The 57,671-nt window shown below is 38.5% G+C and carries 22 protein-coding genes and 2 pseudogenes (1 of these 24 running past the window's edge); 21 read left to right on the forward strand and 3 right to left on the reverse strand.

Annotated features, from left to right (window positions below; translation table 11 throughout):
- Positions 1–75: 75 nt before the first annotated feature.
- Both D0T53_RS09255 and D0T53_RS09260 read right to left on the reverse strand, forming a co-directional pair.
- Entirely contained in the window at positions 76–558 is a 483-nt protein-coding gene (locus D0T53_RS09255; protein WP_163267141.1) for a hypothetical protein, read from the reverse strand.
- 39 nt (positions 559–597) lie between these two features.
- On the reverse strand, positions 598–2,448 hold the full coding sequence (locus D0T53_RS09260) for a YgiQ family radical SAM protein (RefSeq protein WP_163267143.1): 1,851 nt from the start codon (positions 2,446–2,448) through the stop codon (positions 598–600).
- 292 nt (positions 2,449–2,740) lie between these two features.
- Between D0T53_RS09260 and D0T53_RS09265 the strand changes: the two genes are divergently transcribed.
- The 6 genes from D0T53_RS09265 to D0T53_RS09290 all read left to right on the forward strand — a co-directional run bounded on the left by D0T53_RS09265 (position 2,741) and on the right by D0T53_RS09290 (position 14,528).
- Positions 2,741–5,578, forward strand: a complete 2,838-nt coding sequence (locus D0T53_RS09265; protein ID WP_255489426.1) for a sugar-binding domain-containing protein — start codon at positions 2,741–2,743, stop codon at positions 5,576–5,578.
- A gap of 13 nt (positions 5,579–5,591) precedes the next feature.
- A complete protein-coding gene (locus tag D0T53_RS09270; RefSeq protein ID WP_163267145.1) occupies positions 5,592–8,387 on the forward strand; it encodes a glycosyl hydrolase in 2,796 nt (931 codons plus the stop codon).
- Complete coding sequence (locus D0T53_RS09275) at positions 8,384–10,471, forward strand: beta-galactosidase (protein WP_163267147.1); 2,088 nt, start codon at positions 8,384–8,386, stop codon at positions 10,469–10,471. The genes D0T53_RS09270 and D0T53_RS09275 overlap by 4 nt, the downstream gene beginning before the upstream one ends.
- Positions 10,472–10,488: 17 nt before the next feature.
- Positions 10,489–11,271, forward strand: coding sequence for a rhamnogalacturonan acetylesterase (locus D0T53_RS09280; RefSeq protein ID WP_163267149.1), 783 nt, complete (start codon positions 10,489–10,491; stop codon positions 11,269–11,271).
- A gap of 51 nt (positions 11,272–11,322) precedes the next feature.
- Positions 11,323–13,866 carry a hypothetical protein gene (locus D0T53_RS09285; protein WP_163267151.1) on the forward strand — a complete coding sequence of 848 codons (2,544 nt, stop codon included), beginning with the start codon at positions 11,323–11,325 and terminating at the stop codon, positions 13,864–13,866.
- A gap of 77 nt (positions 13,867–13,943) precedes the next feature.
- On the forward strand, positions 13,944–14,528 hold the full coding sequence (locus D0T53_RS09290) for a DUF4468 domain-containing protein (RefSeq protein WP_163267153.1): 585 nt from the start codon (positions 13,944–13,946) through the stop codon (positions 14,526–14,528).
- Positions 14,529–14,602: 74 nt separating this feature from the next.
- Here D0T53_RS09290 and D0T53_RS09295 read toward each other — a convergent pair whose 3' ends face one another.
- Complete coding sequence (locus D0T53_RS09295; RefSeq protein WP_163267155.1) at positions 14,603–18,925, reverse strand: two-component regulator propeller domain-containing protein; 4,323 nt, start codon at positions 18,923–18,925, stop codon at positions 14,603–14,605.
- A 314-nt stretch (positions 18,926–19,239) separates the two neighbouring features.
- Here D0T53_RS09295 and D0T53_RS09300 point away from each other — a divergent pair, with 314 nt between their 5' ends.
- From D0T53_RS09300 to D0T53_RS09365, 15 genes and pseudogenes are all read left to right on the forward strand, one after another.
- Entirely contained in the window at positions 19,240–22,260 is a 3,021-nt protein-coding gene (locus tag D0T53_RS09300; protein WP_163267157.1) for a sugar-binding domain-containing protein, read from the forward strand.
- A 609-nt stretch (positions 22,261–22,869) separates the two neighbouring features.
- Positions 22,870–25,356: a fasciclin domain-containing protein gene (locus tag D0T53_RS09305; protein WP_163267159.1), complete on the forward strand. Its 2,487-nt coding sequence runs from the start codon at positions 22,870–22,872 to the stop codon at positions 25,354–25,356.
- A 75-nt stretch (positions 25,357–25,431) separates the two neighbouring features.
- Entirely contained in the window at positions 25,432–28,731 is a 3,300-nt protein-coding gene (locus D0T53_RS09310; RefSeq protein ID WP_163267161.1) for a SusC/RagA family TonB-linked outer membrane protein, read from the forward strand.
- Between the two features lie 35 nt (positions 28,732–28,766).
- Complete coding sequence (locus D0T53_RS09315; RefSeq protein WP_163267163.1) at positions 28,767–30,380, forward strand: RagB/SusD family nutrient uptake outer membrane protein; 1,614 nt, start codon at positions 28,767–28,769, stop codon at positions 30,378–30,380.
- Between the two features lie 18 nt (positions 30,381–30,398).
- Positions 30,399–32,237, forward strand: a complete 1,839-nt coding sequence (locus D0T53_RS09320; protein WP_163267165.1) for a fasciclin domain-containing protein — start codon at positions 30,399–30,401, stop codon at positions 32,235–32,237.
- Between the two features lie 43 nt (positions 32,238–32,280).
- Positions 32,281–34,026, forward strand: coding sequence for a fasciclin domain-containing protein (locus D0T53_RS09325; protein WP_163267166.1), 1,746 nt, complete (start codon positions 32,281–32,283; stop codon positions 34,024–34,026).
- Positions 34,027–34,051: 25 nt separating this feature from the next.
- The gene (locus D0T53_RS09330) at positions 34,052–37,225 is read left to right on the forward strand and encodes a SusC/RagA family TonB-linked outer membrane protein (protein WP_221411519.1); all 3,174 of its coding nucleotides are present in this window, start codon (positions 34,052–34,054) and stop codon (positions 37,223–37,225) included.
- Between the two features lie 48 nt (positions 37,226–37,273).
- On the forward strand, positions 37,274–39,028 hold the full coding sequence (locus D0T53_RS09335; protein ID WP_163267170.1) for a RagB/SusD family nutrient uptake outer membrane protein: 1,755 nt from the start codon (positions 37,274–37,276) through the stop codon (positions 39,026–39,028).
- Positions 39,029–39,106: 78 nt separating this feature from the next.
- Positions 39,107–41,041: pseudogene (locus tag D0T53_RS09340) on the forward strand (rhamnogalacturonan lyase); the annotation flags it as partial.
- A gap of 165 nt (positions 41,042–41,206) precedes the next feature.
- Positions 41,207–41,530, forward strand: a complete 324-nt coding sequence (locus D0T53_RS13750) for a T9SS type A sorting domain-containing protein (RefSeq protein ID WP_370457811.1) — start codon at positions 41,207–41,209, stop codon at positions 41,528–41,530.
- 135 nt (positions 41,531–41,665) lie between these two features.
- Entirely contained in the window at positions 41,666–46,216 is a 4,551-nt protein-coding gene (locus tag D0T53_RS09345) for an autotransporter-associated beta strand repeat-containing protein (RefSeq protein ID WP_163267174.1), read from the forward strand.
- A 543-nt stretch (positions 46,217–46,759) separates the two neighbouring features.
- A complete protein-coding gene (locus D0T53_RS09350) occupies positions 46,760–49,528 on the forward strand; it encodes a hypothetical protein (protein ID WP_163267176.1) in 2,769 nt (922 codons plus the stop codon).
- A gap of 278 nt (positions 49,529–49,806) precedes the next feature.
- Positions 49,807–52,134, forward strand: coding sequence for an FIVAR domain-containing protein (locus D0T53_RS09355; protein ID WP_163267178.1), 2,328 nt, complete (start codon positions 49,807–49,809; stop codon positions 52,132–52,134).
- Between the two features lie 183 nt (positions 52,135–52,317).
- Positions 52,318–56,919, forward strand: coding sequence for an autotransporter-associated beta strand repeat-containing protein (locus tag D0T53_RS09360; protein WP_163267180.1), 4,602 nt, complete (start codon positions 52,318–52,320; stop codon positions 56,917–56,919).
- Between the two features lie 85 nt (positions 56,920–57,004).
- Positions 57,005–57,671: pseudogene (locus D0T53_RS09365) on the forward strand (rhamnogalacturonan lyase) (its annotated part continues 1,187 nt past the right edge of the window); the annotation flags it as partial.

Consider the following 57,671-nt stretch of genomic DNA (forward strand, 5'->3'; position numbering starts at 1 on the left):
ATAGACTAAAGACTACCGATTCTTATTATATTTTAGTATAAATCCTGTCAACCTATATTAGGACGGGACAGGGTATTATATTTCTTCTCCGTAGAATTTTACATCTTTGGAATATTCTTTATCGACAATTATCAATAATACAGGGCGCACCTTAAAGCTTTGTTCTTTGCCCCTTTTGACAATATAGCGAAATACAATTTGGTCGCCCTCTTTTACAAGTTCTTTACTGTCAATTGTTGTTACATGCTGACTCTCGGGAACTATAATAGCTAAAACAGATTGGAGCGAAAAATCTATTTCAGTGGCTTTTCCTCTCTCTCCCATAATAGTTCCTATACCCAAATATTTCTCAAATTCTTCAGCACTATCTATCTTTAATTCGAAGAGCTTATCGTTTACGGTGTTTCTAACAAAATATCGTTCAGCTATAGTGTAAGGTATTTCTGTTTTCGATGTTTCGTTTTTAACGCCGGAGGCAGATTCTGCTTTTTGATAAGAGGTGTTACTACAAGCAGCGAAGAAAATTGCAATTAAAATGAGAAAAAATATTCTGTTCATTAGATAAAAGTTTAAGCTATTTATCTAATAAACAAAGAGTCAGGATGTTTTGTTTTTATTCTTGTTATTTGTGAAGTATAATTTGTTTAGAAGATCCTCTCTTTTCAGTTTATGAAGCGATTTTGTTATCTGTGAGCGGTAGTTCTTATCGTACCAGAAAAAATATTGGCGCTGAGCAAGTTTCTGGTCTTTGGTTCTTGCTGTATAAACTTTTTCCAGCGTATAAGGATGATATCCGGTATAGTATATTTCGGTGGCTAAAGTCATCGGCGACGGAGTAAAATCTTGTACTTGTTCAAGATTAAAACCCAAAGGTTTGGTGGCGACGGCTAGTTCGGCCATGTCAAGCTCGTTACATGCGGGATGCGACGATATAAAATATGGGATCAATTGCTGCTTTAATCCGTGTTCGGTATTTACTTTGTCGAATATTTTTTTGAAATCGAAGAATAGTTTGAACGAAGGTTTTCGCATGCAATGCAGTACTTTATCCGATGTGTGCTCCGGAGCTACCTTCAATCTGCCCGATACATGTTTCAATATCAACTCGCGGGTATAATCGGCCGCAGCTTTGTCTAACTTCTGATCATTGGTTCGGTGTAAAAGCATATCGTAACGAACACCACTGCCAATAAACGATTTTTTAATACCTTCTAAAGAATCTACCGAACGATAAATATCTAACAGAGGGCTGTGATTGGTATTTAAATTATTACATATTTTGGGGTAAATACAAGAAGGGCGTTTGCATTTACTGCAAATACCTTCGTCTATCCCTTTCATCGCATACATATTTGCCGAAGGACCTCCCAAATCGCTCAAATAACCTTTGAAATCGGGCATTCGGGTTATGGCTTGCACTTCTTTCAGAATCGATTTTTTAGAGCGCGAAGCAATAAATTTCCCTTGATGGGCCGATATGGTACAGAAAGCACATCCCCCGAAGCATCCTCTATGCATGTTTACTGAGAATTTTATCATCTCGAATGCAGGAATGGTTTTGTTCTTGTATTTGGGATGGGGTAGGCGTGTATAAGGCAGGTCGAACGAAGCATCTATTTCAGTTTCGGTCATAACCGGATATGGTGGATTTATCACAACAATATCTTCGTCGTGTTGCTGCAATATACGTGCTGCTTTTACCATGTTCGATTGTTCTTCCACTATTTTGAAGTTCTTCGCCTGATTTATTTTTTCCCTTAAGCATTCTTTAAACGAATACAGTTTAATATCTTCTTCGTTTATATTGAAAGAATCGGATTTGTCTGTAAAAGCTATTTGATTGACATCTTTTTTTACTTCTTCAATACTCTTTCCTTTTTGCAATTGCGAAGCTATTTCCTTAATCGGTTTTTCGCCCATACCATAAACTAGTATATCGGCTCGCGAATCAATAAGTATTGATTTATGAAGCTTGTCGTCCCAATAATCGTAATGAGCAACACGTCTCAGCGAGGCTTCTATTCCTCCAAGTACAATCGGAACATCGGGGTATAAATCTTTAAGTATGTTTGAATAAACTATCGAAGTTCTGTCGGGGCGCATACCGGCTTTTCCGTCAGGGGTATAGGCGTCGTTCGAGCGCAGGCGTTTATTGGCTGTATAATGATTTATCATAGAGTCCATAGCGCCACCCGATATACCAAAAAATAAACGCGGCTTACCCAGCTTTTTGAAATCGCGAAGATCGTCACGCCAGTTAGGTTGCGGAACAATAGCCACTTTTAAACCTTCGGCTTCAAGTATTCGCCCGATAACGGCTGCACCAAATGAGGGATGGTCTACATAACAGTCGCCCGAAAATAAGATAACATCCAATTCATCCCATCCCCGTAGTTCGACCTCCTTTTTTGTAGTAGGTAACCAGTCCGTTAATTTATAGTTATTCATAATGTAAATGCAAAGTTACGTCTTTTAGATGAGAGTATGCAATAGTAAAGTTATTTTAAGTTATATGTAAACAATAGTGTACGGATTAACAGAGTAAATAGCTTATTTATGATAAAATGTATAGTTTTTTGAATAATATTACATGTTGTGGGGCGATGTGCTTTAATATCTTTGTAATATCCATAATCTTGTATTTACAAGAGGTGTGAGTATGAAAGAATTTAATACAAATAAAATAACAACCATGAAATTTAGACTACCTCGAACGAAAAAGTATTTGCTTTTTATCTTTATGTGTTTGTGTGTGACGAGTTATGCGCAAAATAAAAAAATAGACCTTCAAGGCGAGTGGCGTTTCGATATCGATAGAAATGATGTTGGAGAAACTGAACGTTGGTATAGTAAGAAATTGGGAGACAAAATTCATTTGCCCGGTTCTATGGCAGAGAACTATAAAGGCGATGATGTTACCCTTAACACCCAATGGACAGCCAGTATATACGACAGTTCGTTCTTCTATAATCCCCGCTTGGAGCGTTTTCGTCAGCAGGATAATCTTAAATTGCCGTTCTGGCTTACCCCTGTGAAGTATTATGTAGGTCCGGCGTGGTATCAGAAAGATGTGGTTGTACCTAATACATGGAAAAACGATCGTGTTCTTTTGTTTCTCGAACGTCCTCATACCGAAACACGTTTGTGGATAAATAATCAGGAGATAGGAATGCAGAATTCGCTTTGCGTACCACATGTATATGAAATAGGAAAATATCTGAAGTCAGGGAATAATACAATATCTGTTCGTGTCGATAACAGGACTAAAGATATTGATGTAGGTAAAGATTCGCACAGTATAACCGACCAGACTCAAGGAAACTGGAACGGCATAGTGGGACGTTTGGAGTTGCAATCCACTCCAAAAACATTTATTGAGAATGTAAAAGTTTATCCTGATGTGAAAGGAAAGAAAGCGTTGGTTCGCTTGGTTATTGAAGGAAAATCATCAGGAACAATTCTGTTAGATGCAAATAGTTTTAACTGTAAAACTACGCACAGTGTATCTCCTGTATCAGCATCATTCAATTCCGAGAAGGATGGCTCGACTGCTGTAGAATTGGAATTGCCACTGGGAGATGAAATGTTATTATGGGACGAGTTTAATCCCAATTTATATAAGCTGAAAATTTCGTTGAAAACGAAACAAGGCGAAGATGTAAAAGAACTACAATTCGGGATGCGCGACTTTAGTATAGAAGGCAAATGGTTTTATGTGAACGGACGAAAAACAATGTTGCGCGGAACTGTTGAGAATTGCGATTTTCCACTAACAGGATATGCTCCGATGGATGTTGAATCATGGGAACGGGTGTTTCAGATTTGCCGTAATTACGGGTTGAATCATATGCGTTTTCACTCTTTCTGTCCACCCGAGGCTGCGTTTCTTGCTGCCGATAAAATTGGTTTCTATCTGCAGCCCGAAGGGCCTAGCTGGCCTAATCATGGATCGTCGTTAGGTAATGGGCTTCCCGTTGACGATTATTTGTGGGAAGAAGCAAAACGTATTGTTGAGGAATATGGCAATTATTCGTGTTTTACTATGTTCGCTATCGGTAACGAGCCTCGTGGACGCTGGGTTCCATGGGTAAGCAAATTTGTAGATTATTGGAAAGAAACAGATAAACGTCGTGTTTATACAGGTGCATCAGTAGGTGGTAGTTGGGCTTGGCAACCACGTAACCAATATCACGTAAAAGCCGGAGCCAGAGGTTTGGATTGGGGTGCAATGCCAGAGTCAAATTCCGATTTCAGGGCAAAGATTGATACTGTAAAACAGCCATTTGTGTCGCACGAAACAGGACAATGGTGTGTATTTCCCGATTTTACCGAAATAAAGAAATATACAGGGGTGATGCGTGCCCGTAATTTTGAATTATTCCGCGACGATTTGGCTCAACGTGGCATGTCGGATATGGAAATGGAATTTCTGATGGCATCGGGGAAATTACAAGCTTTATGTTATAAACATGAGATTGAAAAAACAATGCGTACACCCGATTATGCAGGCTTCCAATTATTGGCATTAAACGACTATTCGGGGCAGGGAACAGCATTGGTTGGTTTGCTAAATGTTTTCTTTGAAGAGAAAGGATATATAAATGCAGAACAATTCCGCCAATTCTGTGCGCCTACTGTATTATTGTCTCGCATGGATAAGTTTGTATTTACAAACGATGAAACTATGACGGCAAAAATAGAAGTGGCTCATTTCGGAGAAAAGGAGTTAGGACGGATGCCTACAACATGGAAGATTAAGGATACTCACGGACAGATAATTTCGCAGGGTAAACTGTCTGCTAAAAATGTGGTAATCGGTAATTGTCAGGAATTGGGAATGGTTACCTTGCCGTTAAATACTTTCGAAAAGGCTCAGAAACTGAATCTGGAAGTGTCTTTCGAAGGAATGGATGTTTGTAATAATTGGGATTTTTGGGTGTATCCTGCTACGTTACCCGAAGTTAAAACGGAGAATGTTTACATTACCGAAAATATAGATGATAAAGCTAAGGATGTATTGAAAAACGGAGGTAAGGTACTATTATTATTAGCCGGAAAAGTAGAACAGGGAAAAGAGGTTGTTCAATACATGACTCCTGCTTTCTGGAATACTTCATGGTTCAAAATGCGTCCTCCTCATACTGTGGGAACATTGGTAAACAACTATCATCCTGTTTTCAATGATTTTCCCACAGATTCATATACCGATGTACAATGGTGGGAATTGGTTAACCGTGGGCAAATAATGGAAATAACCGATTTCCCAAAAGGATTCAAACCTATAGTACAGCCTATCGATACATGGTTTATCAACCGTAAATTGGGTACTTTGTTTGAGGCAAAAGTTGGTAATGGAAAAGTGATGGTAACAAGCATTGATCTGCAAAATAATCTGGAGAAGAGACCCGTGGCAAGGCAATTATACCATTCTATTTTAAATTATATAAATTCGCATCGTTTTACTCCGGAGCAATCGGTAGACTTATCGCTGATTGAAGATTTATTACGTAAAGAAGGAGAACGTATAAATACGCATACAACTGATGCTCCTGACGAATTGAAGAATATAATAAACTAATGACCTTACAAATATGAAAAAACACCATTTGATAATAAGTGCTCTTCTTTTGGGAGGATTGCTTATGGCTTGCGACAATAAAGAACCCGATACTGGTTGGCCCGAGGTTACAACCGAGGCTAAACCGTGGACTCGCTGGTGGTGGATGGGTAGTGCTGTAGATAAGCAAAACCTGACTTATAACCTTGAGGAGATGAGTAAGGCTAGTATCGGCGGAGTTGAAATTACTCCCATATACGGTGTTAAAGGGCAGGAAGACAATTATATACAATACCTTTCCTCGAAGTGGATGGAAATGCTTGCGCATACCGAAGCTGAGGCTGCCCGTTTGAATATGCTTGTGGATATGAATATGGGTACGGGCTGGCCATTTGGCGGACCTGAGATTACGCTTGAAGATGCCGCGACAAAAGCCATATTTCAGAACTACGAGTTGAAGGGTGGAACGCAGTTATCCGAGAAGATAGAGGTGAAAGATAAAAAACAGAAAGATGTTGCAGTGCTTCAAAAGCTGATGGCTTATTTGCCCGACTCGGAAGTTTTGGATATTACAGATAAAGTAAATGCAGAAGGCTATTTGACATGGACTGCTCCCGAAGGAAAAGATTGCAAACTTGTGGCTCTTTTTATGGGTAAAACATTTCAGAAAGTAAAGCGTCCTGCACCGGGTGGCGAAGGTTATGTTTTGAATCATTTTGATGCAGAGGCTGTTAAACGCTATTTTAGTAAATTCGATAAAGCATTTTCTGCTTCTAAGGCTAAATTCCCCCATAGTTTCTTTAACGATTCGTATGAAGTATATGGAGCTGATTGGACTGCCGATTTTCTTGAACAATTTGAAAAACGTAGAGGATATAAACTTGAAAACCATTTTACCGATTTATTAGCAAACGGTGAAACAGAATTTTCGGCACGTATAATATCTGACTATCGCGAAACTATCGGTAACTTATTGCACGACAACTTTTCTGCATCATGGGCAAATTGGGCTCACGAACGTAAGGTAACTATCCGTAATCAGGCTCATGGTTCGCCTGCTAATTTGTTAGATATATATGCAGCCGTAGATATTCCGGAATGTGAGTCGTTTGGTATTACCGATTTCGATATACCTTATTTGCGGAAAGATTCTATCCGTAAGGAAAACGATGGCGACCCAGTGACCTTAAAATATGCTTCGTCGGCAGCAAATATTGCAGGGAAAAAGTATACTTCGTCTGAAACATTTACATGGCTGACCGAACACTTTCGTACATCATTGTCGCAAACAAAGCCCGAAATAGATCAAATGTTTACATCGGGGGTAAACCATGTTTATTTTCATGGAGCGACTTACTCTCCGAAAGAAGCTGCTTGGCCGGGTTGGAAGTTTTACGCTTCGGTTGACATGACACCAACAAACAGCATTTGGCGCGATGCCCCTGCGTTTTTTCAGTATATAACCCGTGTTCAATCGTTTTTGCAATATGGGTCGTCGGATAACGATTTCTTATTGTATTTTCCTGTTTATGATATTTGGAACGAGCAGCGAGGTGATATTTTCTATACATTCGCTATACATGGAATGCGTAAGCGTCTACCCGATTTCTATAAAGCAGTAGAAAGTGTAAGAGAACAAGGGTACGACCTTGATTACATATCCGATTCATTCATCGAAAGTGCAACGGTTGAGAATGGCCTTATAAAAATGATTGGAGGGGCAACTTACAAAGCGTTGATTTTTCCTTCGTCTAAGCTAATGCCGCTCGAAACATTAACCAAAGTGCAGGCTTTAGCCGAGCAGGGAGCCACTGTTATTTTTGTAGATCAATATCCGTCGGATGTACCCGGATTCAGCAATTTGGAACAACGCAGGGGGGCGTTTAAGGATATAATGGCAAAAATGCCTTCTGTCGATTCGTTCTCGTCTGTTTCCGTTAATGTTTTAGGAAAAGGAAGAGTAATAACCGGAACAGATTATGCCAAGATATTAACTAAATGCGATGTTGATAAAGAAACATTAGCTTCGGAGTTAGGTTGCCAGTATATTCGTCGTAAAAACGAAACCGGATACCATTATTTTATAGCATTGCTTCAGAATAAGCCTGTTGATACTTGGGTTACACTTGCCGTAGAAGCTAAAAGCGCAATGTTATTCGATCCAATGACAGGGAAATCGGGACTTGCGAAAGTTCGGGAAAATGATGGTAAATTACAGGTATATATGCAGTTGCAAGCAGGGGCGTCTGTTATTCTTAAGACATTCGATAAGCTAGTTGAGGCTCCTGAGTGGAATTATTATCAAGACGCAGAAAATAAAGATGTTGAATTAAATACCAATTGGGAAATGAGTTTTGTTGAAAGTTGGCCTGCTGTAGAGGAATCTTTCAAAATAGATAGCTTAAAATCGTGGACGGAAGTGCCTAATGAATTATTGTCAAAAAACATGGGTACAGCCCGTTATAAAAAAGAAATTGATATAACAAAGACGGACGGATTGGAATACCGTTTATGTTTGGGCGATGTTCGCGAAAGCGCACGTGTATTTATAAACGGAAAAGAAGTTGCTGTTCTTTTTGCAGTGCCTTTCGAGACGAATATAGGCGAATATTTGCAAAATGGTAAAAATGTAATTGAAATAGAAGTTACTAACCTGCCTGCAAATCGTATAGCCGATTACGATCGCACAGGTGTTGAATGGCGTATATTCCAAGATATTAATATTGTTAGTGTGAACTATAAACCCGGCAATTTTGATACATGGGGCATTATTCCGTCCGGATTGTTAGGGCCGGTTTCTATTAAAGAACTTAAAAAGATGAATTTATGAAAATAAGATCGATAGTAGTTATTCTGTTATTATGTTTAGGAGTAACAAATATTCAGGCTAGCGAGCGGAATCCTCGTGCTTTTTTCAATAAAAAAGACTTGACGCTCACAGGTGTTTACTATTATCCCGAGCATTGGGAAGAATCGCAATGGGAGCGCGATTTAAAACAAATCAGTGATTTAGGATTCGATTTTGTGCATTTTGCCGAGTTTGCTTGGGCACAGTTAGAACCATCGGAAGGCGTATACGACTTTGCATGGCTGGATAGGGCAGTAGCTATTGCTGCAAAAAATAACCTGAAAGTTATAATGTGTACATCAACGGCAACCCCGCCAGCATGGTTGGTTCGTAAGCATCCCGATGTTTTGATAACACATGAGAATGGAACCAAAATGGATCATGGCGCGCGTCAGCATCCATCGCCATCCAATAATTTTTACAGAGAGTATTCGCTTAAAATGATAGATAAACTTGCCGGGCATTACGGGAAAGACAAACGTATAATAGGTTGGCAACTGGATAACGAACCTCGTCCTGTTTATGATTATGGGAATGATGCTCAACAACGTTTCAGAGATTGGCTGAATAAACGTTATCAAACAATAGGGGCATTAAATAAGGCTTGGGGTACGGCATTTTGGAGTCAGGTGTATTCCGATTTTTCGGAAATAAATATACCGAAGGTATCGCAAATGTTTATGAATACGCATCAAATACTCGATTTCAATAGGTTTGCAACAGAAGAAATGTCAAGCTTTCTGGATAGTCAGGTATTAGCTATCCGTAAAAACTCGAATCCCGAGCAGTGGATTACTACAAATTATATTCCCGAATATAGTGACGGGCATTTGAGAAAAAGTGATGAACTGGACTTCCATTCATATACCCGTTATATGGTTTTTGGCGAAAATTTTGGAGTAGGTCGCAAAGGATATCGTTTAGGGCATGTAGAGAGAATTTCTAAAGCCAACGATTTTTTCCGTCCTATCGATGGGGTTTACGGAGTAATGGAATTACAACCCGGACAAGTGAACTGGGGTAAGATAAATCCACAACCGCTACCCGGGGCTGTGCGCTTGTGGTTATGGCATGTGTTTGCAGGAGGGAGCGACTTTGTTTGTACATACCGTTATCGCCAGCCTATATATGGTACGGAGTTGTATCATTACGGAATTGTAGGCCCTGATGGGAAGACTCCAACACCGGGGGGACTTGAATATTCGCAGTTTACGAAAGATATAAAGGCCTTACGCAAAGAGTACGATGCTAAAGCAAAGAACCCGGAAACGTATGAAAAACGCAGAACTGCAATTCTTTACAACCACGAAAATACGTGGGAAATGGAAAAGAACAGACAGACAACAGAATGGAATACAGAATCGCATGTTGATAAGTATTACTATGCGTTGAAAAACTTTGGTGCCCCCGTCGATTTTATAGATGAAAGAGAAAATTTTGCTAAATATAATGTGATGATTGCGCCTGCATACGAAATGCTTGATAAAGATTTGGTATCACGTTGGACTAAGTACGTAGAGGCTGGAGGAAATTTAGTGCTTACCAGCCGTACAGGTCATAAAACCCGTAACGGGCAATTATGGGAAGCTCCATTTGGAGAACCTATTTACAACCTGATAGGTGCAAAAATAGATTTTTACGACTTGTTATTGCCTCATACGCCTGATAATGTTTCGTTTGGAGGTAACAAATATCAGTGGACAAGCTGGGGAGAGATTTTGATACCTGATAGTTCTACTGAGACTTGGGCTATCTACGAAGGCGACTTTTATGAGGGTAGTCCGGCTATTGTATATCGTAAATTAGGAAAAGGTTCGGTTACTTATGTAGGGGTCGATTCGAAAGAAGGAAAAATGGAAAAAGCTGTTCTCGAAAAATTATATGGAATATTGAATATTCCTATATTGAATTTACCGGAAGGGCTACACATTGAATATCGTGATGGTTTTGGTATCGCTGTTAATTATGCCGATAAGACTTTGCAGTTACCTGTGTCGGGTAGAGCGAAATTTATTATTGGTAATAAGTCTATTGATACAGCCGGAGTATCGGTTTGGAAAGAGTAATTTAAAAGATTGAAGTAATGAAAAAGATATTAATATTTAGTGTTTTATTTATAGCAATTTGCTCATTTACAGCTCAGGAACGAAAAGTAAAGATATTGATAGCAGGAGATTCAACAGCTCAAACATATAAAGAGGCGAAGGACGGGCTTATTAAGGGGTGGGGGCAAATGTTACCTGAATTTTTGAACGATAAGGTGCAAGTGTCGAACCATGCAATGGGAGGACGCAGCACTAAAACTTTTATAGAAGAAGGTCGTTGGGAAAGGCTTTTGGGAGAAGTTGAACCGGGCGATTACGTATTTATTCAGTTCGGGCATAACGATGCTTCTACTCGCCCTGAAAGGCATGCTTCGTACGAAGATTATAAGAAGAATCTTGAACGCTTTGTTGACGATGTACGTGCAAAGGGAGGGAATCCCGTATTGTTGACATCGGTAGTTATGCGTACTTTTAACGAAAGGGGGCATCTGGTTGACGACCGTTTGAAGGGCTATCCTGTTATAACTCGTTTGGTAGCAAAAGAAAAAAATGTTCCGTTGATTGATGTAAATCTGAAAACAAGAGACTTTATAACAATGTTGGGCGATAAGGCTTCTATTCCGTATTATCGTTGGGTAGAACCCGGAGTAGACCATGCTAAACCCGATGGATTGAAAGATGATACGCATATGATGGAAAAAGGTGCGCGTAATGTAGCTTATTTTGTAGCAGAAGGCATTAAGAATTTACAATTGAAGGGATTAAGCGAAAATGTGAATCTATTCAACCCTAAGATGAACGAAACGCATAGCCTCGAATAATCTTTTATGCTTTGAATCAAATTCTTCTATTGTCTATTAAAAATCTATGCCATGAAACTAAGATGTCTGATTATTATTTTAGCGACTTTTTGCCCAATGTTTTTGAAAGCGAAAGATCTGACAGAAACGCAAAAGTTAGCTTCTTTTGTAAAGAATGCGAATACATTTCTTTCTCTTTATCCACAAGAAAAAGTATATCTCCATTTTGATAATACAGGCTATTTTGCTGGCGAGTCAATTTGGTTTAAAGCTTATGTTGTTACAGCCGAAGATAATATCCCATCTCAACTGAGCAAAGTTCTTTATGTGGAACTATTGTCGCCGGAGGGGAATACTATAAAAACCCTGAAGCTGAAAGTTGAGAATGGACAAGCTGATGGTAGTTTTCATCTGGAGTCGGAAATGTTTGGAGGTTATTATCAGATAAGGGCTTATACTCGTTGTATGCTTAACTTTGGGGAAGAATGTATATTTTCCCGCACTTTTCCTGTTTTCGATCAGATAGAACAGCCGAAAGATTATATCAGCAAGAAAATGACGCTTCGCCGTCATAAAATTCCGGTGGAGAGAGTAAAGTCCGAATTTTCGGATAAGGTAGACATGTCATTCTTTCCGGAAGGGGGAAAACTAGTGGCCGGGCTGACTTCAAAAGTAGCATTTAAGGCAACAGGTAAACTGGATGAAAATATAGATGTAAAAGGTGCTGTATACGATAATCAGGGTAACGAAGTTGCTGCAATAGCAACCATTCACGATGGAATGGGTGCTTTCGATTTTATTCCACAGGACGGTCAAGTTTATAAGGCAAAGGTGGTATATAAAGGCAAAAATTATGAGTTTGATTTGCCTGCAATAGAAAAACAAGGTTACGTTCTGAAAATGGACAATCTGCATCCTAAACAAATGATAATTCAGGTAGAAAAGAGTGAAAGTATACCTGGCGACACTTTGGGGCTGACAGTTGCATCCAGAGGTAAAATATATGCATTTAGCACTGTAACTGCGGCTGACGGAGCACAAGTAATGCGTATACCGAAGGAGATTTTGCCTTCGGGTGTGGTGCAGGTTACGCTTTTTAATACCCAAGGCGAAATAATGGCTGAGCGTTTATCTTTTATTAAGCACCAATCGGCTTTGTCGATAAAAGGTTTATTGGCTAAAGATGAATTTGAACCATACGAAAAGATAAGTATTGTGTTTGATGTAAAAGATTTAGCTGGAAATCCGGTAGAAACAGCTTTTTCTCTTTCGGTAAAAGATCCCGGTTTGATATCGAACGAGAGTAATGCAGGAAACATAATGACCAACCTGTTATTGTCGTCCGATATTAAGGGTTTTATAAATAATCCCGAATATTACTTTGCCGACGATAGCCGTGATCGCTTACGTGCTTTAGATTTGTTGATGTTGGTACAGGGATGGCGGCGTTATAATTGGAAACAAATGGTTAATCCCGAATCTTTTCAGGTAAGGCATGGAATTGAAGAAGGCTTGATATTGCAGGGGAAAATTAAATCGACTAGCCGTAAAAAAGCAAAAGGAGACATGAACATACTGATGTGGGCCTATTCGCCCGAAGGAATGTCGCAGAGAGGAACATGTATTACCGACGAGGAAGGCTATTTTAGTTTTAAATTTGACGATTTTTTTGGCGTGTGGAATATGTCGATTCAGGTGACAGATAAGGATAATAACCGGAAGAATGAACACGTACAACTTGATCGTAACTTTAGTCCCGAACCAAAAGCTTATTCATTTTACGATACACAACTGAACGATGCTAATCGTACTGCAATTGGCATATTGGGGCAGTCGGATAAAACAGAGGTTATAGGTGGGGTTAAAGACGATGGGTTGATGTCGTATTTGCTGGATGAGGTTATGGTTTCTACAAAACAGAAACGTAAGTTAACAGACGAGATTATAGGCGTAACGAATATTTTGTACGATGTTTATGATGATGTAGAAAAAATAAGGGATAGCGGAAAAAGTGAACCATCGTTGATTACAGAATATCTGGTAAATACAAACTCTTATTTTTCGTATAATATGAGAACCGGTGGCGATAATGGTGAAAAAGTAGATAACCATTATTTTTATAAGGGCCGTCCGGTTGTTTTTTATGTTAACAATTTTATAGTAGGAGGGCAGGCTTCTATGTGGAAACATATCGACGAAATTACTGTAGATATGGTTGAGAAAGTAGCTATAATGGAAGAATTCGACAGGTTTGTGGCTGTCGATTTTGGAGAAGCTTTGTATGCAAACGAAGTTAGGCATAATATTGTAGGTATTTATATCTATACAAACGAAAAAGGAGACCGCAGGAGAGACCCCAAAGGCATAAGAAATACAAAAATACAAGGCTATACGCAAATGCCGGAGTTTTATAGCCCTAAATATGCAAGTGCAGCATTGCCCGACGAAACCGATTTCCGTCGCACGTTGTATTGGAATCCGAATGTAAAAACCGATGCAACAGGTTCTACAGCTGTAACCTTTTATAATAATAGTATTAAAGGTGGAGTAGATATAGATGCTCAGACAGTGACAAATTCAGGTATTTTAGGAGTTTATATCGAAGAGAAGGAGTAACTATAATGGCAAAATAATAATAAATTCTTATATTTGGTTCGTTGTTTTTATTTGTTTTAAATTTTCAAAGTGCATATATGAAAAAGTTATTATTATTGTTTATAGTCGTTATACCTTCGCTTTGCATGGCGCAATTGATAAAACCACGGGCACAAATGGAGGATTATATAAGTAAGATTCCGGTGTGTGATAATAGAGTTACGTTTAGGGATACTATACCGTTGAGCAAGGATTTGGATAAAATTGAGGTGCGAAATCGATTGCAATCGACCCTTGATACCTATTTGACGGAGAAGAAAGGGATAATGCGATTGAATGATACTGTGGAGCATAAAATGGCTATACAAGTGATAGATCATGTTGCTTTTGAGAAAAAAGCACTTTCGATGTTTGCTATGTGGGTAAAGTATACATTAATACTGGACTATAGTACTGATGAATGCAGAGTTGAAGTACGTAACATAACATTTATTGAATCGGATGAAAGAGCGCAGAAAGATGCTACAAGCTTAGAGGATTTTTCGTTCTCGTCCGAATATGTTTTTATCGAGCAAAAATATAAGGTTGCGCTGGTTAAGGAAGCTACCAATAAAATGGCATTGGGATTAATCACAAATATGAACGAACTTTTCAGCTCGTTGAAACAAGGCTTAACTCAATAGTATAATAGATTTATAAAGAGACAAAAAAGGATTCTGTTGTTGCAGAATCCTTTTTTTATCTATACATTATGTTGTTATTCCGTTTTCGGCTGTCCGAATTTCGAAGGTGAACACTTGTACTGCGATTTGAAACATTTGCTAAAATAGAAAGGATCTTCAAAGCCTACTTTGTACGAAACCTCCGAAACTGTGAATTCTCCTGTTAATAATAGCTCGGCAGCCTTAGTCAGCCTTTTTATCTTTATGAGCTCGTTGGGCGAAAATCCGGTTATACCTTTTACTTTTTTATAGAATATTGTACGTTTCAATTTAGCTAGTTCGGCAAACTTATCTACCGAGAATGTATAATCGGCAAGATGCTCGTCAAGAATGTTATTTATAAGGTCGTAGAATTCTTTGTCTTTATCGGTCGATGATATTAAGCCTCCATCGATAACAAACTCGCTAGAGAAACGTTTTTTCAGTTGCTCGCGTTGTTCTATTAATTTAAATACTCGCGTTACAAGATATTTGATGCTGAATGGCTTCATTATATATGCATCGGCTCCGCTTTGTATACCTTCCACCTTATGTTCGAGCGAAGAGTGTGCTGTTAACAGAATAATGGGAATGTGACAGGTTTGAAATTCTTCTTTTAAACGTCGGGTAACTTCAAAGCCATCCATTTCGGGCATCATAACATCGCAGATAATCAGGTTGGGATTGTTATTTATAGCTTTTGACAGACCTTCTTTCCCGTTTTCGGCAACATCAACCATGAAATACTTACTAAACTCATTGACAAGGAAGTTGCGAATGTCGTCATTGTCGTCTATTATAAGCATTTTATAGTTGGCTAATGTTGAGTCGTCGATATCCGGCCGTATAATTTCAACGGCTTCGGAAGGAAACATAACCAGCGGGTCTTGTTTCTCTTCAATAATGTCAGGATGTGGGCTCTGTATGAAGTTTTCGCCTTTATATGTATTGGGTGAACTCGATAATTCAACATTAAATATCGATCCTTTACCATCTTCGGTATTAGTTTCGTACCAAACCTTACCCTTATGTACGTCAACAAATTCTTTTACCAACGATAATCCTACACCTGTACCCGAAGAAGAGAAGTTTATTTGCATAAATCTGCTGAATAGCAAATCTTGTTTCTCTTTATCTATACCTATACCATTATCTTTTACCGATATTGTAAAGGATTCGTTTTTTTGATTGATTGATATTTTGACATCTATTTTTCCTCCTTTCAATGTAAACTTGAAAGCATTTGCCAGTAGGTTGTAAATGATTTTATCAAGTTTTCTGCGGTCGATATACGTGCGGAACGAATTGGTTTCGCTAACGAAAGTATATTCAATTTGTTTTTGTGCTGCAATGTCAGAGAATCCTGTGTAAATGTCGCGCACAAACTCAATAACGTCGGTTTCTTCCAAATCGAGCCTTAATACGTTGTTTTGTAGCTTTCTGAATTCCAGCAATTGGTCAATCAACCGTGTTAATATCGACGAATTCCTGCTTAGCACATTTATGTGTTTTTTTACCCGTTCGGGAACATCAGTCTGCTCGTTTAGGTTTTCTACTGCACCTCTGATAAGAGTAAGTGGGGTTCTAAACTCATGCGATATATTAGTGAAAAAACGAAGCTTGTGGTTTGTTAATTGCTTTTCAACTTCAACAGCATTGTTTAGTTTATAAAACTTATTGACAAGATGCATAATTATGTAAATCGCCAATAGTATTAATACAGAATATATGATATATGCCCAAATCGACTTCCAGAATGGGGGTGTGATTATTATTTCTACTTCAGTGGTTTTAGGGTTCCAAATTCCGTCGCTATTGCTACCTCTAACCATAAAGGTGTATTTTCCGGGCGGGATATTTTTGTATGTTGCAGTATTGATATGATTAGTAGGGCTCCATTGCTTGTCGTAATCCTTAAGTCTGTATGTATATTTGTTCTTCTCGGGGTTCTTCAAACTAAGAGTTGCAAACTCTATAGTAAAGGTGTTTTGCTTATAATTTAACTCAACCTTATCGGAATATGATATGGATTTTTTTAATGGCGAGTCGGGTTCGCCGGCTTTAGCCTTCTGGTTATAAATAAAAAAGTCGGTTAATGTAACAGGCGGAGTATTTTCTTCCGGAATAAAAGATTCAGGGTTGAAAGCAATAACACCATCGAGGCTTCCCCACATCATATCTCCATTACGGCAAAACAGATTAGCATTTTCATTGAAATGATTTCCATAGGTTTTTTCCGAAAAGTGGTAAGTCATAAATGAATTACCCTTTTTGTCGAATTTTGTTATCCCATTTTCGCTGCTTATCCATAAGTTCTGCTCGTTGTCTTCAAGTATCCCCGATACAATATCGCCCGAAAGCCCGTCCACGGTTGTGTAGGCTATAAAATATTCGCTATGGTTCTCAGTAGCTTCAATGTACCTGTTTAGTCCGCCTCCGGCAGTACCAATCCATATTTGTCCGCTATTGTCTTCGTATATGGTTTTTATATCGTTACTGTTCAGGCTATTCTCTTTCTTTAAATCCAGTTTGTATGTCGTATACGCCTGTGGGTTCTTTAGTAATTCTTCGGGGTTGAAACGTATGATACCATCGCTTGTGCCGGCCCATATTCTCTCTTTACTATCCTGATACAGGTAACGAATATAACTTCTGTTTCCTTCGTTATTAAAAAATCGCTTGAATGTTATTTTATCGTTCGATTCTTGTACAAGATTTATTCCGTTACCGAAAGTTCCTATCCAGATGCGGTCTTTGCTATCTTGCATGATGTTAAAAATGGTGTTGCCGCTAAGACTTTCTTTATTCGTTTCGGATGCATTAAACTGTTTTATTGTGTTATGCGATCTCGAATCAATAAGGTGTAAACCTTTGCCTTTAGTTCCAACCCACATACGAAATAATTTATCTTCGATCATACAATACGGATTCAGGTCTTTTTCTATACAACGAGCAGAAGTCATCTCTTCATTATATACATATAAGCTTCCGTTTTTAGTCCCTACCCAAATATCATTGAGCGACGACTCGTATATTGTACGTACATTGTTGTTTTTCCCCAACGAGGTTGTTTCTTCGGGATGTATTATACTAATGTTATAATTGGGTTTGGTTACTTTTATAATACCGGCATATTCGCTCCCGATCCAAATATTTCCAAAACGGTCTTCGGCTATTGATAATATATAATTAGAGGCCGGGCTGTTCTGGTTCGAGTTATATTTGTAGTTAACCAATGTTTCGGATTGATTGTCGTAACAAAATAGACCGTTTCCGTAAGTTGTTACCCATATCAAGTCTTTCGAATCGATAAATACGTTGTATCTTTCAAGGTCAATAATTTGGGCTATATCTTTAGGTATCAGAGTCAGTTTGCGGGTTTTCATTGTTTCGGGATTGTAATACCAAACAATTCCGGAGTGGTTATATATCCAAATGCCCTGTTTTCGGTCTACAATAAATTCTATGTTACCGGCGAGGTCCTTGTCTTTACTCCATTCGGGAGTGCCGAATCGTTGAGTATTAACATTGTAAGATATAATACCTGACGATTTAGTTATAATAAGTACTTCATTGTTCGATAGCTTTGTAATGTCAATAAAAGAATCGTTGAACAATGGATATTTTATTTCGTTGAATATTTTGTTTTTCAGGTCGTATTCAATAATAGACGACTCTTCTGTCGAAAAGTATATTTTATTGTTTAACTCCGTGGCATTAGAAAGCGAACGCCTGTTTTTAGTGTTGTTGTAGTATGCGGCAACCTCGTCTCCGTCTATTTTGTACAAGCCTGTATTATCTCCGGTCCATATTGCCCCTTTAGAGTCTTCGAATATAAAACGGGCATGTATTTTTCCCGATTGTGTACTATTGAGGAAGAATGTTGTAGTAAACTTATTGTTTTCGCGCCTAACCCTGAGGCAGCCGGGAACATTTCCCCACAGCCATATGCTTCCGTCCGAAGCTTCGTAATAATCGTTGTAAAGAGCAGTCTCGTTGTCTATGTCGTTAGGCAGATAGTTTATAAAAGAATCGGTGATAGGATCGTAACAATCGAATCCGTTACGATATGTTTTAATCCACAGATAGTTATTTTTATCTTCATACACGTCTTTTATCCGATGATCTTCGAGCGAATTCATGCTTCCGATTTTCGGCTTATAGGTAATAATCTGATATCCGTCGTAACGATTCAGACCATCCAATGTTCCGGCCCAAATAAAACCCTTACTGTCTTCGAGTATTGTTCTTACAGTGTTTTGAGAAAGGCCATCTTTTGTACTTATTTGATAAAAATGGAATCCTGTTGCTTTGTTAGGTAATAGTTTAAATGGTATTAGAAAGCACAGGAAAACAAAAATAGATTTTATGATATTCATCTTTTCCTAATTATCATATTGTGTTTAGTATTCAAAAATACGAAATAATAATTCAAATTGATATTAAGAAATTGTTTAAAATTCTCAAAAGCTTTTTTTCTATATTGCACAGTGCCTTATCGGGTTGCAATGTCTCCTGATTTTTTTTCTTAAATAGCGGTATTATGACTCGTGTTTGTTAGCTATTTCGTGTATAAATGGAACAGAACCGGTTAAAATTTCGTTTATTATGTACAATATTCCATTTTTATAGTATCCTGTATATAATACATTTGCAATGTTGAATATAATCTGATAACCTAATATTCTGATTCATGAATAAGAATTTATTACTAAAATATCTTCTTTTTTTTATTTTAACTGTGTGCGCGCAAACACCCGCTAGTGGTGCTACCTTTAAAGGTAATAAACGCGTTAAATACAACTTTAATATGGAATGGATGCTTCATATTGGCGATTTACCTGAGGCTTACCGGGTTAAATACGATGATGCATCGTGGAAAAAAGTGACATTGCCTCGTGCTTTTAACGAAGATGATGCATTTAAAGTAGCAATAGACGAACATACTACGGATATTGTATGGTATCGCAAACATTTTAGATTACCGGCTAAAGATAAAGGTTCAAAAATATTTCTGGAATTCGAAGGAATACGTTTTGGTGGCGAATTTTTTATAAATGGAACATCTGTCGGAATACACGAAAACGGAGTTATGGCTTGTGGTTTCGATATTAGCGATTATGTGAACTTCGGGGGTAAAGAAAATATTGTAGCTGTACGAATCGATAATTCGTGGGAATACAAGGAGAAAGCAACAAACGAACCTTATCAGTGGAACGATAAAAACTTTAATGCAAATTATGGGGGGATTCCTAAAAATGTTTATCTGCATGTTACAGATAAAGTGTATCAAACATTACCGTTATACAGTAATCTAAAAACAACAGGGACATATGTATATGCTCGTGAGATAAATATTTCGGGGGCAAATGCAATGGTTTATGCCGAATCGGAAGTGAAAAACGAAACAAGTAATGAAAAGGAAATTACTTATGAGGTTGTAATTGAAGATATGGATGGAGGTATTGTAAAACGTATGGTTACTTCAAGCGTAAAAGTACCGGCAGGAGAAATTGTAAATATAAAAGTTGGAGATCGGGTTAACAATCTCAATTTTTGGAGTTGGGGATATGGCTATTTATATAATGTATATACGATACTTAATGTAAACGGTGTTCCAACAGATGTAGTTAAAACCAGAACAGGATTCAGAAAAACAGCCTTTCGCGATGGATTGATAAAGTTAAACGACAGAACTATTCAGGTTAAGGGATATGCTCAACGAACAAGTAACGAATGGCCTGCAGTAGGAATGTCGGTGCCTGCGTGGTTAAGCGATTACAGCAACAAGCTAATAGTCGAAGGTAATGGTAATTTAGTGCGGTGGATGCATGTAACACCTTGGAAGCAGGACGTGGAATCGTGCGACAGGGTAGGGCTTATGCAGGCAATGCCGGCCGGTGATGCCGAAAAAGATGTGGATGGACGTCGGTGGGAACAAAGGCTGGAACTGATGCGCGATGCTATAATATACAATAGGAATAATCCGAGTGTTATTTTTTACGAATCGGGAAACGAGTCGATAAGCGAAGAGCATATGGCTCAGATGAAGGAAATCAGGGATAAATACGATCCTTATGGAGGCCGGGCTATAGGTTCGCGCGAGATGCTTGATAGTAAAATAGCGGAATATGGAGGTGAGATGCTTTATATAAATAAAAGTGCACATATACCTATGTGGGCAACCGAATATTGTAGAGATGAAGCATTGCGTAAATATTGGGACGACTATTCTTTCCCATATCATAAAGATGGAGAAGGCCTTAAATATTATAGGTCGACGGTAACTAATACTATTCAGAAGAATGTTGATGCTAGTGCTTATAATAGAAATCAGGATTCGTTTTTTGTAGAAACAATCAGGCGTTGGTTCGATTATTTTCGTGTACGTCCCGGTACGGGGAAACGTGTGAGCTCGGGAGGAACAAACATAATATTTTCCGATTCGAATACCCATTACCGTGGGTCTGAAAATTTCAGGCGTAGTGGCGAAGTTGATGCAATGCGTATACCTAAAGATGCATTTTTTGCCCATCAGGTAATGTGGGATGGATGGGTTGATGTTGAAAATCACCGCAGTCATATTGCAGGACACTGGAATTATCAAACATCGACCGTGAAAGATATTTTTGTTGTATCGTCCGGAGAGCAGGTAGAACTTTTTGTGAATGGAAAATCGAAGGGTTTTGGCGAACGTAATTATAATTTTCTGTACACATTTAAGAGTGTGCAGTGGGAGCCCGGTAGTTTAGAGGCGGTTAGCTACGATTTGAATAAAAAAGAGCTGAGCCGGCATAAATTATCGACAGCAGGAGACCCCGTAGCTATAAGAATGAAAGAAATGCACGCTCCTGATGGTTTTTTAGCTAACGGAAACGATTTGGCATTGGTAGAAATAGAGGTTATAGATAAAGACGGGAAAAGATGCCCGTTGGCAAATAATATGATTTCGTTTAAACTGGATGGTCCGGCTGAATGGCGGGGTGGATTGGCTCAAGGTGTTGAAGGTAATTATATACTTTCGCAAGAGCTTCCTGTCGAGTGTGGTGTTAACAGAGTATTAATAAGGTCTACAACGAAAAGCGGGACTATTAAGTTAACGGCTACAAGCAAAGGACTCGAGTCGGCGTCTGTGTCTCTAACCTCTAAACCATTCGCTTTTAAGAATGGATTGTCCGAGTATATCAGTGGCGAGCATCAGCCTGTTTTTTTGTCGCGTGGGGCTACTCCTAAAGGTGAATCGTATAATAAGATGACACGTACACCTATTGGTATTTCCGGTGCTACGGCAGGAAGTAATGAAGATAAAGTAGCGTTAAGTTATGACGATAACGAACTGTCGGAATGGAGTAATGACGGACGCTTGAGTACTGGTTGGATTAAGTATGAATTGGAACGCGATGCTGTAGTGTCGCAAGTAGAGTTGAAACTTTCTGGTTGGAGGATACGCAGTTATCCGATACAAATATTTGTTGATGATGTAGAGGTGTATAAAGGAGAAACCGATAAAAGTTTAGGATACGTATGTATTCCTGTAACACCAACAAAGGGGCGTTTGGTAAAGATACAATTAATAGGGCTAAGTAGTGATGAAGATGCCTTTGGCGGAATTATAGAAGTGACAGGCAATAAAGAACTCGATTTATACAAAGATCCGAAAGCATTAGATTCGAAGGGTCAATTAAGAATTGTGGAAGCCGAATTTTACGAATAAATAAACGTTAAAATAGAAATTTTCAGTCCTGTTTAATCAGGAATTTAACTATTGTTAAAGTTAAACCTTCGGTCTGTTAGCCAATATTAAGTAGGGTTTTTACTATTATATTATATAAAGGCTTGTAATTACATTGTAACCCCATTTAATGCATTGTTAATAATCAATCAGGGTGCTGACGGGTAAACGCCACTGTTAATTTAGTTTATTAATCCTGTCTTTTTGTACATCTATGCTAAAATCCCATTCATGTCGATTTCGTAATGTTTTGCATGGCTGCTTTTAACGAGCATTTGGCTGGTAAATGGCTATGTTTTAACAACCAAGATTATTTGTACTGTAAATACAATAATACATGCTTTTGTATTATTTTTCATTATCCTTTTGGCATTAAGCACATAAATTTGTATCAGAGTAGGTGTGTAAAATAGCTTATGAATGTTAATCAATATAAAAAACGCAAAACCATGAATGATATGAAAAGAATTACATGAAATGAAAGGAAATTAAGAACAGGGACTAGTTGAAACCTGTGCGATGCTACTAACTAAATAAATTTATCTGTAAAAATTTGAAAGCTTATATTTCTAACACCTTAATGTCTGGATCATGAGAGTAAAGAATATCCTATTACTTTGTTTTTGTTTAATCGCTTTCGTTCAATGTAACGATAATGATGAATATTATGATGAGCCTGGTTGGTTAGAAGGACCACTTTACCAAGTTCTGGAAAAAGAAGGGCGTTTTTCTAATTATTTGAAATGCGTCGACCGTACAAACTATGCTCTTGTTATAAAATCAGGAGGATTGTACACGTTATTTGCGCCAAACGATGAGGCGTTTAGTATTTACCTTGCCGAAAAAGGTTATGCGTCGGTTGACGATATACCTGAAAAAGAAGTTAATGCCATTGTTGCTTATTCGATGGTTACATCCAGATGGGAGGAATCTCACTTGGGTGATTCTTTCGATCCGGATGAGAAAGTTTATATGCCGGGCTTTGGGGTGAAAAAAAGAACAAATTATTATACATCGGTATATAAAGAGCCCGATGCTATAGCCGACGGTTGGGTTGTAGACCAAAATCGTGCAGACGGAAGCAATTTTACTATGCAAAGCGACGGGCTATCTGTTTATAATAACTTTAAACATAAATACATGCCTGTGTTTATGTCGTCGTACTTTAATAATCTATCCTTATCGGCTAACGATTATAATACATTCTTTCCCGATGTAGAATATGTAGGTCGCAATGTTTATGGAGGGCGGTTGTTGGAAACGGATATGGTTGCCCGTAATGGTATAGCGCACGAAGTGTCTGCTGTGCTCTATCCGTTAGATAATATGGATAAGGAATTGGATTTACCGGAATACGCGTCTTTTAAAAATCTGTTAGAATATAAAGATATTGCGGGAAATTCGGTTTACAAATTGTATTATGAGGATGCGAATGCCACAACAGCATATAAAAAATTGAACAGCGAGGTTAATAAAGTATATGTTAAATACTATAATAATTATTATCCAAATGGATTATACTTCTCGCCAAATTACGAAATTTATGAAGGGAACCTAACTACTAACGAGAGTGAAGGCTATACAATGCTTGTGCCTACAAACGAAGTTTTGGATGATTACATTCAAAATAAATTGTTGAAATATTATAATAGTCTACACGAGTTACCTGCAGGAGTTTTATCTTCATTCATAAATGCGCACTTTGTTGACGGATTAATCTGGCCATCGTTATTTCCTGCTGCAAAAAATGCAACAGGCGAATATTTGAATGCAGAGGGAAATGGAGGCCCTGCTTTTGAAGAGTCGGGAATATTGAGCAAAAGAATAAAAAGTAACGGTTTTGTTTACTTGGTTGACCATGTAGTGAAAAGCAAATTTTTTGAAACAGTATTTGCCGAGATTATATTGAATCCCGATTTTTCGATGCTTAATACAGCTTATTCAAACTATTATGCAAACTCGTTGCGCGAAGATCTGATGAGAGGCCAACTAAACGGATATCCAACAAATAGATATACTGTTTTATTACCTTCGGATGCATTGCTGACTGAAGATGGTTACACTACTTCTTACGATGGAACGAATACTTCATTCCGGAATTCTCTTATACCTTCGGGAGTAGGTTCGGCTGACGATCGTTTGAAACGGATAATTCGTATGGGCTTGTTTAAAGGCTATGCCAATGGCGAGTTTAATTCGATGGTAGATTCTTTTGAAGGCGATGTAAATAATGCTTTAGGTTATAACAGATGGGGATTCAGAGTGTCGGAATATGGCGATTTAATTCGTTTTAAAAACAATCAGATTCAAGCTGTTGGTAATATCGAGGATGGAAGTTTTGTTACTGTAACACCTTGGGCAGAGTATGAAAACGGATTGGTATTTACTATAGATAAATTGCCTCAGTTTTCGCCCCGTTGGACTCAGTCGAATGTCGATGCCGGATGGAAAAGCAAATCCCTTTGGGAATATATGGATCAGGCAAGATCAGAGAATACAAATGTATCTACTTTCGTAAATTATGTACAAGCTTGCTTAAAAGATCCTGAAACAACAGAGCTAACCGGTATAAACGAAGAAAATTATTATACCATATTGATGATAAATAATACATCAATGAATCAGGCAGCAACAGCAGGTCTTATTCCTACTTTGGCCGAAATTACAGCCGATCCGACAAAGGCCGAAATTGGAGCGAATTTTTTGAGGGCTCATTTCCTTCAGGGCAGGGTATATGCCGACGACGGACTCGATTATCTATACCCATATAATTACTTATCGCCTAATTTGGATTTACCTTCTACAATGCTACGTATCAACGACGAAGAAGCCGGACTTATTAATCAAAGAACTTATGTTAGCGTTTCTAAAGGTGCTAATAATGTATTAAGTATTCTTCCCCAGAAAGTTGAAGTTGGAGGTAAAACTGTTGTTAATACTTCTAAAAGCCGCAATGTACGTTTGATTAGAGGTTCGGTAAATGCTGCTAACCCTGATAGGTTTAGAAGTAATCGTATGGCAGGACGTTCTGTTTTACACGAAATAAACGGTTACCTCGCATACGAAGTGGTAAAATGATGATATCTCTAATTATTAAATTGAAAGATATAAGATAATAGAAGTAATATATCAATGAAAAACAAAATTATAAATATGAAAAAGATAATTAGAATATGGTCTTTGATTTTGGGTATCATGGTATTGTTTCCCGGAGGATTATCTGCACAACAGAAAACCCTGATACGAGGAACGATAATCGACAAAGATAAATATCCCTTAGCTCAGGCCACTGTTATAGAAGCCGATAAGGATAATCGTACAATAACCAGTGCGGTAGCCGACTTAGATGGTAATTTTAGTATAAATGTTGTAGATACAAAAAATGTATTGGTTATTAAATACATTGGATATAAAGAAAAAAAGGTAAGAATAGGAGATCAGCGTGTGATAAACATTGTGATGGACGACGATGCACATCAACTTACCGAGTTTGTGGTAACTGCAAAGCCAAAACAAAATTTAGGGGGATTGTTAATTGACGAACGAGACCTTTCGATGGCTGTAGGACGCATAAATGCCGAAGAAATAGCCGAAGTGCATGCAGCATCAATTGATGATGCGTTACAAGGCCGTATTGCCGGTGTTGATATTGTAGGAACTACCGGTAATCCGGGAGGAGGAATGGCTATCCGTATACGTGGTACATCGTCTATTACGGGCGACAATATGCCTTTAATCGTAATTGATGGTATTCCGATGGAAAGTACTGTGGGTACAAGTACTAATCAGGGATTTGACCTTAGCACTGCAACCGAAGAAGAATTTTCGCAGTTACTAAACATCCCTCCGAATGATATAGCAGAAATAACTGTGCTGAAAGATGCTGCAGCCTCGGCTATCTATGGTTCGAGAGGTGCTGACGGGGTTTTGTTAATCACAACTAAACGCGGAACAATAAGTGCTCCCAGAATAACATTTAATAGCACATTCACGGTTGATAAACAGCCGGATGCCATAAAGCGTCTTTCGGGAACCGAGTATTCTACCCTGATGATGGAAAGTATGCTTAATGCCGGATTAATTTTAAATACTTCGGTTTATCCCGAGTTTGCATACGACCCCAATTATCCTTCGTACTATTACAATTATTCGCAGGATACCGATTGGGTAAAAGAACTTACCCAAACAGGTTTTACGCAAGATTATAATGTATCTATATCGGGAGGTAGCCGTAAAGTACGTTACCGTTTCTCGACAGGATATTGGGATCAAAAAGGTATAACAATCGAAACAGGATTCGAGCGTTTGTATACTCGTATGAATCTTGACTATTTTGTTTCCGATAAATTACGTTTTTCTGCCGATATCGCTTATACACATTCCGATAAGCAAGCTAATTATATTCCTGAAACAAGCGATAATACAAAGGGCGATTTGCGCGATAAGGCTTATATAAAAATGCCTAACCAAAGCATCTATACTTATAACGAATATGGTGAAAAAACCGATCAGTATTTTACACCGCAAAATAATATTCAAGGAAGCTTTCCTAATGTTTATAACCCGATAGCGATTGCCCGTGATGGAAAAAATGATTTAAGGAGCGATAAAATTACACCTAAGTTTTCGTTAGTATACGACTATAGTAACGAGTGGCAGTTTAAGATGGATGTGGCATTTGATATAACAAACGAGAAAAGACAGAAATATTTGCCACAAACGGCAACAGGTTTGTCATGGAATAATACTAATACAAATTTTGCATCTGATAGCGATAATGAAACATTTGTTATCCAAACGTTCTCGCAGGTTCGTTATATTCCTGAGTTTAAGAATAAAGACCACCGTATAATAGGATTGCTTGGGTTAAATACTTATGATAACCAAAGTAAAGATTTTTATGTGGCGTCGTCTAATTTACCGTCGGCCGTTTTACAAGATCCCTCGGTTGGAGGTATTGTGAATTTATCGGGGCGCGAATCGTCAGGAACATCTCAACAACGAAGCCTTTCGGCTTATGCTAACCTTAACTATGCATTAAAAGACAGATATATTGTTTATGGTAGTGTGCGTGTCGATGGAAACTCGCGCTTTGGCGAAAACTATCGTTATGGTGTATTCCCTGCAATATCCGGACGATACAGGGTATCGGGCGAGCCTTTTATGCAAGGTTTGAGCAAATGGATAGATGATTTTTCGATAAGAGGATCGTGGGGGGTAAATGGTAAGACTCCTAAATATAACGACATGTTTAGGGCAATGTATAATACCTATGGTTATACTTATTTAGGTAATAAGGCTACTTATCCTTCGTCGTTGGCACTTAACGACTTACGTTGGGAAAGAACTACGCAAAAAAATCTGGCATTCAACCTCGTGGCTTTCGATAACAGGATAAATGTGGAATTCGATACATATTGGAAAACTACAAAAGACGGTTTAGGTAGTACTGCAATACCGTCATCTTCAGGGTTTTCGGGTATGACGGCAAACCTTAACACTGTAGAAAATATAGGATGGGAATTGAATGTGCAAACTACACCTTATAAAAACAAGGATTGGTTAGTGAACTTTAATTTCAATATAGCCCGTTCGCAAAACTATTTACGTAAGATATCGGAGTACATGCAGGTGGTTGATGGTAACTGGCAGGACAATGGAAACTATTTGATTCGCTTAGAGAAAGATCAGCCTTATGGAGCATTCTATGGTTATAAGTATAAAGGAGTATATCTGAATGAGGAACAAACTATAGCCCGCGACAAAAATGGAAATCATATTTATACATTGGGCGACAATGGTCAATTAGAGCCGGTTTACATGAAGTTCGGATATCCAAGTGTTGGTTATGAATTCCAGCCCGGGGATGCCCGTTACGAGGATATCAACAACGATGGTAATATAAACTATCAGGATGTTGTGTATCTGGGAGATTACAATCCATTGTTTACTGGAGGTTTTGGACCAACTGTACGGTTTAAAGGTTTCTCGGTAAGTGCATGGTTCTATTTCCGTTACGGGAACGATGTAATAAACATGAGCCGTATGCAAATGGAAAAAATGTACAACTTCGATAATCAGAGCCGTTCGGTATTGCGCCGTTTCAGACAACCGTATGAAAATCCGGCAGATGCACCATCTGATTTATTACCTCGTGCATTATATAACGACGGATATAACTGGCTTGGATCGGACCGTTTTGTTGAAGATGGATCGTTCTTGCGATGGAAAACGTTGACATTTAAATACATGGTACCTAAAAAGGTTGTTAACAATTTTGGGGTGTCAGATTTGTCAGTTTGGTTGACATTGCAAAACCTTTACACATGGACAGATTATACGGGACAAGATCCTGAGGTCAAAATTAGTGGAAGCCTAAGTGAGGTGGGGCGCGACTATGCGAACGCACCAAGAGCTAAGCAATTTACTTTAGGATTTACCTTAGGATTTTAATGATGGAATTTCGTACAAAAGTAAAAATTGAGAATATGAAAAAATATAAGTTTTTAATATATGTAATGGCTTTTCTTACATGTTTTTCATCGTGTGACTATCTCGATTTGGAGCCCGAAGATGGTGTTACCCGTGAAAAATTCTGGAAAACGAAAGAGGAGGCATTTTCGGCTCTAATGGGCTGCTATGCTGCTATGATGAATTCTAATAATATGTTTCGTTATGTAGTATGGGGTGAGGCTCGTGCCGAAATGATAAAGGCTCACGAAGTTCGTGGTGCCGATTGGTGGAATAATATACAGAATGGAGAAATATCTTCGACAACAAACATGACGCAATGGGGTAGCATATATACGGTTATTAATAACTGTAATACTGTTTTGGAGTATGCCAAAGAAACACAAAAAAGAGATGAATCGTTCTCGATGTCGCTTTTAAAGGAATACGAAGCAGAGGCTGTTTGTATACGTGCGTTAATGTATTTCTATCTGGTTCGTACATTCGATCAGGTTCCTTACATTACAGATGCTTCGATTCAGGACGATCAGGAATATTTTATTCCCAAAACACCTCAGGCCGAAATTCTGGACTATTTAATCGAAGATTTAAAGGCTGTTGACAGAACTCAAAATGGTTCGGAATATGGTATACCCTATAGTTACAAAGAAAATGAGCACACAAAAGGACGTTTCACCGTTTGGAGTTTAAAATCGTTACTTGCCGATATTTATTTGTGGAAAGGCGACTATGAAAATTGTTTGAAAGAATGTAACCAGATTATCAATTCGGGACAATATTCTCTTCTTCAGATTGCAAAAACAGAAGTTGAAACAGAAGACCCTGCAACAGGAAACACCGTAATTGTTACTTATCCGGTTGAAGGCGACGCTGATAATTATTTCGTCAATATGTATGCAAATGGAAACTCGGAAGAGAGCATTTTCGAACTTCAATTTGGAACCGATTACGCTAATCCATATTATAACATGTTTGGCCCCGATTATGGAACTTGTGTAGCTAATACCGATTATTTGTTTTTCGAAGCATTTCCTTCGTCGGAAATAGACAGGGGCTGGTACGATATCCGTACGCAAGGAGTGTCGTATAATCAAGGTCTTGTGTGGAAATGGGTAGGCTTGGGACGTAACTACGATCAGGTAAGAGAGCGTACCGAATCGTATAGCAACTGGATTTTTTATCGTTTATCCGAAATCTATTTGATGAAAGCCGAGGCTTTAAATCAGTTAGCCAAACAGGACGGAGATGTTGGGAAATTAGAACAGTCTTTAGAGTGTGTACGTATAATAAGAGACAGGGCAAATGCTCCTGAAAGTACAGATTTGTTTAGAAATACGACGACGATAGATGTGAAGGTTCTTGAGCAATTTATTTTGGCCGAGAGAGGCCGAGAGTTTACTCACGAAGGGAAACGTTGGTTCGATTTACTTCGTAATGCGAAAAGAGATAATTATGCTTCCGGAAATCTCGATTATTTAATGACATTAGCTGTGTATGCAGCAAAACCCGACAAAGCAATAAGTCTTCAAAATAAATGGAAAGGAGATTATAATAGTCATTATTTGCCTATTAATGAATCGGAGATGAGGACTAATAAGGCATTGGTTCAAAATCCTTTCTATTCGAAATAATATTAATCTGAAAAAGATATGAAAACAATACAAGCAAAAAATATAAAGTCATTCTTTCTTGCAAAGATCGTGATATTGGCTCTTCTTTTGGGTAGCTTCTATTCATGCGAGAAAGATATGGCTGATGGAATATTTCAGGTGTCAGACGAATTGATGATCGATGAAATATTGGAAGAAAAGGCTGATATGTCGATGTTTTTGAGCATAATCGACAAGTCGGGGCTTAGAGGTACAGTTCATGCCTATGGAACATATTCATTGTTTGCTCCAACAAACGATGCCGTTACTGCATACCTGAGAACCGAAAACACTTCGATAGAGGCTATGACTCAGGAAGATGCTTTGAAATTGGTGAAGTATCATTTAGTGACCGATACTTTGTCGACTGCCGATTTTATTGACGGGCGTTTAAGTGCTGTTAATTTTGAAAATCGCTATTTAACAACCAAAACAATTGCCGATACAGAGTTAAACTTAGTTTACATAGAAGTTGACCGTAAAGGTAGAATTGTAGAGAAGGATTTACGTGGAGCCAATGGTTATGTGCATATTGTGGATGCGGTTTTAACCGAGCCTGTAATGAGAATCTCGGATATAATAGATGCTTTGGACCCGATTCAGTATTCATTGATGAAGGAAGTTTATGAACGTTCTAATTTTGGCAGTGTAATAGATGCAGAAGGCAGCGATGTTGATACTTTAGGAAACAGGGTATGGAAAACGTTCTTTATTCAGGATAATGACGGTTTTGCATCAGTAGGCATTACTAATATCGAACAGCTATTAGACCGTTTGAAAGAAAAAACACCTGCTATAACCAACGAAGATACGTTGTTGTATAATTATGTAGCTTATCATTGTGTACCACGTTTGATGTATGTAGCCGATTTATTGATGGCTTCGGATTTGGAAACAATGGTGGATAAGAAAACCATCAGGGTTCAAAGAGATCAGGATAAAGTAATATTGAACGAATTTGAAATTAATGGGGAATTGGAACCCGGTATCGAGGTCGACCGTTACAACGAAGAGTACGCAGACCTTTCGTGTGCAAACGGAGTTGTGCATAAGATAAAAGGAAATATCGAGATTGTTAATCGTGCAGCTTACCGTATATTCTGGGATATTGCCGAGCAACCCGAGATTATGGCTCTTAAAGGATTCAGAAAAGCCGGTACTCATGCAACGTTTGTAGCCGGAGATTTATCGGAGATTACATGGGGTGGACGTTCTCCTCAAACATTACATTATTATTGCTTCGATTTCCCAACTGTTCTTTCAAAAGATTCGCCTCCTTATGTTTATGGCGACTATCTGAGTATCCGTATTTGTTCGAATACAACACAGTGGATCGAATTTAAAACTCCGGTGTTAATTGAAGGACAATACAAGGTTTGGTTTACTTTCCGTCGTGTAGGTAATATGGACTTCAGAACTGTATTCAAACAAGAAGGGCAAGATGACCAAATTCTTGGAAACTGCTCATGGAACTGGTTAAATAGTCCTGCATCGTATGGAATGACAGAGTGGGATGCCGCATATCAGAAACGTTTGGAATTGGATGGTATGAAGGTTTGGACACCTAAACTTAACGATACGGCATTACCATCTGTTTTGCATGGTATAATAGATGTTCAAACAACAGGGCGTCATATTCTTCGTCTCGAACCACTTGTGTGGGTTCAACATACGCCTAACATCGACATGATCCATTTTATTCCTCTCGACGAAGATCAGATATGGCCTAAAATGGATGCAAGAGGAAACTGGGTTTATGAAAATACTCCCGATTGTGAAGTTTGGCCGTACACCGATTGTAATGCAGGTGGAGAAGAAGGTGAAGGTGAGGAAGAATAAACTTGACCGTGTTTAGAAACTTTGATTTAACAACGAGATAATTATGAAAATAAGATCAATATATCGCAATCTAGTAATTGCAATCAGTATTTTTAGCTTGTCGGCTTGCGAAAAGCAATGGGACGATCATATTGAAGTTGATAATGGCAGGGAAACTGAAACTATCATGCAGGTATTATCATCAACACCCGAAACTTCGATATTCGCTTCCCTTCTTAAATCGACAGGCTATAGTGAGTTGTTGTCGGGCGATAAAGCTATCACGGTTTTTGCTCCGTTGAATAGTGCTCTCGAAACATTGGACTTTGCGGATGAAGATGCAACCCGTGCTTTTGTGAGGAATCATATAGCATATCTTTCTTACACAATATCGAACAATAATTTTTCGAAAGATTCTATAGAAATGCTAAACAGTAAAATCTTACCAACCGGCAATATGTCGGTTGGTGGGGCTGCTGTTAATGCCGAAAAATTTAATATAAAAACAGCAAATGGTATACTTCATCTGATGAATGAAGGTATTGCTCCTAAACTTAACATATGGGAGTACCTTCAAGCTCAAAGCGGATATAATATCGTCGATTTTATAGTGTCCCGAAATTCGAAGGAAATGGATATGGACAAGAGTGTCTTCCTCGAATTTGATGAAAACGGAAACAGAGTATATGATACAGTGTGGATCGATAAGAATATTGTATTAGATGAACTTATGATAAATAATGAATCGCAACGTTTTACCTTTGTTTTAATGGATAATACAGTGGCAAGCAGTATTTTGAGTAAATATGCAAAATATTTTACTCGCCCCGATGTTAACCAGCAAGATTCGATATTAATGACCGAGTTGGTGCGCGATTGTGTTTTGCTACCGGTTAAGATAAACGCAGCAGGGCAATACGAAACCGTATTTGGTGTAAAAGTCGACATTAATGGTTTGACTAGTGAATACGAAGCTTCGAACGGATATGTTTACATAATATCGGCAGCTGACGTTAAGATTTATGAAAATAAAATCAAAACTAAAATTATTGAGGCAGAAGACTATAAAAGTACGTATTCGAACAGAGCTTCGTGGGCATTACGTTACAGACCTTGGGCTAGCGGAGGTTATGACATGATGATGAACGGAATATCCCGCGATTTAGTAAACTATACATATCTTGATGAAAATGATGAATTGGTAGAGTCGTCGGTAACGTATACTTATTATTATAACAATGCGGGATCTGCAGCAACATATGCATCGGCAAATAACTGCTATATTGAGTTTGAAGTTGATATGTACTCGGTAGATTATGAGATTTACTGGTTGTCTCACGATGATATTGATTGGCACTCGAATAAAGAATTATACGAAAGCAAACATAATACTACTGTAGTGGATACACTTTGGCGTCCTCTTCCTTTAACACAAAAAATGCTAATCAGTTTGCCTGACGAAGAAAAAGTAAGCCGTTCGTCTGTAAATGGGTCGATAACAAACAACTTTAATAATAGTACAGTGTTTGCTGCAACATCGATAGCCGGCGGAGATCCGGCAACAAAAGAAGTTAAACTGAACCGTTACAACACAACTGATGGCGATTCGGAAGTAAGAAACTTTATGCCTAATCTGGAATCGATGTTTGCCGGAAGTGATGCATTCGGAGATAAAGATATATTAAAATGTCCTCGTTATGGAAAAACTACATTAATGGTAGCAAATACCGTAAGGGAAACTGGTAATAATGTGGGTTTAATATTCCTCGATTATATTAAACTTGTGCCAAAAGTGGATGTGAACGATTAATTCATTAAATGAGTGATATTGAAAAATGAAAAAATACAAAATGTATAACACCATGAAAATAGTTAAATATATAATTCCCTGTTTATTTTTCCTTATCTCTTGTTTTGCTTTGCAGGCTCAAGAGAGGAAAGACATGCCTTACACCGTGTCGGGAACTGTAAAAAGTGCTTACACTAAGCAACCATTGCCGGGTATAAGCATTACTTTGCCGGGGGTGTCGTCGGCAATGACCGGCGATGATGGGCTGTATACTATTAAGCTTCCGTCTACTGATGTTATCCTCAAGGTTTCCGGTCCCGGATATTCTGGTAAGGAAATATCGGTAAGAGGACGTAGTACTATCGATATTGAAATATATGAGGAAGAGTTCTCAAGTGTAAATCAAAGTATGATTGTACCTAAAGGTGAATCTTCTCCTTTGAAAGTTACAAATGCATGGACTTCGGTAAACGAAGAAAACATTCTTAGCACAGCTACAACTGCCGATGCTTTATTGCAAGGTAGGGTTGCCGGTCTGAATGTAGTATATCGTTCCGGATCGCCGGGTAATGGAGCAAACATATTTCTCCGTGGATTTAATACAATGCATGCAGGATCTCAGCCCTTATATGTTGTAGACGGAATGCCTTACGAAAATTCGGCATATTCATCGTCTCGAATCGGTAATTATTTCTCTAATCCGTTAGCATCAATCGATATTAAAGATATTGAAAGTATAACCGTTATGAAAGACGGAACATCTTTATATGGGGTTAAAGGTGGTAATGGAGTGGTGCTTATCCGTACCATAAAAGCAAAGGAAATGGAAACAAAAATAAATTTCCATATGCATACAGGTATAAACTTCGAGCCCAAAAATACTCCGGTTCTGAATGCTTCGGAAAGTAGGGTTTTGTTTTCGGATATCTTACAATCGAGCGGAATGTCATCTTCGCAAATAGGAGGTTTACCATATATGGATAAGTCTATACCACAGAAAGAAATTTGGGGATATAGCGGAAATGCAGATTATTACCGTTACAATCATAATACAAATTGGCAGGATCAATTGTATGATGCAAGTTTTAATCAAAACTACTATCTGAATGTTTTCGGAGGAGATGAAACTGCATTATATGCATTGTCTATAGGCTTTTTGGATCAACAAGGGGCGATGAAAAGTACAAGTTTTCAACGATTTAATACCCGATTTAACTCGGAGATAAAATTGACAAGTAAATTTACGGCAACTGCTAACATGAGTTTTGTTTATGGTTCGCGCGATTTGGTTGACGAGGGTCCTTTCAGAGCCACAAATCCAATTTTTGCAGCACTGGTAAAAGCTCCTTTTACAACTGTGAATAAATATAATGAAGATGGGCGCAGATCTCCCGATATTGAAGGTGTGGATGTATTTGGTAACACTAATCCGTATTCGTTAGTTAATTCATCGGATAGAGAAAGTACTCAATACCGTTTTATTGGTAACATAGACGGTGAGTATAAACTGACAGATGATCTTAAACTGAACGCAATGATTGGGGTAAACTTTAACAAAGAGCGTGAAAAAATATTCTACCCCGGAGGTGTAGTTGCTTTCGATACATTAGCATTAGGTGTTGTTAATAACAAAATGGAACATAGGGTCGATCGCTTGTTCTCTCTTTACGGTGAAGGTTCTGCTTCTTATGATTTGTCGGTAGGCACCGATCATGATTTTGGATTCAAACTGGGTATGCGTTATCAGCATAACGAGTCGGAAGACGATTGGGGTACAGCATTTAACTCTAGTTCCGATAACTTTAAATCAATTAATTACGGAGAAGCCTTGTTAAATAAAGTAGGAGGTTTTATCGGTAATTGGAATTGGGCATCTATATTCGGCAATGTTAATTATGGTTTTAAAAGCAAGTACTTCTTAACCGGAACTCTATCGGCCGATGCTTCTTCTAGGTATGGCGACGATGTGTCTACTTTCCTTTACTATCCATCTATTTCGGGAGCTTGGCTTCTTACAGGCGAAGATTTCTTGAAAAGTGTTGATGCTTTAGATGTTCTTAAGCTAAGAGTAGGTTACAGCCTTTCGGGTAACGACGATATAGGAAACTATAACGGACGTAAGTATTATAAAACTAAAAATCTTCAGGGTATTTTCGGTCTTGTTCCCGGAAATCTGGTTGACCTGAACCTTAAACCCGAAAAATTATCTCGTTTTAATGTTGGAGTTGATGCATCGTTCCTTAACGAACGTGTAAATGTGAGTTTAGATGTATATCAGAGTAAAACTACTGATATGATTACACAAACAACGGCTCCTCGTACATCGGGCTTCCAATATTACGTGACTAACGGAGGTGCACTGAAAAATACGGGTGTAGATTTGACTGTAAACAGCCGTATATTAAATGGTTTGTTTAAATGGGATCTTGGATTTACGGTTTCTGCTTATAAAAACGAAATTACCGACCTGAAGGGCGAAGAATATATAACTTCGGTTTGCGGAGGCGAGGTGTTGAGCCGCGAAGGAGAAGCTCTGGGTGTATTCTATGGTTATAAAACAAATGGAGTATATAGTACACAACAAGATGCCGACGATGCTGGATTAGCAATTATGCAAGGTCAAAACCGGGTTGCTTTTGGAGCTGGAGATGTTCGTTTTATTGATTCGTATGATGATAATGGAAACGGAATTATTGACGAAAAAGACAGAGTAATTATCGGTGATCCTAATCCTGATATGTTTGGTTCTATATCTAACTCATTCAGCTATAAACGTTGGAATTTGGACGTGTTTATGACATATTCGTTAGGAAACGATGTTTATAACTACACTCGTTCTCAGTTAGAAAATATGTCGGGACTCGATAACCAGACTAAAGCTGTAAGAAACCGATGGAGAGTAGAAGGCGATGTTACAGATATGCCACGTGCTACTTACGGAGATCCTATGGGTAATGCCCGTTTCTCTGATCGTTGGATTGAAGATGGATCTTACCTGAAAGTGAAAACAATAAGCTTAGGATACAAATTACCTATCAATTACAAGGTATTAAGAAGCTGTACATTCTTTATGACTGCCGAAAATCTGATAACATTTACAGGATATAAGGGACAAGATCCGGAGTTCTCGTTAGGAACAAATCCATTGTATTATGGTATTGATGCAAGCTTCGTTCCTCATCCAAAAACTTTGTCGTTAGGATTTAAGCTTGAACTGTAATATTAAAAGTGAGACGTGTATAAATTAGAACTAAAAAAGATATAAGAAATGAAAGCATTTAAAATAATATTGTCATTGGTCTTGTCGTCTTCTTTATTATTCTCGTGTCTGGATACCGATTTGGAGGAGGCTGTAGAAAAAGATGATTTTTACCAAAATCTGGATGATGCCGATGCTGCGATTTTAGGACTTTATAGTAAAGTTCAGGATTTGGCTGCTCCATTAGTGGTATTGAATGAGTTGCGAGGCGACTTAATGGATGTAACCAGTAACGCATCGGACGACCTGATGGAAATAAGCCTGCATAAACCGGGTAAGGATAACGAGTGGGCAAATGTATTGCAATTTTATAGTGTTATACAATATTGTAACGACATCTTGTATAACTTCGATAAAATGAAGAAAGAAAATAAATTGACATTAGAAGAGTACAATGAGCGTTACTCTGATGTAGGAGCTATTCGTTCGTGGATATATTATCAGTTGGGAGTTCACTATAACAAGATTCCATACATTACATATCCGGTATCGAGTGTTGATGACATGGTAAATAATACAGGTAAGATGATGGAAGTGGGAGAGCTTGTCGACAGTTTAATACTGTTTATGGAAGGACTTCCTACTCTCGAAGATTATGCAGATTCTAAACTGATAACAGGTTCGGTTCCTAATACCAGCCCTAGCTTTACGTTGGTTCCATTCTTTATTAATAAGAAATGTCTGTTAGGAGACTTGTATTTATTTAACGATAAATTTGAAGATGCAGCTCGTACCTATCGCGAAGTAATGGCGATAACCGAGGATGCAGACGCAACTGGTAATAACGAAAAATACAGGGTAAGAACATATACATATACAGGCGGAAATCCTACATGGTTCCAAATTATTTATGCACGTAATCTGGACGAAGATGCTTCGTCGTTGATTAATGCATGGAAAAATATGTTCTCTTTGCCTGCCGACGACCGTTATGCTAAAAACGAAATGATATGGGAAATGACTTTTGATTATAAGTATGCTCCTACATATCCGTTTGTTGAGTTGTTTGCAAATTACGGAAAAGGTAAATATCTGTTGAAACCATCGGTATATGCTGTTAATGAGTTTTGGGGTGGAGAAGCCCAAAAAAATCAAATTCCTTACGATGCCAGAGGTATAAGTGGTGGTATAAGCGAAACTTCGCAAGGTGAATATATTATTGCTAAATATCTAACAGACTATAAGGTTGACAAACCATTCGAACAACAAGGTAAATGGTTCCTCTATCGTGCAGCTTTGTTACACTTGCGTTATGCCGAGGCTGTGAACCGGATTGGTTATTATAAACTTGCTTCTGCATTTTTGAATAATGGTATCGCTTCAACATTTACATGGACTCCGAACGATGGACGCGATGCATACAGAGCCGATTCTATTCAGGTTAGTGGATGGGGTCCGGGCAAACCTTACCCAGCTCCTTTTTACTTTGATGCACGTATGAGCAATCAGCCTTCGCTGAGAGCCCCATGGCGTGATCATGGAGGTGTGCGCAACCGTGCCAATTTGCCGGCTGTGGTTATTCCTGCAAGTGATTCGTTGCATTTTATTGAGAAAAAACTGGTAAAGGAAGCAGGTCTTGAACTAGGGTTTGAAGGTCACAGATGGATAGACCTTATACGTATTGCCCGCCGTTTAGAGAAAGAAAATTCAGGTAGCGGATCCGATTTCCTTCGTGAAGTTATGACTCGTAAGTATGAGTTGTCGGGACAAACTGCGCCCAATTTCTCTGATCCGGATAAATGGTATTTGAATTTCTACAATTAATATAAGAACTTAAATAATAAATGTTTTGCCGGAATAGCATTTAACCTATGTTCCGGCAAAACAATTTATAAACAGACCATGAAAAAATTTTACATAATAAGTATTTGTCTCTTAATTGGGCTGCAATCGTTTTGTCCTTCCGTATTAAGTGCTCAGACGAATGAAATAAAAGAAAACTTAGGACGTGGATTGGTTGCATACAGAAAAATTGTCGATGGCAAAACTAAAATCTGTATATCGTGGCGTTATCTGTCGAAAGACGATCCGTCGATAAAATTCAACGTTTACAGGGTTGTTCCCACTGAAGAAAAACTAAACGAAGAGCCATTAACTACAACATGGTTCGAATATGAAGATGAAAGGCCAAACCGTGTGCTTCGTTTCTATCTGAAAGAAGTTGTTGATGGGGTAGAGAGCGAAACAGTAGCCCAATACCTGCTTAAATCGGGTTTAGGTATGACATATCCGTATATCGAAATTCCGATGAAACAAATTGACGGAGACGACAGTTGGGCATATTCGCCAAACGATGCTGTTGTTGCCGATTTAGATGGTGATGGAGAGTTCGAAATAATAGTTCATCGCACCGGTGCCGGAAAAGATAATGCACAAAGCGGGGTTACCGATCCTCCTGTTTTGCAGGCATACAAGCTTACCGGAAAATTCTTGTGGGAAATAAATCTGGGAGTTAATATCAGGGAAGGTGCCCATTATACCCAATTTATGGTTTACGATTTGGATGGAGATGGAAAAGCCGAAGTTGTATGTAAAACAGCCGAAGGTACAATCGACTCGAAAGGTACAGCTGTGGGCGAAGCCTATTTTCCCGAATATAAGAAGAAATATAATTTGAGTAATAACTTCAACGTAAACGCAAACTACAGAAACAGTGGTGGATATATTCTTCAAGGTCCTGAATTTTTAACCGTGTTTAATGGCGAAACAGGCGAAGAAGTTGTAACAACAGAGTATGATCCTCCTCGTTATAGTACATATAACAGCGGAAACGAGATTCCTAAGATGACTCAAACTGGTGACGAACTTAAGAGTCGTTGGGGCGATAATTATGGTAATCGCGTCGATCGTTTTCTAGCCTGTGTTGCTTACTTGGGTGGAGAAAACCATAGTGTTGTAATGTGCCGCGGATATTATACCCGTTCGGTATTAGTAGCCTATGACTACATTAATAAGAAACTGGTAAAACGGTGGAAATTCGATACATGGAACAACTCTTCGTTAAGCAGTTACACCGGACAAGGAAATCATAACCTGAGGGTTGCCGATGTTAATGGCGACGGATTTGACGAGATAATTTATGGACAAATGGCTGTTAGCCACAATGGAAAAGGTTTGTATACAACAAAACTAGGTCATGGCGATGCAATGCATATCGGCGATTTTGTTCCCGAGCGTCCGGGCTTGGAAGTTTTGGGTGTACATGAGAATAAGAAAGATGGTACTACTTTGAGGGATGCAAAAACCGGAGAAGTTATTTATCAGATTACATCGGGCGACGACGTTGGTCGGGGAATGGGTGCCGATATAGATCCTAACCATAGAGGTATGGAGTTTTGGTCGAGCCGTTCGGGAGGAGTTATTTCCGGAGCAACAGGCGAAGTAATCCGATCAAGCGCAAGCGGTGTGTCTATGAACATGGCTTGTTGGTGGGATGGCGATTTGTTGCGCGAACTTCAAGATGGTATATCGGTAACAAAATACAATTATACAGCCGGAGGTTCTACAAAATTGATGGAAGCCACAGGCTGTGAGTCTAACAACTCAACAAAATCGAATCCATGTTTGCAGGCCGATGTTTTGGGCGACTGGCGCGAAGAAGTTATTTTGAGGACTTCAGATAATAAGGCTGTCAGAATTTATCTGACTCCTTATGAAACGGATTATCGTTTTCATACTTTTATGGAAGACCCTGTTTACCGAATGAGTGTTGTTTACCAAAATGTGGCTTATAATCAGCCAACAAATACAGGCTTTTATTTTGGCCCCGATTTGGAAAATATTTTTGTTGAAAAAAATATCAGGGTCGAGCAAGCTACATATACATTAGATCCTGTATTTGATGCGATATCCTATAAATGGTCGACAGGAGAAACAACTAAAAAAGCTGTATTAAAATATAGTGATTTTACACCTGAAGTTGCTACGCCTGTTTACTTGGATATGAATTTCAGAGGTTATAATTTTTCCGATACGGTTTATGTGACCTTTGCACAAGGTAGTGCTATTGAGGATGTTATAACTCGAGGAGATGTTGAATTGAAACAAACAGTGGTTCAGGACGAATTAACTATTAATCTGAATACACAAGGAGTAAGTCAACTTAAGATATTCAACACAGCGGGAATAATGTGTGTTGATGATAAAATAGCGGGCGGAATAGCTTCGTATCCTGTTAATGTTTCAGCATTACCACAGGGTATGTATATACTAACTGTTGTAAACAATAGTAAAACTTATACATTCCGTTTTGTGAAGACGAATTGATTTTATCTAAAATAAAATTGCTCTTTTAATGTGCTATATTCTTTGCTTTTAGTCAGAATATAGCACATTTGTGCTTAACCTGAATTTTTTTTAATAATAAACCACCGGCAAATAGTGGTATTTATAATTTATTCCATGAAAAAAATAGCTTTAATTTTATCTCTAATATTTATTACGGGTAATCTTGTATATGCCCAGCGAAAGATGGAAAAGCTGGACAGGGGTGTTGTTGCTATTCATAAAGGCAATAATAATGTGTTTATATCGTGGCGTTTATTAGCTACAGATCCGGACGATATAGCGTTTAATGTTTACAGGCAAAGAGGGGCTCAGGCAGCCGAGAAACTGAATAGCGTTCCTGTTACAAATTCAACAAATATGGTTGTTCAGCTCAGTTTGTTAAACTCGTCTTCCCGTGTTTTTGTAAAACCTGTAATTAATAATATAGAAGGAGAAGAGGAAGGAACGTGGACTATTCCGGGAAATCCGGGCGCACACAGAATTGTACAGGATTATACTTTTGAGCCTATTCCCGATGTTGCTGCCGATTATACAATGAAATTTTGCTGGCCTGCCGATTTAGATGGCGATGGCAAGTACGATTTTGTTTTAGATCGTCAAAGCTATGGCTCGACCGGAGAGTCGGAAGAAGACGTTAACGATGTTAATTACCTGACTCCGTATGTCGAAGCATATAGCCATGCAGGAAAGTTTAAATGGCGTATTAGCATGGGACCAAACGTAAAGATATGTAACGGGCATAATGATATGGTTGTTGCGTATGATATGGATGGCGACGGTAAAGCCGAAGTACTAATGAAAACAAGCGAAGGCACAACTTTTGCCGATGGTACGGTTATTACAGGTGCTAACGGGCAAGTAAAGGATTATCGTAAAACAAACGAGGTTGCTCCTCACTATATTTCCATTGTTAATGGCAACACAGGTGTTGAAATAGATCGCATCGAGATGCCAAATAAAGATATGTTCGAAAAAGAACTTTATGGCGACTGGAATTACAAACAACTGAACGGGCATTTTGCCATTGCTTATTTAGATGGGATAAATCCCAGTTTGGTTTTTGAACAAACGAACCGGAATAAAGATAAGTCGTTCAATTATATGATAACCGCTTGGGATTATAAGGATGGAAGATTAGTTGAACGTTGGAACTGGGTAGACAGGGAGTACAGATATAGTCATTTTCATCAAATAAGGGTTGCCGATGTTGATGGCGATGGTTGCGACGAAATAATTGAAGGTTCGTGGGTACTCGATCATGATGGAACTCCGTTGTTTAATACCGACTTAGTACATGGCGACCGTCATCGTACAGCTGATATTGATCCCGATCGTCCGGGGCTTGAAACTTTTGCTATTCAGCAGGATAACCCCAATACATTGGGTATGGCATTGTATGATGCTGCTACTGGCGAGATGATTAAACGTTGGTATCAGTCGTCGGTAGGGGATGTTGGTCGAGGCGAATGTATGGATATGGATAACGCTTCGCGAGGATTGGAAATGTATTCAACAATGCACGGGTATTACGATTGTAAAGGAAATATATTGTCCGATAAGTCAACATTGCAACCGGCTGAAGGTATTTGGTGGGATGGCGATCTTTCGCGCGAAAAATTATCGCCAATAGGTAAAGAAGGTTTTAATCTTGCAATAAATAAATGGAATTCTGCGACTAAAGGTTTCGAAAGGGAACTACCTAATCTGTACAACGAAAAATCGGCTTATTATACTAAAGCCGAATGGGGAGGGCGTCCTGCTTTCTTTGGCGATATTTTGGGCGATTGGCGCGAAGAGTTAATCGTAATGCGTAGGGATGCTTCGGGTTTTTGCGTAATAAGCAATTGGGCAGAATCGGATCATCGTCTTTATTGTTTGATGCAAAACCCTGGTTACCGAATGCAGACAACAACAAGAGGATATTATCAATCGCCATTTACCGATTATTATTTGGCTAGCGATATGCCTGCACCCCCTATTGCACCGGTTCAATCGGCCGATGTTTATTTTACCGAAGGAACCACATTAACCAATACTACTATAGATGGTAAAAGTGTGATGTTCGATTTGCGTAATCCTGATACAAATATAACATTGACCGGAAATCTGTCTCCCTCCCGTATTTGGATGATAAACCCTAAAGGCAAAGATTATGTATTTTCGGGTACAGGTGTTTTGTCGGGCAATATGGACTTTGTTAAAACACAACAAGGAACATTTACTTTAACAGGCAATCATGTTTACACAGGAAATACGCGCATATCGGAAGGACGGTTTGTGTTGAATGGCTCGTTACTAAGTAAAGTTATAGTAGATGCACGCGGAATTATTGGAGGTATAGCCGAATTAAAAGGAGGAATAGACTTGAACGAAGGTCTAAACTATATGGGAGGACGTATCGAACCGGGTAATGGTGGTACAGCCGAAGGTCTTGGAAATATTACTGTTCAGGGAAGTATAAACGGAAAAGGAAGGAATTGCTTTGCTTTCGATATTGTACCCGAATCGTCAGCCGTGAATGATAAAATTGTTGTTAACGGAGATTTTAATGTAACCGGAAGTAATAATACATTGGATGTTACTTTTGCATCACCTAAACCTGTTGCCGGAGAATATACTCTGATTACATTTACAGGAACAACAAATGCAACAGCAGATAATTTTGAGGTAAGGGGATTAACTAATACTCCTTATAAAATTAAGGTCGAAGAGCATGCAATAATACTTGAGGTGGTGGCTACCCGTGCAGCACAACAGATTGTTTGGTCGGGAACCGAAAGTTCTGATTGGAACTTTATTTCTAACAACTTTAAACTGAATAATGTTGATGTTTTCTTTGTTCCCGACGATGAAGTTACTTTTAATGATGAAGCTCAGAACAAGAACGTTGTACTAACGGCTTCTATGCCTGCATCAAAAGTAATTTTTGATACAAACTCAAATTATACCGTGTCGGGAAGCGGAGCTATAAGTGGCGACGCTTTGTTGACGAAAACAGGTACAGGTACGGTAACTATAAATAATATATCTAATACATATACAGGTGTAACAAGTATAGTTGGCGGAACATTGGAAGCTGTAAATATAGGCTATTCGGGCGAGGCTTCGTCTTTAGGCGCGGGTTCGTCTGTTGATATATCTAACGGAAGGCTTCGTCTGACCGGTATAAGTGCTACAGACCGAGTGATGCTGATGGAAGGTAATGTAGAGCTGGAAATGAAAGGGTCTTCATCAAGCTTGATGTTGGCAAATGCAGTTGACGGTACAAATGCCGATTTTGTGAAAACAGGATCGGGGTTGGTTAATCTGCAAGGCAGCAATATCTTTAAATCGGTAACACTGAAAGCCGGAACCATTTTCCTTGGTTCTATAATCGGTAATCGTTATGGTTTAGGTAATTCTACACTGACTATGGAAGGTGGTACATTACGTTTGCTTGATATTAACGACATGTCGAATACCTTCGATTCACCGTTTAATATACATATCCCTGAAGGAAAAACTGCACGGATCGATGGTTCGAGCCGTTGGCGAATGACAGGGAAATTAACCGGAGGCGGAACCCTTAATTTTGCGATACCTTATGTCCGTTTAGATTTACGGGGCAATTGGTCTGAGTTTACGGGGCAAATCAACATAATAAACGGAAGTAGAGGTGGCGACTTCAGAATAGATAATACTTACGGATACACAAATGCTACATTTAATTTGCAAGCCGGAGCATCGGTTTATCCGCTATCGACGGGACGTATTGTAAAAATAGGAGCCCTGTCGGGTGTAGCCGATTCTAAACTGTCGGGCAATAGTACAACATGGCAAATAGGGGGCAATAATGCTTCGAGTTTCACGTATAACGGCGTAATAGAGGGTACAAGCTCTAAACTGATAAAAGAGGGTACAGGTACCCTGACGCTTACAGGAAGCAATACATATACCGGAGGTACACAAGTAAATGCCGGAACTTTGGTTGTGAAATCAATATCGGGAAGCGCGACAGGAACCGGAACTGTAACTGTAAAAAGTGGGGCTGCACTAAGCGGGTCGGGTACTGTTGGCGGAAGCGTAACTGTTGAAGCTAATGGCTATTTAAATTTGAACGATTCGAAGCTTGGCGAGTTTAATATAGGAAATAATCTGATATTAAAAAGTACTTCTAATTTACTTGTCGATATGAATCCGCTAGCTCTAACAACAGACGTTATAAATGCTAAAATAGTAACACTATCGGGAACCCTTACTATTAACAATATGGGTGCAACCTCGTTTGCCGATGGTATGGAATTTAAAATATTTAATGCATCGACAGGAGCGCAAGGTAAATTCGAAAAAGTTCTTCCCGAACTCGATGGCCTTATTTGGGATCAGAGCCGTATAACTGAAGGTATTATTATAGTGAAGTCGGGTAGTAGCATTTTCGATAATACAACTTCGGGTAAGTTGAGCATGTATCCCAACCCTGTAAAAGATATTTTGACTATCGATATGGAGGGATATAAAGGAGATGTAACAGTGAGTTTTCTTTCAATCGACGGCAAACTTTTAAAGCTTGCAGAGAAGGAAAGTGATGGAATACTGAAACTCGATGTATCGTGGCTCGATCAGGGTAACTATATAGTTGTTCTTGATTGGGATAATAGAACTTACCGGAATAGGATAACTAAATAATGCAGATCGGTATTCGAATTTTATCTATAATATAACAGTTGGGGCGGCAAATATGTCGCTCCAATTTTCTAATAAAAGAAAACAGCAAAACTTGTCAGGTTTGTCAGGTTTTAGAATTTGTTACATTCCTTGGTCCTGTGAATAATATATAATTCTATGTTGATAGAATAATGCGACTGTCAAATGTGTCAGGTTTTTTTAATAGATATTTTTAGAACAATACATTTGACGCATTACTCCAAAGTTGATATGCATTGGTAAATCCTTTTTATTTAACTAAAGATATATAATGTATAAGTGCTTAAAAAAGAACTCTTAATGTTAAATGTAGATAGATAAAACAGGAGCGTGAACAGAATTCCATTCATTTGGACGATAATATATTTTTATTGATTTTCTACTTTCTATTTTTGTTTTGGGCTAAAAATCGATATACGCTGTGTGTTTTCTGCAATTATTTTTCTCGTAACAAAATACCATGAAATAATTGCTGCTATTTATAAAAAAGAGGTTTAATTATATTAACACTTAAATTTTAGATTTATGAGAAAATTATTTACTTTTTTATTAAGTGCAACACTGCTGGCACTTGGTAACTTAGGAGTTTTGGATGCTCAGGATACCTACAAAAAGTATCATATTAATGAGACTTTTGATGGGTTGGATGTTCTTCCTACAGGATGGAACTATTATACAGGTAATGGTACTTCTGTTTGGGGTAAGAATGGTGGATTTGCACTTGCAAATGATGCAATGAAGTTCTCGAATAGTGCATCGAATGGTCGTGGAGCTGAGGTTACATTCCCTATAATTCAGGAAAATTCAATATTCGAAGAGGGAGACTTTGCTAATGTTGTAATAGAATTTGATTGGAATTGTGTTGAAGCAACTACAGTTTGGGCAGGAAATAACGGTAATAGCATGCACGTTTCTCTATTAGGTAGCAAAAGTGTTATCGGAGCAGACTCTGCATCTATGTATTACGATGCTGTGTGGTCTATTTATGTATTAGGAGATCAAAGTTTCTATTATTGGAACCAAGACTTAGGTCCTTTCGATGATGAATTAGGAGTATACACGCAACCTGCATTTATATCGGGTGGTAGTAAAAGTTCATATGCTTGGTTAGGACGAAAAGGTTCTGGTTATGAAGCAACTCAACTTAACCATGCGGGTAATAAAATTGATATGGAATTTGCTAAACCAAAAACATATCATATAAAATCTGTAATGGATTTCGAAAATAAGATTGTGAAAAGCATAACTATAACAGATACAGAAGATGATGCTAATACAATTACTATCGAAAATAAACCATTTATTTCGAGTGCTGTAGAAGATTTGGCTCGTTTGAGTTTAATGAACACCAGAGATGGAGGTAGCTCTCAAACACACGAATCATATATCGATAATTTCGAAATTTATGTAGAAAAAGAATACCTTGGAAAAGCTCCTGTTTACATTAATTATTTAGACCAGGATGGAGGTATAGCTAAAGCACAAAGAGTTGAACTTGACCAACCTGTATCTACATCATATAGCTTGTTATCTTCAGATAAAGTTTCTTTTGTCGAAAACGGAAACTATTATGCTTATGATAAAGATGCCACAGGTGAAGAGTCTGTTGTGGTTAAGTATGTAGAAGAAGGAACAACTGAAATAAATGTTATATTTAAAAAGACACCTGCTACAACTGGAACTTATGTTTGGTCGGGAGCTGCTGGAAATGTATGGTCTGAATTAGATGATAACTTTAATGTAGGTGGAACAGATCTAGCATATCAAAGTGGAAATGCTGTGGAATTTTCGAATGGAGCATCTTTGTTTAAAGAAATTGAAGCAAATCAAACAATCCAGATGGGCGATGCTAATGTTGTAATATCGGCAGAAGGATATAGCATAGGTGGAACAGGTAAACTTACAGGTACAGGATATATCGAAGTAAATGCTTCTACAACATTGTCTGTTGTAAACGAATTAACTAGCGGAGTTGAGGTTAATGAAGGAACACTAACAATTGCAAATGTGGAAGCTGGAAAATCTTTCTTGGTTGCCGATGGTGTTACTTTGGATATGCAACAAGGAGCATACTTTAATAAGCCTATTACCAGTTTAGGAGGGGCATTAACTATTATTCCTACATCAAATTTCGAATATGCATCGGAAATAACAGGTGTTAAAGTGTTGAATTATGTATTAAATCAGCGAGGAAATGTTGCTACAGGTGCTATTAACCGAACTGCAATATTTAATAATATATTTACTGATGGAACACTTAATGTAACTTCAACATTGGGCGATACTACGTATTTTGTTTTAGGGGTAAACTCTAGAGATGCAGATTATTCTACAGTGAAAGTAAACTTGGGAGAGAATATATTTTTAGGAACTTCCGATATGAATGGTAAAAACATACGTCTTGGTGAACTTTCAGGTCCAGCCTCTTCCGAATTTGTAGGTCCGCGTATTCGTACAACTCACTATCATATAGGATCTTTGAATACTAACGCCGAGTTTGCCGGAGCTATTAAGTCGTTTGGCTTAGACTCATGGGATAATACTCAGGCGTTTAATATAAATAAAGTAGGAAAAGGAACTTGGACTCTTTCGGGCACTAGCGATAAATATTATGATGGAACAGTAACTGTAGTTGACGGAACGCTAATAGTGAATGGTGTTTTAGGTGCAGTAGAGCCTATGGCTGAAACAGGTCCTGCTGGGGCAGAAAAAACACATATGCCTATAGAAGTGTTAGTTGCAGATACTGCTACAATTAAAGGTAATGGTACAATTAACGGTACATTCAACATGTACGGAACAATGGAAGGTAATTTAACTGTAGCTAATATTGGTATGTCGGGAACTTCCAGAATTAAAATTGGGGTTCACGGAACTACTGCCGATAAAATCACGGTTCTTGACCAAGGTCTGGGTATGACTATTATCGAAGGTGCTACATTAGAAATTGTAGAAACAGTTAAACCTGAGGCTGGAGCACAATTCCAAATTATTGATGCCGTATATATCGAACCAGCATGGGACGACGAAGCTGACGATTATGCTGTAAACGGATTTATGAACTTTGTAGTTCCTACAGGTGCTGAATATACTTTTGATGCAAATACAGGTATTCTTACATGTGTAAAAGCCGGAACAGGAATCGAAGATGCAGATTATAACAAAGTAGAAGTATCTCGCGAATATTACGATTTGTCAGGTAAACTGGTAACTTCTGATTTCAGCGGCTTTGCTGTAGTGAAAATCAAATACGAAGACGGATCAGTTTCGGTTCGAAAAGTTATTAAAAAGTAATGTAGAGGTAACATTATAAATAAACAAACAGGAAAGTCCCGGAAGATTCGTTCTTTCGGGACTTTTTTTATCTATAAGATGTTAATTAACAGTGCATTCCTGCTGCGTGAATAAAATTCCATCTGTTTGAATGAATTTATATTCCATACATCACGTTCAGTACTTAATTTTACTTTCGAGCGGTTAATAAATATTTAATTCGGCTTATTAATATAGCGCTGCTTTTAAAGGTAATCGTGATTGTTAATTGAATTTAAACCATTTTAAAACATTTATTTATGAAGAAGATTTTTACTCGGTTAGTCGTGGGGGCTTTTGGACTGATGCTGGCGGTTCCCTCTTTTGCTGCAATTGATCCGGCTACGGCTTGGTGGAATGCAGAAGATTTTGAGAGCTACGAATTGGGAACTGATATGAAAGTAGCCGATACATGGACGGGTGGCGTTAATGCTCTTATCCTTAAAAAGGCAGCAGCAGGAGATAATGCATTGATGATGAATTCTGTTGTGAATGCAGATAATGTATTTACAGAGACAAGTCAGGGTGGAGGACGCAGTATGGCTAAGACATTTACAAATGCATTATCTGGAATAGTGCATGTAAAGACAGATATTTATGGAGGTTCTACAGGTGCTACATTTCAGCTGGTAAATACTGCAGGTTCAGAGGTGTTTTTTATTACAATAGCAGGAGGAAATTCGAATGCACTTTCTTTTACAGGTAAATCAACCACCGATGTTGCTTATGGAGCTCGTAGAACATGGATTAATACAGAGTTTTTGCTAGACCTGGATAATAATAAACTACTAAAAATAGTATTTAATAGCAATGCAGCAAAAACCTTTACGGATGTCGACCTTACAAATGCTGGCGATGTTAAAAAATTAAACATTAATTTACCAAAAGGTTGGTTAAGTGCAGGCTTGGATAATGTAACAGTTGGTCAGCTTATTGCTGACAAGTTAAAAGATTTTACAGGTGCGGCATCGTTACAAACTCTAACAGGAGAGGATGCTTCAGCAAACTATGCCTTAACAGCATTTACCACAGCAATGGAGTTAGATCTTACTATTGATCGTAAGGACGCTGATATAGAATGGACTATTTCCGATTATGGAACGTTGGCAGAAGGAGAAAAGGCTCTTGTTGCTTTAGTAAAGGATACAGAAGATTCGCGTAAGGCTACATTAACAGCGGGGGCAATATCGGCCGATGCAACAATAACATTAAAGGCTGAATTGGGTGCTGTATCGGTAACTAAAACAGTAGAAGTTAAAACTCCAAGTTTAGACGGTATAAAACAAACATTATTGGATGAAATAGCGACTGCTACAGGTATAAGTGATGCCGTTATCGATTCGAATCCATATATTACAGGATTGAAAGCAACCTTAACTACAGCAATGGGTGCGGCTCAGGATGTTTACGACGATGGAACGGCAACAATGTCGGGAGTAGCTCAGGCAATTTCAGATCTTCAAGCAGCAGAGTCCGATTTTACAACAGCGTTAGTTTCTTACAATGCCTTTGTTGCTAATATAACAACAGTGCAAGATGCTCATGATGCAGAAGCGCGTTCTGCTGCTTTCTTTGTGGCAATAAAAGCAACACTTCAGTCGGCTATTGATGCTGCGACAGCAGCCAGAACAACAGTTGCAACTACAGCCGATGTTGATGATGTGACTGCTGCACTACAAGCGGCTTTAGGTAAATTTGAAGCAGATGCTATCGTTTACGAAACTTTAGAGGCTGATATAGCTACGGTTACTACACGTTATACAGCAATAAATCTTCGTAAGGGTGACTATTTTTTACAATATCCGGAGGCTGTCGTCGATAATTTAAGTGCTGCTATAACTTCGGCAAATAATTTGTTAACTACTGGCACAGATGCTGATGATTTAGCTGCAGAAACAACTGCTTTAAATGATGCATTGGCAACATTTAACTCTACACCTCGCAATGCTCCAAGTTCGTCTAATTCTTATCGTATCTATACTTATGGAAATGACGGGGGGAATGGAGACGCAGTGTCAACTAATAAAAAAGTATTATATGTGGATGCTGATACCGAGATTCTTAAATATGCATTGGTGTCAAATTTGCCATCAGTGGCAAATCGTTATGATGAATGGGGAATAGAAGAAACATCAACTGGTGTATATACTCTAAAAAATCTGGGTTTGAATAAATATTTATCAAATAGCACAACGTTGTTCTCAGATGTGGCTGTTGATTTTGCTATTGTAGATAATAAAGGTCAGAATGCGGCAGAGTATGTTGTCGATGGATATTTTCAATATGGAATTAGGTATTCAACAAATAAGTGGCTCGAGGTTGATCTCTATGATGAGACTGAAATGAATGGAGTATTCATTTATAGCACTTCCGCTGCTCCAATCGAGCGTTTACGCTTCTGCTTCCAATTCGAAGAAAACGGATTGATAACAGGTATTGATAACGAAACAGCAACAGTGAAGGAAGTACAATCGGTTGAATATTTCGACCTTACAGGTAAGGTTGTAACATCCGATTATAAAGGATTTGTTATCGAAAGGGTTATATACACTGACGGTACAACAGCTAATCTGAAAAAATTAAAATAATCTATTGATTAATAGTATAATTAACCTCCGGAGAATAATCTTCGGGGGTTGATTTTTTTTTAAAATATTTCAACTTATTTGAACAATTTTCCATTAGTTTGAATAATAGTTTAGAATATTTAGACGATATGTCTTTAAATTTGTATGAGAGAAGAAGTACTTTGAATTAATAATATCAGGAAAATGAAAAAATTAATACTGTTGTTTTTAGCATTGCTTGCAATGCAACCCGGCTTTTCGCAACGGCGAATGGAAAATCTGGGAAGAGGGGTTATGGCCTCAAAAGTAGATGGAGGGGTATACGTAAACTGGCGTATTACCGGACAAGAATGGTTTGGAGTAAGCTACAATTTGTACCGAGGTGCAACAAAACTTAATGATACGCCTATTACAGGGGCATCTAATTATCTTGACCCATCGGGAACGCTGTCTTCGCAATATCAGGTTGCTGCTGTAATAAATGGAGTGGAGCAGGCAAAAAGCCCTGCCGTATCGGTATTGCCAAATGCTTATGTAGAATTACAATTGGCTACAATTCCTAAAATTGCGGGAGTGCCCGACTCGTATTATAATATGTACGAGATTAACGACATTACTACAGCCGATTTAGATGGCGATGGCGAATACGAGCTTATTGTGAAAAGACGGAATATGGGTTTTAATCCATCTAATATAGAAGAAAATAAATACTATACATTGATTGAGGCTTATAAACTTGACGGAACTTTTATGTGGCGTATCGATGTTGGCCCGAATGTATACAACGATGTAGAGATAAATGTTCTGGCTTTCGATTTTGACGGAGACGGAAAAGCCGAAGTTGTTATGCGTACATCGGAAGGAACCGTTGATGGATTAGGAAACGTTATTCCTGACTTAGGCAATGCACAAGGAGATTTAAGCCCTGATGGAAGAACGAACTATAGAAGCGCATTTAAATTAAATAACTCGTATTACGAATACGAAGGACCTGAGTTCCTTTCGTTGTTCGATGGAACTACAGGTAAGGAATTAGACCGTACGCCTCACATAGCTCGTCATCCTGTAAGCCAATGGGGGCCATCGGGTACTGCGGCGTCGGGTTTGGCACACCGTGCATTAAAGTTCCACTATGGAGCTCCATATCTTGATGGTAAAAATCCTAGCGTTTTTGTTTCAAGAGGGATCTATCATCGAACAAAGATGGCTACATTTGATATTGTAGATAAAAAATTTGTACCAAGATGGACATGGGATTCGGGCGATGGAGCATATAGCGGACAAGGAAATCACAACTATGTTATAGCAGACGTTGATAACGATGGTCGCGATGAGATAATTTACGGGTCGATGACCATTGATGATAATGGTACAGGTTTATATACAACAGGATTGGGGCACGGAGATGCCATGCATGTCAGCAATTTCGATCCGTACCGTAAAGGGATCGAGGTTTTTGCTTGTTTAGAAAACTCACCTTATCACGGAACAACCTTCAGAGCAGCTGAGAGTGGTGAAATTTTGCTTCAAAAAATAAGTTCAGGAGACGAAGGTCGTTGTATGGCGGCAAATGTTAGCAACCTATATAAAGGAGCTCAAATGTGGCCGTCGCAAACCGGTGGTTTTTCGGCATCCGAAAGAAAAGAAATATCGATAACAGGAGGTACTGAATTCCGTATTTACTGGACTGGCGATTTGTTGAGCGAGATTTTGGGGCATAGCTTTAGCAGCAGTTTGGGAAAAGGAGTTGGAGCTATATCGAAGTTTAATGATGGCACAAAATCGTGGGAAAGGTTGTTGAATACCGATGGATATTACTCATGTAATTATACAAAAGGAACACCTTGTTTGCAGGCCGATTTATTTGGCGATTGGCGCGAAGAAGTTATTTTCAGAAGTGCCGACGACTCTAAAATTCGTATCTATTTCACTACATACCCAACAGAGCATCGTATATATACTTTAATGCACGATATGCAGTATCGTCAGGCAATAGCTTGGCAAATGTGCGGATACAATCAGCCTCCGCATACAAGCTTCTTCTTGGGCGAACTAGAGGGAATAACACTTCCCCCTCCTCCGGTTATGGATAACCAACGCTTGGTGTTTAAAAATTCGGCGACAACATGGGATAACAGTTCTGCAAATTGGATAAAAGATGGAGTGAACAGTTCTTTTGCCGATGGCGAAAATGTTCTTTTCGATGTGTCGGGACCTACTGCCCAGATAGCTTTAACTAGCGTTGTTTCGCCTAAAAGCATGTATGTTAATTCAACGAATGACTATTCGTTCAATATGACATCCGGAAAACTTTCGGGGGCAATGAATTTGTTGAAACAAGGTCCGGCAACTTTAACATTTAATGGAAATCACGATTATTCGGGTCGTACCGAGATTTGGGATGGATTGGTTGTTTTTGACGGACAGTTAACTAATAGCCCTGTTTGGATTAATCTTCATGGCGAATTAGCAGCAACCGGGACTTTAAGTAAATCGGTAGCGATGAATTATGCATCGGTTCTTTATCCCGGAGGTAAAGCCGGTATTGGTACATTAGCTATTGGCGAAAAGCTGGAGTTAGCCGAAAACTCGATAATAGAATTTGATATGTTGACAGCTCCTGTTCAGAGCGATAAGATATCAATGGCAACCGGAACTTTGTCGGTAGCCGAAAACTCGGTATTCCGCATTAACAAAGTTACAGGCGATTTGCTTGCCGGCAACTATGTTTTGATAGAAGTACCAAACCTGACAGGCGATATATCTAAAGTTAAGGTAGAAGGATTAGGCAGCCAGATAGGAACGCTTTCTTATGCCGATAATAAAGTTGTACTTACAATACAAGATGTGCGTTCGTCCGGAACAATTGTATGGAACGGCGCAAACGACGGAAGTCTTTGGGATGTGTTTGGTGCAGAGAATTTCTCATTAAATTCGAACAACACATTCTTCTTAACAAATGATAATGTTAAATTCGACGATACGTCTGTTTCGCAATCGGTTAATGTTGCAGGTGTAGTTTTGCCGGCAAACATAACTGTTGATGCAAGTAAAGATTATACTTTCCAATCGGATAGTGATAATAAAATAGCAGGTACTGCAACTTTAACAAAAGATGGTACAGGAAAATTAACCATTAGAGGTGTAAATGACTTTTCGGGAGCAGTATTGCTTAATGAAGGAACATTAGCAGTCGAGTCTTTCCCCAGCCTTGTCAATAATGGTTCTATAGGAATACCATCGAAAGATCCGAATTTATTTATTATTGATAATAATGCAGTGTTAACATCGGTTGGCTCTGACCTGAAAGTTTCTTCGCGCGCTTTACATATTGGTAATGGTGGTGCTGTTATAAATACAAATTCGAGCTTCCGTTGGTTAGCAGCTATAACAGGAGGAACTCTTACAAAACGGGGTAGCGGTAATCTTGCGTTTTTTGGTGCTAATACATTTAGTAAGTTAATTGTTGAAAGCGGAAGCGTAACAGTTGGTTCGGGCTCATCAAAAGCAGGCAATGATGTGGTGTTGGGCAATGGAACAACATATACTCATAGTACGGGAAATGCTACTAATTTCGAATTGATGGATGGTGCTTCGGCACGGATAAATCTGGCAAGTACAGCTACATATTCGGGAAGGTTGACTGGAAATGGAACCGCTACTATTAATATTCCTTATGTAAGAGAAAATCTTACAGGAAACTGGTCGGCATTTACAGGAACACTAAACTTTGTTACTAATTTTGTGCACAGTTCATGGTCGGCCGAGTTGCGTATAAGTAACACATACGGATGGGAAAATGCCGACATGAATGTAACAGGTAAGATTTATGTTCATCACCTTAATTCATCTGCCGTAAACTTCAAAATAGGAGGTTTAAGCAGTAATAGCGAGGTGCAATTAGCATTAGGTAACCATACATGGACAGTAGGAAACAGAAATACCAATACAACATTTCAAGGATTGATGTCCGGATCCGGAAAACTGGTAAAAGTAGGAACGGGAACATTAAGTCTGACTAACGCCAATAGCTACACCGGAACAACAACTATTAATGGTGGTAGAATATTAGCATTAAACACAACAGGTAGTGCAACTGGTGCAGGAGCAATGACAGTTTCTTCGGGTGCTACAATAGGCGGAACCGGATTTATTGGCAATACTGTTGCTGTAAAAAGCGGCGGTGTTATTGAGCCGGGCGACCATACGTCTACTGCTTGGTTGAAAATGATTGGAACTTTAACATTCAATAAAGGTGTGTCGCTGCAAGCGGGCTCTAAATTTAATATGAGTGTAAGAAACAGGTCGCCATATCCTTGCGATAAGGTTGTAGTAAACGGAAACGCTGTAATTGCAGGCAATTTGGAGGTTGAAATTGTAAACGGAAATGCAGAGTTTCCTATAGGGGCAAAATTAACATTATTCGAATTTAACGGTTCGGTTAGTGGGCAATTTGCAAATATGATATTGCCTCCAACTGTTGTCGATTCAAAATGGGATACCAGTAAATTGCTGACAGACGGAACAATTGAAGTTGTAGAATGTATAGATTGCACAGGTATAATTTCGTCCGAAGCTTCATCTTTCAATATTTCGCCTAATCCTGTAACCGACTTCTTTACGGTTGATTTACCTATAGAAGGTTATGCTTTGGTTAATATTTACGACTTGGGTGGAAACCTGATTTTGGTTAAGGATATTGCAGCCGGCGATAAAGTAGATGTAACAACTTTATCATCAGGTATGTATATTGTTAAAGTGAATGTAGATGGTAAGGATTATACCTCGAAACTGGTAAAAAAGTAGAGGTTTAATATAAATGTTCTTTTAATATGGTTGTGGAGTATCTATTTCACAACCATATTGTTTTAATCCAAACGCTGATTGTAGTATGAAAAATTTTCAGAAGCTGCTTTTTAATGTGGTTTTCTTTGTTCTGCTTTTGTGGAGTAGTACGGGTGTGATATATGCCTATGAGGTTCTGGACAGAGGCTTTATTGTAATGCCCATAGATAGCACGTCTGTTTATATGGGATGGCGGATGTTTATCGATGATAACAGGTCTGTAGCTTTTGATGTGTTCAGGCAGGTCGAAAATGATCATTCCTTTAAACTGAATGCCGCCCCGATAATCCAAACATCCGATTTTGTAGATAAAGCAGTAGATTTTACGAAGAATAATACATGGTATTTAAAAAATTCAGAGGGAAAAATTATTGCAAGTTATAGGATAAAAGCTAATGCGGCTCTTAGCCCTTATTTGTCAGTGCCGATACAAAAGCCTGAAGGTGGAGTTGTTGAAGGCGAAAGCTTCGATTATACGGCAAATGATGCAAGTGTGGGCGATTTGGATGGTGACGGGGAATATGAAATAATACTGAAATGGGAGCCGACAAATAGTAAACGTCCTCCGCAAAAAGGATTTACAGGTAATACATACATCGATGCTTATAAACTGAACGGCAAAAGGTTGTGGCGTATAGATTTGGGAAAGAATATTCGTTCGGGTGCAGCATATACCCAGTTTCTTGTTTATGACTTCGATGGTGACGGAAAAT

It is taken from the genome of Dysgonomonas sp. 216, from assembly GCF_010501065.1.
Classification (GTDB): Bacteria; Bacteroidota; Bacteroidia; order Bacteroidales; family Dysgonomonadaceae; genus QVMM01.

Excerpts from the sequence above, each read along its gene's own strand:
- D0T53_RS09260 (WP_163267143.1), bottom strand. The coding sequence starts at position 2,448 with ATGAATAACTATAAATTAACGGACTGGTTACCTACTACAAAAAAGGAG.
- D0T53_RS09270 (WP_163267145.1), top strand. The coding sequence starts at position 5,592 with ATGAAAAAACACCATTTGATAATAAGTGCTCTTCTTTTGGGAGGATTG.
- D0T53_RS09320 (WP_163267165.1), top strand. The coding sequence starts at position 30,399 with ATGAAAACAATACAAGCAAAAAATATAAAGTCATTCTTTCTTGCAAAG.
- D0T53_RS09285 (WP_163267151.1), top strand. The coding sequence starts at position 11,323 with ATGAAACTAAGATGTCTGATTATTATTTTAGCGACTTTTTGCCCAATG.
- D0T53_RS09355 (WP_163267178.1), top strand. The coding sequence starts at position 49,807 with ATGAAGAAGATTTTTACTCGGTTAGTCGTGGGGGCTTTTGGACTGATG.
- D0T53_RS09295 (WP_163267155.1), bottom strand. The coding sequence starts at position 18,925 with ATGAATATCATAAAATCTATTTTTGTTTTCCTGTGCTTTCTAATACCA.
- D0T53_RS09330 (WP_221411519.1), top strand. The coding sequence starts at position 34,052 with ATGAAAAAATACAAAATGTATAACACCATGAAAATAGTTAAATATATA.
- D0T53_RS09345 (WP_163267174.1), top strand. The coding sequence starts at position 41,666 with ATGAAAAAAATAGCTTTAATTTTATCTCTAATATTTATTACGGGTAAT.
- D0T53_RS09265 (WP_255489426.1), top strand. The coding sequence starts at position 2,741 with ATGTGTTTGTGTGTGACGAGTTATGCGCAAAATAAAAAAATAGACCTT.
- D0T53_RS09335 (WP_163267170.1), top strand. The coding sequence starts at position 37,274 with ATGAAAGCATTTAAAATAATATTGTCATTGGTCTTGTCGTCTTCTTTA.
- D0T53_RS09315 (WP_163267163.1), top strand. The coding sequence starts at position 28,767 with ATGAAAAAATATAAGTTTTTAATATATGTAATGGCTTTTCTTACATGT.
- D0T53_RS09305 (WP_163267159.1), top strand. The coding sequence starts at position 22,870 with ATGAGAGTAAAGAATATCCTATTACTTTGTTTTTGTTTAATCGCTTTC.
- D0T53_RS09255 (WP_163267141.1), bottom strand. The coding sequence starts at position 558 with ATGAACAGAATATTTTTTCTCATTTTAATTGCAATTTTCTTCGCTGCT.
- D0T53_RS09300 (WP_163267157.1), top strand. The coding sequence starts at position 19,240 with ATGAATAAGAATTTATTACTAAAATATCTTCTTTTTTTTATTTTAACT.
- D0T53_RS09280 (WP_163267149.1), top strand. The coding sequence starts at position 10,489 with ATGAAAAAGATATTAATATTTAGTGTTTTATTTATAGCAATTTGCTCA.
- D0T53_RS09290 (WP_163267153.1), top strand. The coding sequence starts at position 13,944 with ATGAAAAAGTTATTATTATTGTTTATAGTCGTTATACCTTCGCTTTGC.
- D0T53_RS09275 (WP_163267147.1), top strand. The coding sequence starts at position 8,384 with ATGAAAATAAGATCGATAGTAGTTATTCTGTTATTATGTTTAGGAGTA.
- D0T53_RS09310 (WP_163267161.1), top strand. The coding sequence starts at position 25,432 with ATGAAAAAGATAATTAGAATATGGTCTTTGATTTTGGGTATCATGGTA.
- D0T53_RS09350 (WP_163267176.1), top strand. The coding sequence starts at position 46,760 with ATGAGAAAATTATTTACTTTTTTATTAAGTGCAACACTGCTGGCACTT.
- D0T53_RS13750 (WP_370457811.1), top strand. The coding sequence starts at position 41,207 with ATGAATTTCAGAGGTTATAATTTTTCCGATACGGTTTATGTGACCTTT.
- D0T53_RS09360 (WP_163267180.1), top strand. The coding sequence starts at position 52,318 with ATGAAAAAATTAATACTGTTGTTTTTAGCATTGCTTGCAATGCAACCC.
- D0T53_RS09325 (WP_163267166.1), top strand. The coding sequence starts at position 32,281 with ATGAAAATAAGATCAATATATCGCAATCTAGTAATTGCAATCAGTATT.